This window comes from Companilactobacillus hulinensis, assembly GCF_003946555.1.
In the GTDB taxonomy this organism is placed as follows: domain Bacteria; phylum Bacillota; class Bacilli; order Lactobacillales; family Lactobacillaceae; genus Companilactobacillus; species Companilactobacillus hulinensis.
On record NZ_RHOO01000023.1, the window covers coordinates 1 to 42,101 of the forward strand.

Annotated in this window: 40 protein-coding genes; 4 read left to right on the forward strand and 36 right to left on the reverse strand. The window is 38.2% G+C overall.

Annotated elements, in window-relative coordinates; all coding sequences use genetic code 11:
* Positions 1 to 45: 45 nt before the first annotated feature.
* From EKM66_RS10190 to EKM66_RS10200, 3 genes are all read right to left on the reverse strand, one after another.
* The gene (locus EKM66_RS10190; RefSeq protein WP_125764257.1) at positions 46 to 1,806 is read right to left on the reverse strand and encodes an L-type lectin family protein; all 1,761 of its coding nucleotides are present in this window, start codon (positions 1,804 to 1,806) and stop codon (positions 46 to 48) included.
* Between the two features lie 280 nt (positions 1,807 to 2,086).
* Complete coding sequence (locus EKM66_RS10195; RefSeq protein ID WP_125764259.1) at positions 2,087 to 3,070, reverse strand: ribose-phosphate diphosphokinase; 984 nt, start codon at positions 3,068 to 3,070, stop codon at positions 2,087 to 2,089.
* A 20-nt stretch (positions 3,071 to 3,090) separates the two neighbouring features.
* Entirely contained in the window at positions 3,091 to 3,471 is a 381-nt protein-coding gene (locus tag EKM66_RS10200; RefSeq protein WP_125764261.1) for a YueI family protein, read from the reverse strand.
* 83 nt (positions 3,472 to 3,554) lie between these two features.
* Here EKM66_RS10200 and EKM66_RS10205 point away from each other — a divergent pair, with 83 nt between their 5' ends.
* A complete protein-coding gene (locus EKM66_RS10205; protein ID WP_125764263.1) occupies positions 3,555 to 3,794 on the forward strand; it encodes a hypothetical protein in 240 nt (79 codons plus the stop codon).
* A gap of 43 nt (positions 3,795 to 3,837) precedes the next feature.
* Here EKM66_RS10205 and EKM66_RS10210 read toward each other — a convergent pair whose 3' ends face one another.
* The 3 genes from EKM66_RS10210 to EKM66_RS10220 form a co-directional block, all read right to left on the reverse strand.
* Positions 3,838 to 4,944: an FAD-dependent oxidoreductase gene (locus tag EKM66_RS10210; protein ID WP_125764265.1), complete on the reverse strand. Its 1,107-nt coding sequence runs from the start codon at positions 4,942 to 4,944 to the stop codon at positions 3,838 to 3,840.
* 32 nt (positions 4,945 to 4,976) lie between these two features.
* The gene (locus EKM66_RS10215) at positions 4,977 to 5,306 is read right to left on the reverse strand and encodes a thioredoxin family protein (protein ID WP_125764267.1); all 330 of its coding nucleotides are present in this window, start codon (positions 5,304 to 5,306) and stop codon (positions 4,977 to 4,979) included.
* Positions 5,307 to 5,465: 159 nt separating this feature from the next.
* On the reverse strand, positions 5,466 to 6,239 hold the full coding sequence (locus EKM66_RS10220; RefSeq protein WP_125764269.1) for a glycosyltransferase family 2 protein: 774 nt from the start codon (positions 6,237 to 6,239) through the stop codon (positions 5,466 to 5,468).
* Positions 6,240 to 6,307: 68 nt separating this feature from the next.
* Here EKM66_RS10220 and EKM66_RS10225 point away from each other — a divergent pair, with 68 nt between their 5' ends.
* The 3 genes from EKM66_RS10225 (at position 6,308) to EKM66_RS10235 (ending at position 11,095) form a co-directional block, all read left to right on the forward strand.
* Positions 6,308 to 7,060, forward strand: a complete 753-nt coding sequence (locus tag EKM66_RS10225) for a tyrosine-protein phosphatase (RefSeq protein WP_125764271.1) — start codon at positions 6,308 to 6,310, stop codon at positions 7,058 to 7,060.
* A 51-nt stretch (positions 7,061 to 7,111) separates the two neighbouring features.
* Positions 7,112 to 9,061 (forward strand): ABC transporter ATP-binding protein/permease, encoded by a 1,950-nt coding sequence (locus tag EKM66_RS10230; RefSeq protein WP_125764332.1) that lies wholly within the window; start codon positions 7,112 to 7,114, stop codon positions 9,059 to 9,061.
* Positions 9,062 to 9,706: 645 nt separating this feature from the next.
* Positions 9,707 to 11,095 carry a zinc-ribbon domain-containing protein gene (locus tag EKM66_RS10235; RefSeq protein ID WP_164505124.1) on the forward strand — a complete coding sequence of 463 codons (1,389 nt, stop codon included), beginning with the start codon at positions 9,707 to 9,709 and terminating at the stop codon, positions 11,093 to 11,095.
* A 658-nt stretch (positions 11,096 to 11,753) separates the two neighbouring features.
* Here the strand turns inward: EKM66_RS10235 and EKM66_RS10240 are convergent.
* From EKM66_RS10240 to EKM66_RS10385, 30 genes are all read right to left on the reverse strand, one after another.
* Entirely contained in the window at positions 11,754 to 13,694 is a 1,941-nt protein-coding gene (locus EKM66_RS10240; RefSeq protein WP_125764275.1) for a hypothetical protein, read from the reverse strand.
* Between the two features lie 168 nt (positions 13,695 to 13,862).
* Entirely contained in the window at positions 13,863 to 14,099 is a 237-nt protein-coding gene (locus tag EKM66_RS10245) for a type II toxin-antitoxin system HicB family antitoxin (RefSeq protein WP_125764277.1), read from the reverse strand.
* Between the two features lie 14 nt (positions 14,100 to 14,113).
* Positions 14,114 to 16,054 carry a hypothetical protein gene (locus EKM66_RS10250; protein WP_164505125.1) on the reverse strand — a complete coding sequence of 647 codons (1,941 nt, stop codon included), beginning with the start codon at positions 16,052 to 16,054 and terminating at the stop codon, positions 14,114 to 14,116.
* Between the two features lie 128 nt (positions 16,055 to 16,182).
* Positions 16,183 to 16,929 (reverse strand): glycerophosphodiester phosphodiesterase family protein, encoded by a 747-nt coding sequence (locus EKM66_RS10255; RefSeq protein WP_125764281.1) that lies wholly within the window; start codon positions 16,927 to 16,929, stop codon positions 16,183 to 16,185.
* 547 nt (positions 16,930 to 17,476) lie between these two features.
* A complete protein-coding gene (gene nagA, locus EKM66_RS10260; RefSeq protein WP_125764283.1) occupies positions 17,477 to 18,637 on the reverse strand; it encodes an N-acetylglucosamine-6-phosphate deacetylase in 1,161 nt (386 codons plus the stop codon).
* A gap of 121 nt (positions 18,638 to 18,758) precedes the next feature.
* Positions 18,759 to 19,928 carry an SIS domain-containing protein gene (locus EKM66_RS10265; protein ID WP_125764285.1) on the reverse strand — a complete coding sequence of 390 codons (1,170 nt, stop codon included), beginning with the start codon at positions 19,926 to 19,928 and terminating at the stop codon, positions 18,759 to 18,761.
* 27 nt (positions 19,929 to 19,955) lie between these two features.
* The gene (locus tag EKM66_RS10270; protein ID WP_125764287.1) at positions 19,956 to 21,947 is read right to left on the reverse strand and encodes a hypothetical protein; all 1,992 of its coding nucleotides are present in this window, start codon (positions 21,945 to 21,947) and stop codon (positions 19,956 to 19,958) included.
* A complete protein-coding gene (locus EKM66_RS10275) occupies positions 21,934 to 22,356 on the reverse strand; it encodes a PTS sugar transporter subunit IIA (RefSeq protein ID WP_125764289.1) in 423 nt (140 codons plus the stop codon). The genes EKM66_RS10270 and EKM66_RS10275 overlap by 14 nt, the downstream gene beginning before the upstream one ends.
* A gap of 15 nt (positions 22,357 to 22,371) precedes the next feature.
* Positions 22,372 to 23,190 carry a PTS system mannose/fructose/sorbose family transporter subunit IID gene (locus EKM66_RS10280; RefSeq protein ID WP_164505126.1) on the reverse strand — a complete coding sequence of 273 codons (819 nt, stop codon included), beginning with the start codon at positions 23,188 to 23,190 and terminating at the stop codon, positions 22,372 to 22,374.
* Complete coding sequence (locus tag EKM66_RS10285) at positions 23,174 to 24,100, reverse strand: PTS mannose/fructose/sorbose/N-acetylgalactosamine transporter subunit IIC (RefSeq protein ID WP_125764293.1); 927 nt, start codon at positions 24,098 to 24,100, stop codon at positions 23,174 to 23,176. The genes EKM66_RS10280 and EKM66_RS10285 overlap by 17 nt, the downstream gene beginning before the upstream one ends.
* Before the next feature lie 22 nt (positions 24,101 to 24,122).
* Entirely contained in the window at positions 24,123 to 24,611 is a 489-nt protein-coding gene (locus EKM66_RS10290; RefSeq protein WP_125764295.1) for a PTS sugar transporter subunit IIB, read from the reverse strand.
* Positions 24,612 to 24,648: 37 nt separating this feature from the next.
* Positions 24,649 to 25,365 (reverse strand): GntR family transcriptional regulator, encoded by a 717-nt coding sequence (locus tag EKM66_RS10295; protein ID WP_125764297.1) that lies wholly within the window; start codon positions 25,363 to 25,365, stop codon positions 24,649 to 24,651.
* 492 nt (positions 25,366 to 25,857) lie between these two features.
* Positions 25,858 to 26,577 (reverse strand): GntR family transcriptional regulator, encoded by a 720-nt coding sequence (locus tag EKM66_RS10300; RefSeq protein ID WP_125764299.1) that lies wholly within the window; start codon positions 26,575 to 26,577, stop codon positions 25,858 to 25,860.
* A gap of 126 nt (positions 26,578 to 26,703) precedes the next feature.
* Positions 26,704 to 26,898 carry a hypothetical protein gene (locus tag EKM66_RS10305; protein WP_125764301.1) on the reverse strand — a complete coding sequence of 65 codons (195 nt, stop codon included), beginning with the start codon at positions 26,896 to 26,898 and terminating at the stop codon, positions 26,704 to 26,706.
* The gene (locus EKM66_RS10310) at positions 26,895 to 27,824 is read right to left on the reverse strand and encodes a hypothetical protein (RefSeq protein ID WP_125764303.1); all 930 of its coding nucleotides are present in this window, start codon (positions 27,822 to 27,824) and stop codon (positions 26,895 to 26,897) included. The genes EKM66_RS10305 and EKM66_RS10310 overlap by 4 nt, the downstream gene beginning before the upstream one ends.
* A gap of 349 nt (positions 27,825 to 28,173) precedes the next feature.
* Positions 28,174 to 29,250, reverse strand: coding sequence for an acyltransferase family protein (locus EKM66_RS10315; RefSeq protein WP_125764305.1), 1,077 nt, complete (start codon positions 29,248 to 29,250; stop codon positions 28,174 to 28,176).
* 30 nt (positions 29,251 to 29,280) lie between these two features.
* Positions 29,281 to 30,237: an LCP family protein gene (locus EKM66_RS10320; RefSeq protein ID WP_125764307.1), complete on the reverse strand. Its 957-nt coding sequence runs from the start codon at positions 30,235 to 30,237 to the stop codon at positions 29,281 to 29,283.
* A 2-nt stretch (positions 30,238 to 30,239) separates the two neighbouring features.
* Positions 30,240 to 31,667, reverse strand: coding sequence for an oligosaccharide flippase family protein (locus EKM66_RS10325; protein WP_125764309.1), 1,428 nt, complete (start codon positions 31,665 to 31,667; stop codon positions 30,240 to 30,242).
* Positions 31,668 to 32,786 carry a UDP-galactopyranose mutase gene (gene glf, locus EKM66_RS10330; RefSeq protein WP_125764311.1) on the reverse strand — a complete coding sequence of 373 codons (1,119 nt, stop codon included), beginning with the start codon at positions 32,784 to 32,786 and terminating at the stop codon, positions 31,668 to 31,670. It lies immediately after the preceding gene.
* A gap of 30 nt (positions 32,787 to 32,816) precedes the next feature.
* Positions 32,817 to 33,764, reverse strand: coding sequence for a capsular polysaccharide synthesis protein (locus tag EKM66_RS10335; RefSeq protein WP_125764313.1), 948 nt, complete (start codon positions 33,762 to 33,764; stop codon positions 32,817 to 32,819).
* Between the two features lie 14 nt (positions 33,765 to 33,778).
* A complete protein-coding gene (locus tag EKM66_RS10340) occupies positions 33,779 to 34,675 on the reverse strand; it encodes a glycosyltransferase family 2 protein (protein ID WP_125764315.1) in 897 nt (298 codons plus the stop codon).
* 12 nt (positions 34,676 to 34,687) lie between these two features.
* Positions 34,688 to 35,689, reverse strand: a complete 1,002-nt coding sequence (locus EKM66_RS10345; RefSeq protein WP_125764316.1) for a glycosyltransferase family 2 protein — start codon at positions 35,687 to 35,689, stop codon at positions 34,688 to 34,690.
* Positions 35,690 to 35,693: 4 nt separating this feature from the next.
* Positions 35,694 to 36,764 (reverse strand): glycosyltransferase, encoded by a 1,071-nt coding sequence (locus tag EKM66_RS10350; protein ID WP_125764318.1) that lies wholly within the window; start codon positions 36,762 to 36,764, stop codon positions 35,694 to 35,696.
* Positions 36,761 to 37,849, reverse strand: coding sequence for a glycosyltransferase (locus tag EKM66_RS10355; protein ID WP_125764320.1), 1,089 nt, complete (start codon positions 37,847 to 37,849; stop codon positions 36,761 to 36,763). The genes EKM66_RS10350 and EKM66_RS10355 overlap by 4 nt, the downstream gene beginning before the upstream one ends.
* 12 nt (positions 37,850 to 37,861) lie before the next feature.
* The gene (locus tag EKM66_RS10360) at positions 37,862 to 38,515 is read right to left on the reverse strand and encodes a sugar transferase (protein ID WP_125764322.1); all 654 of its coding nucleotides are present in this window, start codon (positions 38,513 to 38,515) and stop codon (positions 37,862 to 37,864) included.
* A 48-nt stretch (positions 38,516 to 38,563) separates the two neighbouring features.
* Positions 38,564 to 39,286: a CpsD/CapB family tyrosine-protein kinase gene (locus EKM66_RS10365; RefSeq protein ID WP_125764324.1), complete on the reverse strand. Its 723-nt coding sequence runs from the start codon at positions 39,284 to 39,286 to the stop codon at positions 38,564 to 38,566.
* On the reverse strand, positions 39,283 to 40,065 hold the full coding sequence (locus EKM66_RS10370) for a YveK family protein (protein ID WP_225426595.1): 783 nt from the start codon (positions 40,063 to 40,065) through the stop codon (positions 39,283 to 39,285). Before EKM66_RS10370 ends, EKM66_RS10365 begins: the two co-directional genes overlap by 4 nt.
* A 182-nt stretch (positions 40,066 to 40,247) precedes the next feature.
* The gene (locus EKM66_RS10375; RefSeq protein WP_125764326.1) at positions 40,248 to 41,306 is read right to left on the reverse strand and encodes an EpsG family protein; all 1,059 of its coding nucleotides are present in this window, start codon (positions 41,304 to 41,306) and stop codon (positions 40,248 to 40,250) included.
* A gap of 97 nt (positions 41,307 to 41,403) precedes the next feature.
* Positions 41,404 to 41,610: a hypothetical protein gene (locus EKM66_RS10380; RefSeq protein WP_125764328.1), complete on the reverse strand. Its 207-nt coding sequence runs from the start codon at positions 41,608 to 41,610 to the stop codon at positions 41,404 to 41,406.
* A gap of 22 nt (positions 41,611 to 41,632) precedes the next feature.
* Positions 41,633 to 41,821 carry a hypothetical protein gene (locus EKM66_RS10385; RefSeq protein WP_125764330.1) on the reverse strand — a complete coding sequence of 63 codons (189 nt, stop codon included), beginning with the start codon at positions 41,819 to 41,821 and terminating at the stop codon, positions 41,633 to 41,635.
* Positions 41,822 to 42,101 lie beyond the last annotated feature (280 nt).

Below are 42,101 nucleotides of genomic sequence, written 5' to 3' on the forward strand. Positions count from 1 at the left end.
ACTCCCCGTGAATACAGAGAGCATGCCTTAGCAGCTTAATAATATTTAATTTTGTCTAACTTTTGTGTTGCACTTTATCAGAATGGACATATTTTTATTTTGAATTGCTGTATTGTCATCATAAGACATTGCTCCATCAAAATGTAATGGATTACCAAATCTGACTGATTGAGTTAATAAAGAAATTGGGCGAATACTCAAATGTCTTGGAGCCTTGGCAATGGTGAATTGAGGAGTATTCACATCCCCTTTATATAAATCACCCATCAAAGTAGCATGAGCAGATGCTACATTAGTATCTTGTTCGTATCCACCAGACTTATCAGTCTTCGCAACACCGGTTATTTCTAATTTGGCACCCTTCAACTTGTCATTCATCGTACGAGTAAGCTTATGAGTCAATACGTTGTCAGTCACTTCACTAACTGGAACTGGTTCAACTTTACCATCTGAATAAATAACGTTTCCGATAATACCTTCTTTTGCATAAGCGATATTAGAAGGTAAAGTAATTTTAGCAACAACGTTCCTCAACTCATTATCACCAGTTAAGTAGTTCAAATTGTAACTGAACTTCATTAAGTTGTTGTCATACGTTACCCTATCACCCGATTTAATTTCACGGCTTCCCTGACTGATGTTGTATACTTTTGCATCAGAACTAGCGTTTACTAGGGATGGCATTGTTTCGAAGACTGCCATGTTTAGAGAAGCGTACTTACCTGTTGACCCCGTGAAACCATATCTTAATCTATTATCAATGATGACACCATTTTTATCTGTTGGTAAAACTTTTGTCAAATCCAAATTTGTTGTATTAGTATATGGAAGGTCTTTTTCAGTAGTCAGCATTGATCCAGGTGTTCCGTCAATTTTCTTATCGTTAAAAGAATACGTCAATGTAGCATTGTTTGTTCCATCAGTGGGTGGTAAATAGTTAACTGTCAGATGATGCCATGAATCTTCCCCACTATTAGAATGTGTAAGATTCAAATTAGTCCTAATATCGTTATTATCGTCTTCATAAACATATGCACTATAGTAATTGGTAAATTTCTTATATTTCCGTCCATTACTATGGTTTAATTCGTAGCCATATCCACCGTCAATATCTTCTTTTACATAAGCACTAGTTTGCGCTGGATAATTAAAAGCCATATGTTGATTACCACTAATTGAACTATTAAAGGTGTAATCAAAGTAACTTCCTTCACCAGCCTTATTATATCTATTTAAAAAAGTATCAAATTCCAATGCCCACGATTTTTGAATTGCTCCAGCCGCGACCACTGCAGTACTTGATTGACTACCATCAATATCAGGTCCCCAAACTCCAAGAGTTTCCCCCGGAACCACGCTACCCTTATACGTAGAAATAGCTTTAGTCTCTCTCGGATCACTTTGCAAAACAAAAGCAATTCCATCAGCTGGATTCGTAGCATGGCCGAAATACAACCACATAGACAATGTCTGTGGAATCTTTGTATTAATATAATTTCCTTTATCCACGTTACTCCAAATGGAACTCAGTTGTTTAACGTCATCAGTTAATTGCACTGCATCTGAACTAGGATACTTTTTGTTTAATCCGGTTTTTATAGTTGAATGATTGAGCGTTCCATCTTCAAAACTAGGCGTATATTCAAAATAGGAATTCATATCATCCTTTTTAAGAGACAGACCTTCTGGAGTAACGGCTTTTCCCAATTCATCTAATTCCTCAGGCGTTGCCCCCAAAACCCTAGTGGTAGAAATACAAAAAAGTAAAATACTCAATACAAATACCCAATACCTTCTCTTCCTCATCAGATTCCCCTTCGCAAACAATATATTTTCATGTGGCAGTGATATATATTATTAGAATAACGTATTCATGATAGAGAGAAATATCACTTCCAGTAAGAAAGAATTACCAAAAGTGACACTTTTTAGTTAATTTATGATATATAAATAAAACAATAGTAAAAGAGCAATTTGCTTGTTATTAGACAATTAAATAAATTGAATTCACATATATAATTAGTTATTATCTATTTTTTAGCAAAATTAAAAAGGTATCTCCACCGAGATACCTTCCAAACTAAATCTATTTAATTAATGTATATGAATCACGAACGTCAAACAATGAGCTTGTTGATTCGTCCATTTCTGTCATTCTAATTGAATCACCAAGTAAGTCTGTAACTGAAAGAATCTTCAACTTATCGAACTTGCATTCATCAGGAACGACGATAGAATCCGTAACAACAATTTCCTTCAAAGCTGAGTTTTGCAAATCTTTGGCAGCTGTCTTAGAGAAAATTGGGTGGGTAGCAGCGGCATATACGTCAACTGCACCAGCTTCCTTCAAGGCTTCCGCACTATTTATCATTCTTGTACCAGTATCAATCAAGTCATCAACAATGACACATTTCTTACCTTCAACGTCACCAATAACACCAGGAATAACGTTGTTCTCTTCAGTAGATCTTTGGTCAACGATAGCAATTTGTGAACCGAAGACTTCAGCTAATGAACGAGCACGTTTCATTGAATTGTGATCCGGAGCAACGAAGACGAAGTCGTCTTTTTTGTCATCCATCTTATCCATGAAGTATTTGGCAAAGATTGGCATTGCACGTAAGTGATCAACAGGAATGTCGAAAAATCCTTGAATTTGATCAGCATGCATATCAAGTGCAATCACACGATCGACTCCGCCCATTTCCAACATGTTAGAGAATAACTTAGCTGAAATAGGTTCACGTGAACGAGACTTTCTGTCTGAACGTGTATATGCGAAGTATGGCAATACACAAATAATTTGTTTTGTACTTGCACGTCTTAGAGCATCAACGGCAATCATCAATTCCATGAAGTTATCATTAACTGGGTCTGAAACTGAATGAATGATGTAAACGTCTTTTCCACGAATACTTTCGTTGATTTGAATATTGATTTCTCCGTCTGCGAAGTGAGAAACGGAAGCGTCCAACAATGGAACTCCCATATATTCAGAGATTCTCTTGGCTAATGGCTTATTACCATTCAAAGAAAGTAAAGCAATTTTATCTAATGATGTATTAGACATATCTGGTCTGTCCTCCAAAATTATATTAATACTGGTCGATCTATGGGCTTACTTTCGTCAGCAATCACAAGTCCCATGTCATTATCCGTCATGACACGTTCTCTGTTGCGCACGGCAGACTGCGAAACGATTGTAAACTTATACTTCAATTTTACACTTAACTGGAGATATTTATCCAGTATATAAGAATCTATTTTACCATTTAAGTACAAATGATACTGAGGATATTTCTTCATAACTCCCTCAACCGTTTTCAAATTATCGGGATTCTTAAGTTGTGCAATCGTCAAAGCAATACCAACACGCTCGGCAAAATTACCCAAAAATTTATTTTTCTCATCTGGTTTCAATTGCGGCTTGCCAAAAACATTTTTCTTTATATAATCTTCAACATCAGTCATATATTTCCACCTTTCAAGCTGTTATTTCTATTATACACGATATGATAACTGTATAATGGACGTAAAGAAAGGATGTGTTATCTATGGATGAAATGGTATTTTTTAACCCAGGTGACGCAATTGCTAATTCAAAGGATTTTGGAGAGGCAGTGCGTGGCGCACAGATTTACAAAGCTAAAGATCCTTATGAATCATCCTTGATAGTAGCCGAAGATGTTTCAGATAAGAAGAGCTTCGTTGTTTACTTCGCAAAAGATGAGAAGTCTCATGTGAAGGATTCCGATAAGAGTGTTATTCCCTATCACGTTAAGAAAAGATTGTAATCAAAAACCGCTATCCAATTATATGGATAACGGTTTTTTCATACTAAAGAAATCCTTTAATTTTTGATGCCAAAGTTGGAAAAATATAAATAATCTTTCCTTTCCATACTTTACTGTCCAATCCAAGACCAATCACATTAACGAATAAATTAACATCATCAGTAGCAGTCTGACTAACTTCAGAAACACCAACCAGTTTTGAACTTTTATCGAACACTCCAACTAATTCAGCATGCTCGTCATTAGTTCCTGCATAAGCAAAATCTGATTCCAGTGAGAAATGTTCATCAACTACAATGCCTTGACGGTCATGTTCAATTCCTAATTCGTCCAGATTCAATGAAGAAACATTAGGAATTCTTCCGGTAGCATCGACTACATAATCCGCTTCATAAGAATTACCTTGTGCAGTATGAACAACATATTTGCTATCATCTGTCTTAGTGATCTTATTGGCAGCTTGATTGAAGTGGAATTTGATACCTCGTTGCTTCATTTGATCAACCACAGCTTTAACATGATCTTGGTAGAATGGTCCCAAAGCCTTGTCAGAGAATTCAATCATTTCAACCTCTGCACCGGCAGCACTCACCACAGTAGCTAGCTCCATGCTGACATATCCACTTCCGATGAAGACCATCTTCTTAGGGAGTTCTTCCATATCCAGAACATCCGTACTGCTATGTGAATACTCGTTACCAGGAATATTAAGCTTATTAGGCTTCATACCTGTAGCAATGATTATCTTGTCAGTCTTATAGTTTGCACCATCTATTTGAACCGTATGACGATCAATTATTTTGGCTATTCCAGTCTTTGTATCAACGAATTCATTCTCAAATCCCGATTTAGAATTCTCAGGATAAGGTTTGAATACCTTCTTCTTAGTTTCCATCAATGTCTTCCAATTAATAGTTGGTGCTGCAACTATTCCACGATTTTCTAGTTTTTGACCAATCAATACATCTCGAACTGCACCTTCCAAGAATATCTTTGGTTCACATCCATAGTTAGGGCAAGTTCCACCAAACAAATCGTTATCAACAATCAACGCTGTCTGTTTGCTGTTGTCCTCTTTTAATTTGTTTGTCAGTCCAAAAGCAGCTGGGCCACTTCCTATTACTATGTAGCCATATTTGTTTTTTATCATATTTCCCTCTTCAATATACCCTCGACAGTATTCTATTTATTTAAGTATTTTTCAATCTCTGCTCTAAATGCCTTCTTTGGCTTAGCACCAACCATTCCACTAACTAATTCTCCATCTTTCATAATCAAGAACGTGGGAATACCTTGCACTCCAATTTCATTAGCAACCAATGGATCCTTGTCGATGTTCACTGAAACGAACTTAACATTTTTTCCCAACTCATCATCTGATGACAATGACTTTAGTACTGGATCCATCATTTTACATGGTGGACACCAATCTGCTCTGAAGTCCACGACTGTGACGCCGGGTCCTGTAGTTTCTTTTACGTATGTATCATCATGAATTTCTTTTATGCTCATCTCAATGAACCTCCCTTTGATGTAATTCGATATACCCCCTACAGGTATATAAAAACAAAAGTTATGCTCACGAATAATAAATTCCAATAAAAAAGCTCAAAGCTTTCTTAATTTGAAAGTTTTGAGCTTAAATTTGTTAGAATGTAAGTGTATACATTCTTATTCTAACTGTTCTTTACTATCTTTATCTGAGCGAGAATCACGAATGGTCTTCAAGACCCTAAGGTTAGCAACGCCAACATCACGGACATTATCCATATCGAAGAACTTCTTAGTAATACTGTCTTTTCTTGATACGTAATGATACAGCGGGAAGTTATCAAAATAGAACTTCTTCGCCACAGTTGCGTATTCAACATTGAAAACTTGATCTTCCATTAGATCCAGATCAGTCTGGAAATGAATCTCATTGTTCTCAATCACTGAACGACGATAGACTTTGTTCCATGTATAGCCCATGACTGTACCGCTTATCTTAGTGATCTGTTTAATTGCTTCATCACGATCAACGAAACCATTCTGTCTCTTCTCAGTCTTGACCTTGCTCTTGCCAGTTTCAGTATCCATAAAGAAACCGCACGTCGCAAGATCCGTGTCAGTATTTTCAAATACTGTCAAAAAAAAGTCAACATATCCCGGTTCTAACCAATCATCGCCATCAATGAAAGTGACGAGATTGCCAGAGATATGTTTAAGACCAGTGTTCCTAGCTGCTGAAACACCAGCATTTTCTGTGTGTTCGTATGCTGTTATCCAGCTGTACTTTTTTTCATAACTTGCGATAATATCCAGAGTTCTGTCTGTCGAATGATCGTCGACTACTATTAGCTCGAAATTCTTATTAGTCTGAGCTATCAACGAATCTATTGTCGTCATGACATAGCTGGCAGCATTATATGTTGTCATTATTATTGAAAGTTTATCTTCTACCATTAAATCACCTTAATAGTATTTTACGTCGAAAGACTATCAATACGCAACAAATCCGGGGAGGAAAAAACATGAAACGAATTTTAAATCTTGACGGAGCCATAAACTTACGTGAATTGGGAGGATATAAAACCACTGATGGTAAACAAATTAAATATAATAAACTCCTTCGTTCAGGAGATATTAGTAATTTAACGCCGAAATCTTTAAAATACCTTAAAAATTATGGATTAAAATACGTTGTCGACTTCCGTGGCGACAATGAACAACAAATGTGGTCTGATAGAGACACGGATTTCTATACAATTTATTCTGATCCTGTCTACCCACTAAAAGGTAATGGAGACAAATTGGCTAGTGCTTTGAATAACACTTCATCTTATTTAGGTATCATTTATCAAAGTGTTTTACTAGATAAATACGGTCAGCATGCATATCAATTATTATTCCAGTTGTTATTGGAAAATAACGAAGATGATAAATCATTACTATTCCATTGTGCTGCTGGTAAGGATAGAACCGGTATGGCAGCCATGCTCATCCTCAAAGCACTTGGTGTTGACGATGAAACTATTGCCCGTGATTATCTACTGACAAACCTCATGTATGCTTCACCTGAGGTCATCGAGGGAACATTAAATGATGAGAACGGTGATCAAAATATCAACAAGATGAACATGACCAAAGCTGATTTAGAAAGTATTACTTCTGTCTTTGATGCGATCGAGCATTACTATGGAAGCTTCGAAAATTATCTCACTCAGGCATTAAATTTTGATAAGAATAAATTAAGCCAATTGAAAAATATTTACTTAGAAGACTAAAAAACTTATACTCAATTTACCAAATAATTATTTTTAAGAATGGAGAATATGATGAGTCTTCTAGAATTAAGAGACGTACGTAAATCATTCTCATTAGGTAAAAAAGAGTTTCCTGTCCTAAAGGGTATTAATCTTGAATTAGATCGTGGCGAATTTGTCTCGATTCTCGGTGAATCCGGTGGTGGTAAAACCACCCTGCTCAATACAATTGGTGGATTAGATTCACAATTTAAAGGTGATATCTTTGTCGACGGCAAGTCATTGAAGAAGGGTTCAGACAAGGCTCTAGATAATTATCGCAGCCACACGGTCGGATTCGTATTCCAAAGTTTCCATCTTATCAGTCATCTAACAATTCTGGAAAACGTCCTAGTGCCACTTGAGATGTCCTCGTTGAAGAAATCTCAACGTGTGCAACGTGCTAAAGATCTACTGGAAAAAGTTGGACTAACTGAACATATCGATAAGCATCCTAACCAATTGTCAGGTGGTCAAAAGCAGCGTGTTGCTATCGCTCGTGCCTTGGCAAATGACCCTGAAATAATTATCGCTGATGAACCAACTGGTGCTCTGGATTCACAGAATACACAAGAAGTTTTGCGAATCCTAGATGACATTGCCAAAGAAGGTAAATTGGTAATTGCTGTAACGCACTCACAGCAAGTCGCCGACTATGGTACTAGAATCGTCCACTTGGCAGATGGTGTTATTGACTCTGACCAACAAATTCGACCAAGTTATCCATTGGTTGAAGATAACAATAATAGTAAGAAAATTACTCATTTGAGTTTTGGAGATACTTTCCGACTGGCCTGGGAGCACATGCTCTATACCAAGGGACGTAACATTCTAATCATTATCGGTGCCGCCATCGGTATCTTCTCAGTCATTTTCATGCTGGGACTAGGCTCAGGTGTAACTGGCTACATCAACGACCAGATGGAATCTCAAGTTAATCCGAATGCAATTCAGATAACCAAGAATATTCCACAGAGCCAGAATCAAGCTGGTGACACTAGTGGTATCGATATAACGAAGTCAGATATGAGGACTTTTAATAATTTGAAACACGTTAAAAAAGTCGAACAAGCTTATTTCGTTCAATCACCCAAAATTAATTACGATAAGAAGAACGCTTCTATTCAGTATTTCCAAACTTGGAATGCCACTGAAAAAACTGGTGACATCACCAAAGGCACCAAGCCAAGTAATGGCGAAGTCATCTTACTAAAGTCTGATGCTCAAAAGTTAAACAAGAAGAACTATAAGAGTATGGTTGGCAAGACCGTCAAGATGTACATCACAACCCTTGATGACAATAAACAACCAGCTCAAATAGCTATTAACTTGAAGGTGTCCGGTATTATCAAATCAGGTTCTTCAGCTATCACACTTGATACTTTGAAGACCGCCGCCTCCAAGTCAAACGTTACAATTAAACCCAACTTTGTAACATTGACTATCGACGATACTCACAACGTCAAAGCTGTTCAGCAAAAGATCAAATCATACAAGACAACCGTTAAGGGTAAGAAACAAAATAAATATATGATTACCGGAGTTGGTGCCGTTATTGATCAACTCAATACATACTTGAATCTAGCCTTCTACGTATTAGCCGGTGTCGCTGGAATTTCACTGATTGTTTCAGCAATCATGATTATTGTTGTTCTATACATCAGTGTTTCTGAACGTACTCAAGAAATCGGTATTCTACGTGCTATTGGAGCTAGGAAGAAGGACATCAGAAATATGTTCATCTCTGAATCATTCTTAATTGGACTAGTTTCAGGAGGCTTTGCAATTCTGATTGCCTACTTGGTACAGATTGGCGTCAATCACGCCACTCAGAGTGCTTTCAAAGCAACAATAATCTCGATATCACCTGGTAATGCTATCTTTGGTATTGCCATTAGTATCATAATTAGTTTGTTAGCAGCTTTAGCACCATCAAGAAGAGCTGCTAAGTTAGATCCAAGAGATTCACTTACAGATGAATAGATTAATGATAAATCTCAGCAAATGCTGGGATTTTTTCGTGCTTCGGTTTAAAGAAATTAAGCCTGCAATTAGAAAAGATTTCAGCCAAGGTCTGAAATCTCGTTTTTGAACTCCGCATAAACCACGGATTTCAAAAATCGTCCTGTACTGTAAGAACGGAATACCACCGTTCAACACCACTACCACTGCTAGCAAAATTTCTTTAAATCTCCGCTAATTTGTTTTTTATATATAATGTGAATTTAGATACTATATCAAATATTATTTGCATACCCGCCTAACATTCTCTATTGGGTACCAATACTTCACAAATATAAAGTAGACTATATTTGATAATCACTAATGACTTTCAAACAGTTCAAGAGCCGGAGACTGATAAATATTTTAAAAGCCGTGACAGTGGCAAAGCCACAGGGACGAGCTTGGAGATTTGCGAACCATGCAAAGCTTCAAGTCGAAGCACGAGACCGCCTTTCAGGCTCGGGCTGGTCCCCACGGCATTTAAAATATTTATCAGTCGCAGGCGGGAACAGAACGCACAAACAAAAAAAGATGTGAAAGTTTCGTGAACTTTCATGCCAACGTCTTTATACACGTTTAGTTATCTTGTATACTTAAGTTTGTCAATATAATGGAGGAATGAGTATGTTTTGTCCAAATTGCGGCCACAAAGTTGATCTATCACAAAAGTTCTGTGATAACTGTGGTTATGATTTAACTACAATTAAAAATAAACGTAACGATTCAAATCAAAATTCAGCTGACAAAAAAGATGACGATACTATTAAATCTTTAGCCGACATCGAAGCGGAGCTTAGCGAGAACGAACCTGAAAAGTCTGCTCAAACTGTTCAGCCTGAAACTAAACCTATCTATCAACAAGCACCAGCTCAAAAACAAGAATACAGTTCTGTCAGACCTGCATCTGAGGTACAACATCCAGAGCCAAAACCTGAACCTAAAGTCGAGCCTAGAAAATATGATTCCGTTCGTACTTTCGAAAAGACTACTAAAGTTCCAGATGAAACTTTAGACGATCGTACAGTTGCTTACGATAAGGATGCCTTTAGACGTGCAGCGAAGAAACCTTATGAATTTGCGGAATCAGCTCAGGCACAACATGATACTTCATTGAATGAGACCCAAGATCTAGGTAAGAAGTTCAAGGAACGTTTCAAGACTAGTGAGGATCCTTTCAAACCTACTAAGAGTGAAATGAAAAAGTTGCAGCAACAAAAAAGAGAACAGCAAGCAGCCGAAGATACAAATGATGGCTTGATTCATAACATGGGTAAATTTGCTAAAAACAACGCTTATTTATGTATATTTGCCGTAATCATTGTTGCAGTTCTATTAGTTGTCAAAAGAAACTACGGATTCATCGCCCTTGCCTTGGCAATTCTATTATGGTTCTTAGCTTCTCAAGTCAGTCATGGTAGTGAAGTTAAGGCTAACAAGAAGTTCAAACGTGAGAATGATTCACCTGCTGATTCCAATAAAACTGCGGAATATCACGAGCAACAATATCAAGAACCCAAGAAACAAAAGGCTCAAAAGGTTCATGACAATAGTCGTGGTAAGAACATGCGTCAAAAAGTCATTATCACTTCATCAATTATTGGTTTTGCAGCCTCAATCGGTGGACCATTTATCAACGGCGTTTCACTTTCAAGTACAATTGCATCTGCCGCAAACTACACAGCTAACTTCGGTTACCAATACAGTACTTTGATAGTTAACTTATCATCTGCCATTCGCTTGATTTGTTTCCTATCACCTGTAATTGCTTTAATAGCAGCCTGTTTCAGAAACCGTGGAAGTGTTAAGTTGGTCAGACTATTTACAGTGCTACCAACTATCATCTATGCCGTAGTATTCGGTATCTTCTACTCCGGTGCTGTTAATTCAGCTGTGATCACTGGTCAAACAGCTGTTAATGGTACTCAATTTGGAGTTAGTTTCTATATTTTATTAGCTACATCAATCGTCTCTGTCATTATGGCGTATGCTTTGCATCCCCGTGAAAGAGTCTAAATGATACAATCAGTATATTACTAGAGCCACCTCGCATTGAGGGGGCTCTTTTCTTTTGCATTTCGCATCAGCCCTGCTATAATTTGAATTAAGAAAATCAAATATGTTTAAACACTTTTGATTTTCGGAAACTCATTTCTTTACCAATCTGAAGATTGAGTTTGCACCATCCAAGACCCCTCCAGTTTAAAAGAACTGAAGTTGCGGTTGGTGTACTTTCACCTTAGCACCACAATGAATGGGATAAGACAAGGGGTTGACAATTCCCCTTGTTTTTGAAATTTTAAATACTTCTATACGGGGATGAATAAGAATCAATACCAACAATATAATGGTTTGGTCTATTCAATCATCCGTAGAGCTGGCGGATAGATTGGATAAACTGACCTTCGCAATACAAGCTGTAGTCATTTGATTGCCAGCCTAATCATTAAATAAACCCTCCCGAGATACATAAATTCGTTAATAACTTCCAAATAAGGTGATAAAATGTTGTATTATGCCTTTCTGATAATTTTAAGTGTCTTCTTGATAATAATTACGATAGGCTTAGCCTATTTGGGAATTAAACACACAATTCGCAAACCTTAACGATTTGCGTAAATGAAACCCACTCGTCTATTTACTTAGAGAGTGGGTTTTGTTGTTTCTATTTATTTTATGGTACGTCAGTTATTTCCCAATTTAATTGGGTCTTATAAACTCCAGCTTTACTTATACCATGTAAGTACAGTACCAGACCATGGTTTTTATACCAGCCAATTGATTCCAACTTTTCATTGTTCTTAGTCGTCTTGATTACCGCTGAATTATTAAGTAGGTCCGTATAATCATCATCATTTTTGTAATAGCGTAAATGACCAGATAAAACCTGACCATTTTCATTTTCCAAGTTTTTTCCCTGTGAAACAGAGACGGTTACTGGTGTCTTGTTACGACGCATGTCATCGATTTCCATCAAGTTATTGGGCCAATTCAAATCATCGCTTCGATATACCAGTGCATCCTGACCATACGAAACAACTTTACCGTAATCGATATCATTAATGGAATGCTCAATCATATCAACCACATAATTAATCGTCTCAACTTTACCAATTTTTTGATAACTATCACCGTCATCATCTTTACCAATAATATAAGGAATCGTCTGTAATGATTCTTTCTTAGCAATTCCACCAACGATTGTTTCAACGTCGATTGAATGGCTCTGATTATTTTTGAAACTCAAATCACTAATAATCAAATCTTCTTCATCAGTATCATCATTCGGATTTATTTCATATTGATCAGGTGACAACACAACTCCATCAAGCGTAACTTCGGTAACTTGAGTATTGGAATGTAGTGGCAAAATATACTTTCCATTCGACAATGTCCCTGTTTGACTATTGTTAGTTATCGTATTGTGGTAAGAAATCTTGTCACCATTGATGGCACCGTACAACATCGTATCTGTATTAGTTCCATCGTTAAACGTTTTATTCTCTAGCGTATCATCGATTGTAATATTGGGTCCACCTTCAGGTGTGACATACAAGAAGGCGTCGTTAGTTGTATAAGACATTGTTGTCACACCGAATTTTACTTGAATGATAGCTAGGAATAGTGTCCCGTCATCATCCAGCGTCGTTGCCGGAGTAGTGATCGATAGTGCATGGCTATCGACATCCAACTGCATACGATAATGTGTAATTGGATCTTCTTTGTACCATTTAACCGTATAACTGGTGTCATCCTCATTTAATTCTCCAATATTACCTCGCAAACTAAATGTTGCAGTCTTCCCTGCTTTGACGGTTTGATCATCAAGACCTCCGCCTATCTGAACCTTGGTGTTATTGGTCACCACTGTTCCATTAGGGTTGACTAAGGTAGCTGTAACAGTGACAATTCCTGATTTGTGCAGTGTATTGGCAGTTATCAATCCACTCTCTTCATCAATAGTTGCCAAACTCGTATCATCAATACTCCACGTCAAGGTCCCAGTGTAATTACTCGGATTCACATGTGCATGGGCGTAAGTCATCGTATCTGTAACATCATTTACAGAATTATATAAATAATCATCATCAGTTGTTACCGTCAAATCAGTTGCATTAACAGGTTCTGGAACCGCATGAACCGCCGCAACTTTGGAATAAACCACCGGACTAGTAAGCAATTCCACCAAATAATACCAAGATACCCTTTGTTGATAATAAGTAGTACCAACTGTCGTCGGAGTAACTGGCATATGCTTTCGGTCACCATTTTCCTTATCGGTCATTTTGGTCCACTTCTTGCCATCAGTGGATTTATACCATCTATAATGTGAGAATCCATTCAAGCTAATAGCACGATCCCAGAAGGAACGTCCCGAATCAGTGTGCAATGTCACAGTATTATTAACTTCTACATAATTCTCAGCATTGGGCTGCAAATTATAACCAGATGTCAGCCAAATACCAAAGAATTTCCTAACATCTTTGGTTGGTTTCTTATAATAACCAATTTCCGTATCTGCGGCAGAAGTTTCCTTTGATTTTTTTATGAAGAGACCGCCCGTAAGCAGTGAGAATAAGACTACTAGAAAAACTACGCCTTTTTTACTTCTCATTTAACTGGCCCTCCATCAGTTTGATTTTAAATATATTAAAGTGTCTACATAATTAACGCATCATGAGTATATCATGCAGGTTATATACCAATAATTCATTTCTTATAATATATATTTGTGAATATTGGGCACAAAAAAAGCCGACCTCTCTTTGAGATCGACTTAAATTTAATCTATTGTAATAAACGCTACCGTGTCATTTTCTTTTAACTTCCAATTATTATAATTTAGGACTTCATCTTTATCTACATCCTCAATCATTGTTTCAATTGCATCTTTAGCATGAAATTTTGCATCATCCAACGAATCTCCTTGAGTTACCATGCCATGAATTGCTGGAGATGTAACAACAAAGTAACGACCCTCATCATTATATTCGGTTATAACTACAGGATACCTTTTCATCTTATTCTTCTTTCTTATAAACTATATCGAAATTCCCAATCTAACGCTGACTTGTACTGACCGGCTGCTGCAGCATCTTCATGCATATGTAACAAGAGACCATTATTCTCATCCCATCCAACAGAACTCAAGGTCTCATTTTCCTTAGAAGCCGCAATCAATTGACCGTTTTTTGAAAGATCAGAATATTTTCCATTTTCGTAGAACCTAAGGCAACCTGGTAATGTATCTCCAGACTCATTCACAAAGTCACTCTTTTGTGAAACATAGATTTCTACTTGTTTCTTCACGCGGCGACCATCTTCAATATCAATAATATTGTTTGGCATATTAGTCTCAGTCGTTCTCGAAATCACTTGATCTTTGGCATAGGAATTGATAACACCAAAGTCGATATTACGGACCTTCTTATTTAATTCATTAGTCACATAATTCAAGGTCATAATACGCCCTTCATTACTATATAAATGATCTTCCTCACCAGAGAATACCATTGGTCGTGCAACCCTTGTTTCATTTTGAGAGACGTCATCTACTATCGTTGTTATCGTAATATCACGCGATTGCTTTGGCAAACAATCGATATTATCAATCATAATTGCTGAGGAATTACCATCATACTCTTCCACAAACTTGTACTGATCAGGTGTCAATTTCAAATCATCAACGAAAATTGATTTGATTTTATTTCGATGATGTATTGGCAAGACATATCTGCCTCCCAACAATGCTCCCTCATCGCTAACGTTAACTATTTTATCTTTATAAACTAACTCATCACCATTAGTCACTTTATTTAAAACTGTATCAATGTTGTTTTCATCAAAAGTCAGATTCGTAACTTCATTATTAAATTGAATATCAGGACTATCAACTGGTTCAACATGTAATTTTGCTTTATTGGTTACATATTTCTGAGTTTCATTGCCATTCTTAATAGTTATTACCGCCCAGAACAAATCGCCATCATTTTTAACTTTTGGTTCATAAACATCTATAAATGGCAGTTTCTTCTCATTAGTGTTAACTGGAATTTGCTTGGTTGTCCCAACCGGTTGCTTAAACCACTCAATTTTATAATCACTCTGATCTTTATTTGTTTCTTCTATCTTTCCTAAGCTACCCAACAAAGTAAAGTTTGCAACTATACCGGACTTAGTGTATTGATCTTCCAACCCACCACCGATTATCACACTAGTAGTTCCAACAGCCTTTGTTCCATCAACATTATTGATTGTAGCAGTTACCGTCACAATACCTGATTTTCCTTTTAAGTTGGCAGATAGTTCTCCAGATTCATTATCTATTGTCGCCAAGTCGGGACGATCCACTGACCAAACCAAATCCTCAGTATAATCAACTGGATCAACTTCAGCTCTAATAAAGGTAGAATTAGGTACCAATTCACTCTCACCATTATATAGGTAATCATAATCATGATAGAGTCCAATACTTCTAGCATGGATATCATTTGAGATAACATGAACTGCTGATAATTCTGACCAATATACTTGAGAACCACCGAGGAATCCGAAGATAGCTCGGATCCATTCAACTCTCCTTTGATAATAAGTAGTACCAACTCCTTGGGTAGTAACATGTAAATTCTTAGTCGCACCGCCATCTTTATTCTCAACTTCAGACCAAGTCTTACCTTCGTCAGTTGACTTGTACCAACGGTACTTTGCATTATACATACCCCAGCCAGACCTAACTGACTTAGAGGACAGAACTAATTTATGCCCTTCAGTTGTATAGATCTCCGGCATTGGTTGTTGCGTATAACCACCAGTTGTCCAAATTCCTAAGAAACGCTTAGGTGGATCACTTGGTTTTTCCATCGGTGGAATATTCTCATGAGCTACTGCTGCATGCACTTCCAAATTTCTATTGATAATTCCCCCAGTAATTACGAATATAGCCATAATCACTAAGACAAATAATACTCTCCGCATGAAAGTTATATTCTCCATTCTTTATTTTTATTTAATCCGTACAATTATTCTTTTAAAAATCCTTGTAAACAAAAAGTAGCACTCCTCATTTAAAGGAGTGCTACTAGCTATTCACATGTTTAATTACTTTAATCTTTAATAAGAAACTTCATACGGTCGGCAATGTTAGTAAAGATTCCATCAACACCCCAAGATAATAATTCTTGAGCCTTATTGATATCATCAACGGTCCAAACATTGACTTGATAACCATAATCTTTCATTTTTTTAACCTTTGCTTCAGTTAATCCACGGCTGTCCGGGTGAACATATTTTGCATGGCATGCTTGCATATACAAGTTCCAATCTTCACCCATACCGTAAGTATCAAAGAGCATAGCATAATCTAAGCTCGGACGCAACTCATGCATCTTCTGCAACATAATCGGATTGAAACTAGAGATGATCAACTGAACATCTGGATCCAATCTATCAACTGCTTCAGCAAATTGAGCTACCAAACTATCAGCTAGATGATTGGCATTGTCCCCAACAACACCTTTCAATTCGACATTAGCATTCAATTTATGAATATTAAGGAAGTCAATCAATTGATCCAACGTTGGAATACGTTCACCACGAAACTTCTCAGCAAACCATGAACCAGCATCAGCTTGTTCAACCAGTGAACTATCCAAAGTTTCAATTGATCCATTCTCATTAGTAGTTCTATCTAACTTATCATCATGGATAACGAAGACTCTTTCATCCTTTGTAATACTCAAGTCTGTTTCGATCCAATCAAGTCCACAGTCAATAACTGTGTTGAAACCAGCCATAGTATTTTCAGGTGCTAAGGTTGGTATTCCTCTATGAGCAAGTATTTTTTTTGACATTATATACAAATCCTCCAAGGATATTATAGAACTACTTTCTGTTTTCGCCTACGGTCAAAAGTAGTAACCCTGTTGCGGGACCGTCTTCAGCCACAGTGCGGTCTGAAGACTCGATTTTGGACTCTGCATGAACCGCAGATTTCAAAAGTCGTCCTGTGCTGTACGAATGGAAAACCACCATTCTACAGCACTATCGCAACTGGATTACTACTTTTGACCTCCGGCTAGTTTGCTACTTCTTTCCAGGTTACTTCCTATTATTATGCAGAAAACAAAAATAAGAAGTAAGTAGAAAACCAGCTGAAGGCTACAAAATATTTTATCAGCCGTGAGAATGCCGTTTGAACGGCGGTTTACCGTTCATTACGGCATGGGACGAGCTTTAAGATTTGCAAAGCAAAGCTTAAAGTCGAGGTTCGAGACCAAAGGCTCGGACCGGTCCCCACGGCAGATGAAATATTTCGTAACCGGAAGCGGCAATAGAAACATAACAATAAGGCATAAAAAATCCTTCAATAACTGAATTGAAGGATTTTAGATTTCAAAACTATGCTTGGTAACGTGATTCACCATCAAGGTATGTTTCTGCAAGACTCATATCATTGTTTAAAACGATAAAGTCAGCATCACGTCCTGGTAAGATGGCACCACATGCATCATCAATGTGACAACTCTTAGCAGGTACGTGGCTACCCATTGTAACAGCTTCTTCGTCTGTAGCAATGTTCCAGTCAACAACATTCTTAATAGCATCCTTAAGTAATAAGATACTACCAGCCAAACTGTGTGGTTCTTGTTGTAATCTAACTTGACCATCACCAACGGTAACAGGGAATTCACCCAATACGTAGTCACCATCTGGCATTAGTCCAGCACTCATACAATCAGTAATAAGAGCAACGTGTTCTGGAGTCTTCTTGTCAACCAATGTACGTGCAGCATATGGGTTAACGTGGTGTCCATCACAGATCAACTCATCATCAACATAGTTCATTGACATTGCGGCACCAACCATACCAGGGGCACGGTGATTCAAGCCACTCATACCATTATATGTATGTGTGAAACTTGTAGCACCGGCTTCAACACAGGCCTTAGCTTGTTCAAATGTTGCATCACTGTGACCTAGGGCAACAGTAACACCAGTTTGGGCAACAGCCTTTGTGAATTCAACTGAACCTTTACGTTCTGGGGCAATTGAGATCTTCTTGATCATACCCTTAGCTGATTTTTGCCATTCTGTGAATTCTTCAATACTTGGATCTCTGAAGTACTTAGGATTTTGAGCACCCTTGTGCTTTTCAGTGTAGAAAGGACCTTCAAAGTGAATACCTTGAATCTTAGCACCAGTACTCTTACCTTGATTGTCACCAATTGTCTTACAAATCTCGTCTAATTGTTCGTGTGAAGCTGTAAGTGTTGTTGGAAGCCATGAAGTAACTCCGGCCTTTAACAAACCTTCTGACATCTCGTTGAACTCTTTCCAGCTGTTGTTCATAACATCGTCTCCAACAAGACCATGGATATGAGTGTCAACTAGTCCAGGAGCGATAAACTTATCAGAATAATCAACGATCTTGCCTTCTGGCTTGCCGTCTTCTTCTGTAAAGTAATCTCCGAACTTACCTTCATCAGTAACTTCTAGATAACCACCATTTTCAGTAGTGTTTTGTAAAAAGAACTTCTTAGCATGAATGTAATATGTCATTTTCAATCCTCCAAATTATAGTTCCATTATAACAATAAATCATGGTCTATACCACCGTAAAATAACTTTTACTAACAAAAACATCTTCTCTCAATTCGAGAGAAGATGCAATGTGTGTTAATTATTCATAATCATGAATAGTTACACCTTTAACGACACGGTTAACAGTTCCAGTTGCGGAAGGTGTATCAGGTGTATTGCCTACCTTGATCGAGCTTAGTAGTGCAAATGTCTGAGCAAACATAACGTCTGGCAATGCTTGATATAATTCTGGAAGATCAGGAATTCCTGATGCAATTAAGAAGTTATCGCCCGAGAAGTTATTGTCTGCTGAAGTACCAACACCAACAACCTTCTTGCAGATCTCATCCCCTTTAACTTCTTCCAAAATATCAACATCATATTGACGTGTATATTTGTCATTGCTTAAGAAGTCAAAGACGATCGTCTTATCATTAACGTAAGACTTAGGACCATGACGGAATCCCATTGAAGAATCAAAGATAGTTGTTAGTTGTCCCGCTGTCAGTTCAAGCACCTTCAATTGTGCCTCACGTGTAAGTCCTGATAATGAACCACTACCGAGATAAGCAATACGGTCGTAATCAAGATCAACGATAGCTTGAATCTCACTTTCACGGTTAACTACCTCTTGACCCATCTTAATGATGGCGTTGATCCATGAGCTCTTGTCTTCTTTACTTGTGTCAAAAATCAAAGCAGCTGTCAAAGTCATGCAGCTGAAACTTCCTGTCATTGCGAAGCCCTTGTCATTTGAGCCGGCTGGTTGAAGTAACAAAAGATTGCCATCTTCGTTCTCAGCTTTCTTAGCCAAGTGACCATCTGGTGCACAAGTAATTGTGATTTGGTAAAGATTCTTAACTAACTTCTCAGCTAATTCAACTGTCGCAACACTCTCCGGAGAGTTACCACTTCTAGCAAATGAAACCAAGATAGTAGGATCTTCACTTCTAAGATTATCGAATGGATCTGAAACAATATCTGTTGTTGGAATACTTTCAAAATCAAAATGAGAAGTATCGCCGACTTTATTTAGATATGGTCTTAATGTATCTCCCACATAAGCTGATGTGCCTGCACCTGTGAAGATTACACGAATTTTCTTATCAGGGAAGTTAGAAATTATTTCGTCTAAAAAGTTTTGGACTTTATCTTGATTACTTATGAAGTTCTCATAAGCCTCTTTCCACAAATCAGGTTGTTGTTGGATTTCACGGGTTGTAATTTGAGCACCCATCTTTTCTAATTCTGTATCAGTTTTACTAAACAATGGTATCGGTTCCCTTCTCTAATTGATTTATTCCAAACACTCTACATGCACCACGGCTAATCCTGGAACTTGGAAATCAGCGTGATAAATATTCTTTTCTTTTGTTACATCAATGATTTGATTCTTAACCTCAGCGCCATCACGATATGTGATCGACAACTTGCTTACTGGTTTGTTCAATTTGAAGCTGATGCCGTCTGTTTCATCCATAGACCAATTGCTGATGATAATCTTCCGGTCACAGAAAATACCTTTACAGTTATACATGTCTACTAAGTGTGAAACATCTAAACAACGCTTCAAATCTTTCTCACGGAAGTCGATATATTCGCCTTCCCAACCATACTTCTCATGCTCGGTTACAGGCATGATGTAGAACTTGTCGTTGGCAACTGTCGCTGGTCCGACCTTTTCACCATAACGATTATAAGCATTCGACTCTGTTGGCATATCTGACAAGTAATGAACTTTTACATATGCTCCTATGTGTGTTTGAAGGGTGATTCTCGAGTCTGTAACACCTGAAAGTGACAGGTTGTCGAATTGCTCATAAACTTGTTTACCGGTTCTAGGTTGGATAACTTCGATCGAGTCAGCATTGATCAAGTTCAATAGGTGTCTATTGTTCAAGATTATCAATGCATCCCCATCAAGTAATACGAAGTTATTGCGAATCATTTCAGTGATTTGTTCGTTTGACAAAGTATTCAAGAAGTTACCAGTCAAGGCAACTGTCTCATTCACAAATTTTTGATCAGTATAATCAACTGGTTTTGTTGCAAAGCCGAAGATTGCTAACAACTCCATCCATTGAGTTTGAGATGCCATTATTCCATGAAGTGTTCCGTCGCCAATCTTGTATTTGGCGACTTTTTGCGTCATTGGAATGATAATTCCATCTCGCTCTTCAATCGAGATCCCATTTTGATACATATAATCTGCGAACCTCTTGCTTTGATCAAGCAATTCATCGTACTTATAAGTCTTGTCGATCCCTACGCCCATCATACTGAACAAGTTCATCAACAGACCATCAGCTCTAACTGAACTGCTTGTTTCTAGTTGAAACTGTGTGAAACGATTTGATTTGGCATACTGAGAATACATATAGTTTTCCAATTCCGGATAAACTTTGTGTTTATCTCCAATCAGAGTTCTTGTGGCAACAGTGTACTTCTCAAAGTCTCTTGCGTATTGAAGCGTGCTTGCTTCATTGTAAGCTGGCAAATGCGGTCTCGAAACGGCAGGGGTGTTGTCACCGCTCAATACTTCAAGTAACTTATGCCAATCTCTATTCTCTAGTGCATGAATTGCTGGCCACGAACTCATCAATCCCATTGAAGTCTCAGGCGAAACTGCATGTACTTTTGTCTCAATCATATGTGCTGCCTGCAAAATTTCATCACGTGCAACTTCTAAGTAGGCATCACGATACTTGTTCTCTCCGCCAGTAAACATTGCTTTGACGAATTCCTCACGAGATAGATCACTACCGGCAATATCATTGTATTTCTTAATGTGATCTTCGCAGAAACATCCGAGTTCGAATGGAGCATTCTTATAATGTCTGAAATCATCTTCAAGCCACAATTCGTGTGGTTTGATACTTGCATAAACAGCATAGATATCGCTGATATATTCCATCCAACCAATGTATCCAGGACAAGCCATCGATGTACTCTTAACACCTTCATAGCTGACCATTGGTTTGATATCTAGCTCCGGTCTAATTCCTAAGCCACGATCGGAATGGTTCATAGTTGTCCACGGATTCAAACTGATGGTAATGCCCATTTCTTTGAGGGGTTGAGCGATCTCATCGATTTCCGTAACTAACTCTTTTGCCTTTCCAAGGGTAATATGTGAATCTGACAATTCCTCTTGATTGATGAAAAAGACTACGTCGGTCGTATGCGATTTCTTAATGAAATCAATTAAGTCTCGCTTCTTTTCATCAGTATATATACTTTTGTCTATGGCTAATCTTAACGTGTAACGATATTGACTATTCTTCTTCATCGTCATCATCTGAATCTTGGCTTAAGAAAGCATTAACATCAACGATGCCGTCCTTAGCCTCCTTCATCAAAGCTTCGATATCGAGATCTTTTGAAACAAACATTTGATTAGCATAATTAATTACCATTGGAAGATTCAAGCCTGAGACCACATGCATTTCTGGGAATTCTTGAGTCAAATTGACTACGACGTTACCGGGTGTTCCGCCTAATAAATCAACGATTACATAGACAGGTTCTGTACCATAATATTTTTTAATTTCTGCTTCTACTTTTGCTTTTAATGTATCTGGACCATCAGACTTTTGAAGACCAAATGCAGATGTGTTAGGTAATTCTCCGATGATTAATTCTGCTGATTTCTTTGTTTCAATAGCCATATTGCCATGACTGATTAAGATTAATGCCATAATTTTAATATCCTCCTAGATTTTGCCTAGTAAACCAATTGTTGATAATAGAACGGCGAAAATAATAACGATAAAGATAACTTTTGTAGATGTCATACCCTTCTTACCTAGTAACCAGTAAACAAGACCTACGACACAGGCTGGAACAAGCTTTGGAAGAATCATATCGATGTTAGTTTGAACAACCAATGGAACTTGGCCCATGTGAGCAACAAGTGGAACTTGAATGTTGATCATAGTTGCGATCAAAGCACCAACGATAAATACACCAAGCAATGTAGCAGCATCTGTTAAAGCATTCAATTGACCTTGCATTTCAGAAACAAGTTTTGTACCTGTCTTATATGCAAAGTGAAGTTGTTTCCAACGGAAGACCATGATAGCAATGTTGACTGCTAACCAGAGGAATAATCCAGTTGGATTACCTTGAGTAGCCATTGTGGCAGCAATAGCACCCATGATTGTTGGTACTAAAGCGGCAAATAGTGAATCACCGATAGCAGCGAATGGTCCCATAAGACCTGTCTTAATACCAGCAACAGTATCTAGTGAATCGACACCTTCCTTACCTTCAACGGCAAGATCAATACCTGTAACGATTGTGTTAAAGAAGTTACTTGTGTTGAAGAATTGATTATGTGTCTTCATAGCTTCTTTTAGTTCTGGAGTACCATCACCATAGATTTTTCTAAGTTGTGGCAAGATTGTATAAAGATAACCTGAGCCTTGCATTCTTTCGTAGTTCCAGCCCATTTGGAAACCGAACATACTACGTTTGTTGATTTGTTTAAAATCTTGTTTTGTTAATTCATACTCTTTATTCTTCTTCATCACCGTCTACCTCCCCGTTAGCGTCTTCAATTTCATCGTCTTCATCTTCGTCATCAGAACTAGCTGCTGGACCTGCTGTAGCAGCGTTGATCTTGGTTATTGACTTCTTATATTCAAGAATAGCTAGTGCACCACCGATTAAGGCGATAGCTAACATTGGAAGAGCGTTGAATGTAGCTGTAAAGGCTTTGCTTGCACCTGATAAACCAGCGCCAAGTGTTTGAACACTTGTAAATAATGTCGATAATAAAGCTGTAATTGTGAAACCAAGAATTAAGTAAGCAAAGTGTTTCTTAACTGGTAAGTAGTGAAGCAAGATAGCGAAACCAACGGCTGGAAGTGTAGCACCGGCCGTTTGTAGACCTGTGTTCAACCATTGTAAGTCTCCGTTTAGATATGTAACCATTGTCTTAACAACACCTTGACCTAGAGCCAAAGCTAGGAATACAGGGATACCACGTGATAGACACCATGGTAATACACCCATGATTGCATGTCTTTCAATACCTTTATAGTTGAAGTTTTCAATATCCTTATCAACTTTGTGCTGGAAGTATGTGTTAGCAAATCTAGCAAGAATATCAAATGATGTTAGAAGTGCAGCAACTGGAACACCGATAGCAGCGATGGCTGTTGCGGCTTTCATACCTGTACCAATTGAAAAGGCTGTAGCTAGAACTGTACCTGAGTTGGCATCGATCTTTGAAGCACCACCGAAAGTACCAACACCTAGAACAGTTAATTGAAGAGCAGCACCAATAACAAGTCCTGTCTTCATGTCACCCATGATCAAACCAGCAATCATACCGGCCCAAACTGGCTGACTCAATGATGAGTTCATTTGTAATTCATCATAGATGTTATACATTGAATATGCCGTTAGAAGTAATATTTGAACAATTGTAAAACTCATATCTTTTTCCCCCTAATTTTTATTAATGCTTATAATCTTTGAGAATATCGGCAAAGTTCTTAACGTTATCCCCAGGAACCATCTGTGCTGTTACATTAACTCCGGCATCCATTAATTGATGGAATGCGGTATAGTCATCGTCAGTAACGTTGATTGATTGTGTCAAATGTTGAGTAGTATCCTTTTGCGACATGTTACCAACATTGATTGTGTCAAATTTAACTCCCTCTTCCATCATACTTACAAGGATCGAAGGTCTTTTGACAACTAAAAATACTTTTTGTGAATCGTATTTTCCGGCCAAAATATTGGCTGAGGATTTTTTAACACCTAAAATACTTAGGTTTACCCCTGCTGGTTTAGCTAATTTAAGGGCAGTTTTTTGAATGTCATTTTTTATAATATCGTTATCAACTACCATGATTCTTGATGCTTGTAACTTAGTTGTCCATAAGTTAGCTACTTGTCCATGAATTAATCTTTCATCTATTCTTACTGCAACAATTGACATATTTTTTCCTCCAAATTCAGTGATAAAAAATCACTCTCTAAGATTTATTACTAATATCGTGACGAATGTGATAAGCGAATTGGTCGCTTCTCGCAACACTTAATGTATATTCGATCACTTGATTGTGAGAATTATAAGTTGAACGTTTAAGATTCAAACAAGGCGTACCTTCTTTAAGATCCAAATACTCACTATCTCGTTTACTGGTAATTCCCGCCAAGAAATATTCATCGGCGTAATATACTGGTTCATTGAATTCTGTCGCAAAGACTTCATATAGTGATCTATCCTCAAGTAAATCCTCAGTCATCAGATTGAAATGACTTGCTGGTAGATACGTTCTTTCTAACATCACTGGTATGTCGTCGGCCAAACGTAATCGTTTGATCTTAATTATTTGGTCGCCAACTTCAACATCCAGCTTGTGCGAAAAATATGAATTGGCCTCCTTTCTATCAAAGCTAAGAATTTTCGTCTGTGGTTTCTTGCCAATGGACATCATTTGCTTATTAAAACTATAACTACTATTCAAGTCGCTGTTCAGATCAATCCGATTTACAAACGTGCCTTTACCATGAACACGCCGAATCAAGCCAGTAACTTCGAGTTCATTTAAAGCCGACCGGACTGTTGTCCTCGATAATTCATATTTATCGGCCAGTTGGCGTTCAGATGGCAGCTTCGCATTTGCTGGCATCGATTGAATATAGTTGGTTAATAAGTTTATTAGTTGTTCTTGAAGAGTGATTTTCATTTTACTCGGTCCCTTTCTGGTATCAACCACAAGCCCATTGTATACGGTTACATGTGCTTGTACAATAAGTGGAGTATACCATTTGGTTGTTGGTTTGTCGCGATTATTCACTGTTATCAACGAAATTTATGGTCAAAAAAAAAGTGGTACTTTTTTGTAAGAAGATACCACTTTGGCTTTTTTGGTTTTTATGCGTTCTTTTTTTACCTGCGACTGGTTTGGATAATCTTATATTATAGTGAATTCATTGATTCTATTTTGACTGGGTCATCAATTGAAATACCACACTAGCACAAAATAGTTTAAATTAAAACTCATAATATAATCTCGTATATCTGGAGGTTGTTAGAACTGTCACCAGCCGTGGAGGTGGCGAAAGCCACAGGATGCAATTGGAGATTCGCAAAGCAAAGCTTCAATTCAAGGATTGAGACCGCTCTTCGGCTCAATCCGTTCCAACGGCAGGTGACAGTTCTAACAACCGGAAGCAAATCATCTATACAAATGCTTGACCCGATAATTGAACTCATCTGCCCGTGCCCAACTTATGGTGTACTCAATCGCACGACCCTGTTTATCCAAGGTGGTTCGTTCCAGACGCAAACAAGGTGCGCCAACTTTTTCGTACAACAAATTAGCTATCTTCTCATTGAGAATTGAGGCTCGGCAAGACTCATCAGCTTCTTTTATTTGAACACCGTATTCATTTTCAAAGGTTTGATACATTGAATGTTCTTCCAAAGTCTGTCTATCCAGGTTAGTGAAAATACCAGCAGGTAGGAAGCTCTTGCCAAACATCATTGGTTTATTATCGGCCAAACGAATTCGGTCAACTTCATATACATTCAAGTTATCCTTCAATTTCAGCCGCTGAATCAATTCTTCATCAGCTGAAATTCTTTTGAATTTGATTATCTTGTCACTTGGAGTACGACCCAGTATACTCATTGTTTTTGAAAAGCTGAATAAGTCAGCCAAGTTGGTCAAACTCTCTGATCTGTTAGTAACAAAAGTTCCTTTTCCATGTCGTCGGATTATTAAACCTGACAATTCTAGTTTGTCTAAAGCATTTCTAACCGTCGTGCGGCTGACATGGAATTGCGCCATAAGTTCACGTTCTGAAGGCAAACGGTCATTAGGTCGCAATTCATTTAGAATTTGATACGTCAAGGTATCAATCAAGTGCTGGGACAAAGATTCTTTTTTATCCATAAAATCCCCCTGTTAACTGGTAAACACCACTTCCGTAATTTTACATTGAAAACGGTTACTAATCAATTGAATAAGCTTTTTTGAGCATATAAAAAGGCATTCATACCTGAATGCCAACTTAAATTACTATATATTGCCTATTTTGAATCCATTACGTTTCTTTTCCCATCTCAACAAGGCTTCTTTTTCTTCAGGAGCACGTGGTTTTGGTTTGCGATTTGGGAAACGTTCTGCGGCCTCTGCTTTAAGTGGTTCGATAATATCTCTCATTTCAGCATCCCTAGCGACTTTTTCCAATGCCTTCATACTTATCTTTTTCATATTAAATGCGCCTCCTTAAGGTATTTATAGACTATTTCAAAAATTTGGATACCTTCAATACCTTTGTATTCTTCAATGTACATTGATATTGATTGTGCAGCTTCCTCACTAGACTCTTCAAACTCTTCTTCCTCTGTATTATACAGGAGAAAATAAATTTTTTGTAGAATTCGAATTCCAAAGAAACTACTCTCTAGTTTACCTTCTAACTCACCTGAAATTGGAAAATAAAAAATATAGGTATCATTGACTGGTTTATAGATATACTCAACCTCATCGTTCATTAATAACCATTCAAAAGTTTTAACCTTCGAATACACTGCATCTGGCTGATCAACCCACTTAACGAGCGATTCATACTCTTCAACTTCACTAATTCCCTCAAGTCTACTAAACATGTAATCATCTTCAATGGATGATCGATGTTCTTTGAGTAATTGATATGACCAATATTCATATTCTTTGGTATTCCAGTAAACAATGCCACGAATTCTATCTAAGAGTATATCTGCCACATCGGTAAATTCAACTTCTAACCTATCTTCAGTTTGAAACTTAGTTGGCGTCTTCGATTTACCATCAAAAGAATTATTAGATACCAGTTCCACAAATATCTCTAACTTCTCATACTGCCAATATTTACCGATAGACTCAAATCCTAAATCTAGTAACGCTTCATTCAAATCATCAACTGACGGTGTTACAAAATCGATATCCTGTGTCGTGTAATTCCCTTGCGTGTAGTATTCAACTGACAAACCGCCCGTAACAATAACATACTTATCAAACTTCTTATGAAGATAATCATTAATAATACCAGCCATACGAATATTTCGATGGCGTGTATTATCTCTTTTTTCCTCCAAAGTCTCATTTTGCTTCTGCTCGATCATCTCACCAATTATTGCTTGATAGTCGTTGGTCATAATGCATTCCTTTGTGGAAATTTATTTGTTAAAAGAACTATATCAAACATACGTTCCCCTATCAATGGTTTCCGTTGAATACAAAAAAACAAATAATCAAACATAATAATTAACTATAAAATTCGAAAATACAATAACAAATCCGCCGAAAGACTGTGAGTGATGGTCAGCAGTGCAAGTGGTGTTGAACGGCGGAACGTCGTTCTTACAGCACGGGACGACTTTTGAAATCCGTGGTTTTTCGGAGTTCAAAAGCGAGTCTTCAGACCAAGGCTGAAGACGGTCCCACAGCAGACCATCGCTCACAGTCTTTCAGCAACACCCAACAAAAAACAGCTAAAAGCCTCAATTAAGAGACCTTTAGCTGTTTTTTAAACATCGGAAACGAACGTGGCATAAAGAAACTACGAAGCACTGGAATGAACCGAACACCCCAAGTCATCCCGACTGCCCATATTATCCGATACACCATCCCTACTAGAACTGGTATACCACGTGGTACTTTACCTGACAATCCTTGAATAATGTCAGTGTAGAATCTCAAGCAATCAAGATCCAGCAAGTGAAAGCACAATACTGTCAGGGACTGTGCACCAATAAATAACATTAGCCGTTCAAACTTCTTCCAACCGTGCGTATTCAGATAATTAGTGATCATCATTGAAATTTTCACAACACACAGACTGGCAGCAAGTGAACCAGCTATTGCCATCAACTCACTTGGCGCCGTAGCGGCATCCATGTAGAATGTTCCAAAACTTGCTACTAATAACGCTGCCACACCTAAGAAAACATATTGCCACTTACTTATCTCCAACAACAAGTTCTTAGTCTGGAAGATATATCCCATATATAGAAGGAATTGAGCAATCAAGGCTGAATTGATCGATAAAGGCAAGGAGACAAAATGAGCAATTCCAAATCCTAATCCAGTCAATATCAACGAAATAAAGCCTTGAAATGCCAAAGTGCGCTCACCAATATTTATTCTCATCACTAAGTTAAACAACTGATTAGCAACGAACATTGCCATCAAGAACCAAATAGCATTGACGGCTGGAAAACTTCGATAATTCATGCCATCGCCATACAGAGTCGCAATCATCAACGACTGGAAACTATGCAGATTGATCGTAAAAATACCAGTTCCAATGTGGTGCTGCAACATAGCCAGAATCACAAGCTTGATTGCATTGACTGCCAAGTACGGCATCAATAAGAACTTAATATCATTCATCAAGAGCTTCTTGTAACCCTTTTGGTGATACAAGTAACCACTTAAGAAGAAGAATACTGGCAAGTCATATAAATAAATCAAATTGTACAAATAACTTCGATTCAGCCCAGCCATTGTATGCCCAATGACTACTGAAAGAATGGCAATACAGCGGGCCACATCGATCCAGTCAATTCGTTTTTTTGTCATATCTAACACTCTCAAGACACTCTCTTTAATCTAGAACTCTAAGCCACCAGTCTTAGCGGAAGGTAAGCTCAATCCGTCAAGAATATAGTCAGTTACACGTTGATACTCAGCTTTTGATGCAACTGTATACTTGTGTCCATCAATAGTTTTGTCTGTGCCATCAATGTGAGTAGTGTTTACATATTCTGTGAAGTGCTTGTAGCTCTTGATGATAGTTGTTAAATCATTGAAGGTCATGTTTGTTTGAACTTCACTTGATAATGTCTTGATGAAGTCTTGATTCATCAAAGCCTTAATAGTTGTGCACTTGTGCATAACAGCTGCCATTACTTCACCTTGACGAGATTCATGAGCATAATATCCAGCATCAGTTGAACTTGTTTCTCTAGAATAAGCTAATGCTTTTGCTCCATCCATGTGAGTCTTGACACCTTTCTTGAAGCTATATCCATAACTTGTAAAGCTTGATGTAGGTGTGATATCTAGTCCACCAACTTTGTCGATAACATTCAAGACGCCAGTTACATTAACTAATGCATAGTAATCAATGGGAACATTCAAAGTTTTTTGAACAGTTGTAATACTTGACTTTGCTTGTCCATGTTCAAAGGCTTCGCTGATTTCAGCTGGTGATTTGTCGTATCCTGGAATCTTAACTGCTAGATCATGAGGAACACTGGTAATAGTAGTCTCTTCCTTCTTAGGATCGATAGTTAAGATCATCATGGTATCAGTCTTACCAGCATATGAACGGGTAAAATCAGTTGTATCTGTACCCATCAATAAAACTGAAAATGGCTTCTTAGCTTTCAATAAAGCAGTGGTATCACGACTTCCACTCACATCTACCGGATCAAAAGAACCATTCACAGCACTCTTGACATCACGGTATCGTGATAAGCCCAAACCCAGACCGCCGATCAATAATACGGCGACTAGGGATAACAAAACATTTCTCAAAAGGTGCTTTCTGTTATAACGTTTCATACTTATTTCTTCTTTCTGCTGACGATCAACGACTTAGCTTCGTCAATGATCTTGGCTTTAAATATAATCAAAAGTACTGTGTAAAAAATCATGCCGATCACTACTTCAAGAATCAACATTTTCCATGCTACCGGCAAGATTCGATCTAGTTCAAAGACAACCTCGAACATCAATAATCCAGAAATCAGATACTTCGACCAATCGGAAAACAACTTGCGGTATACAATCTGTTTCCTAATCGAAAATAGTTGATACGCCGTAATTGAGAACTCTGACAAAACGGTCGCAATCGTTGCTCCTACGGCACCCCATCTCATAATCAATGGGATATTAAAAATAATATTGACGATAGCTCCGATAACTACCGAGATGGTATATGACTTCATCTGTTTAGTTGGAATCAAATACTGAATTCCCAAGACATTGCTCCAAGCAATTAATACGATAACGATCGACTCAATAATCATAATCGGAATAACCGGCAAGAATCGTTTGGTGAAGAATAACGTAACGAACTTGGCGGTCACTGCCATCAATCCAAAAGTTATGGGAATAGCGATTGCACTGACAAACTGAAAGCTCTGATACAAATAATGTCTTGTTTTCTCAACTTCACCTCTCGCAAACGCGTTGGCAACGTGAGGAAGCATTACTGTACCAGTCGCCGTAACGATAGCCAGTGCCATTTTGACCATTTTGTCTGATTGATCGAAATAACCTGTTGCTTCAACCGAGACCATAACTCCAAGCATTGTTTTGTTGAGAACGCCATATATCTGCATGGCAATCTGTGGCAAGAACAATACCATTGAAGGTTTCAGATGTTTCCAAATTTTCAAATGATGTAGGTCAGTCTTAACTAGATACTTCTTAAGACTAGGGAAAAGTGTCAGATTACCTAACAACAATGATAGTGACAATATCAAAATATAAATACCGAGGTCGTGATAGGATTTAACGAAGGTGAAAATACTGATCAATGTCAAAATCTTGATCACGAAGTTTCTCATCACTGTCACATAAAAGTTCTCCACTCCCATGAAGAACCAGGAAATATCAAAGGCAGCGGCTATCAAAGAAACTGACTGTGCCAAATAATACAGGCGATACTGACCACTGATGAACAAAAATGCTCCAAAAGCTAGATATGCCAACACAATAGTGATGATTCTCATGAAGAATATTTCATAGAATGTTTGTGTCAGCTTCTGTCGATCACTCCTAACGAAGGCAATCTGACGATTGCCATACAGGTCGACTCCAATGCTTCCGAAGACGATGAAATACTGAATCACAGAATTGGTATAGGAATTGATACCAACTCCGGTCGGACCTAATACTCTTGCCAAATACGGCGTCGTAACCAGCGGAACCAGCAAGATGAACACTTGGTAGATAGCATTGTAGAGATAATTCTTAACGACTTTCATCTATTCGAATTCTCGTTTGACCAACTCTAGTGCCGCCATGATGGTTTGATCCATATTATAGTAACGATACAAACCCAAGCGACCACCGAATAAAACATTGGGACATGTTTGTCTAGCCAAGTTTACATATTGCGCATAAAGCTGTTTGTTCTGCTGATTATTAACCGGATAATACGGCTCATCCCCACGATGAAAGTCCTGTGGAAACTCACGTGTTATCACTGTTTTGTTCTTATTTCCTTTACCAAATTCAAAATGCTTGTGTTCAATGATTCTGGTATACGGCGTCTGTGCATCAGTGTAATTAACGACCGCATTGCCTTGGAAATTGTCCACATCACGTACTTCAGTCTCGAAGCGAAGGCTGCGATATGACAGATCACCTAGTTTATAATCGAAGAACTGATCGATCATACCTGTGAAGATCACCTTCGTATTCGGATCATTCAAATAACTATCCCTGCCATCGAAGAAGTCGACATTGAGTTTGACATCTATCAGATCACTTGCCAATAATTGTTCAATAATCTGGGTATAACCACCCATTGGTATACCTTGATATCGGTCATTGAAGTAATTATTGTCATACGTGAATCGAACTGGAAGCCGACGAATTATGAATGCCGGCAACTTCAACGCTGATTCACCCCACTGCTTCTCGGTATAACCCTTGATCAGCTTCTGATAGACATCGAACCCGACTAGTGATTCTGCCTGTTCCTCCAAGTTTTTGGGAGGACCAGACAGATTCAATTCTGACTTTTGCTCTTCAATCTTTGCTTTTGCCTGCTCCGGAGTTATCACACCCCAGAGCTTATTAAAGGTATTCATATTGAATGGCAGATTATAGATTTCACCATTAAAGTTGGCAATCGGAGAATTGACATAATTATTGAACTCAGCGAACTGATTGACATAATCCCAGATCTCCTTTGATTGTGTATGAAAAATATGTGCGCCATACATATGAACCTGAATACCTTCGATTTCCTTCGTATAAATATTCCCACCAACATGTCCACGCTTCTCGATCACCGTCACATGATGACCACGCTTGGCCGCTTCATATGCGAATACTGAACCAAATAATCCTGACCCAACCACCAAATAATTCATCAACTTCACCTTCATTCACACTCGATACACAATTCAAACATGCTGCTCATACAGATAACTATAAAAAGTCTTATCTTGCTGCTTCGTACGACTCCGATAAGCTACTTTATTGGATAGCTTGAAAACACTGGTATTCTTAGTGATCTTCTCCAGCAGCTTCTCGTCAAACTTCTGGTTCATCACCGGTGACAACTGCTCACAATTAACATTATTAGAAGGAACCTTGTTCAGTTTCTCCTTAAAACCACCAATGTTATTCTTATAAGCAATGTCAAAGATGTAATCGGTCAAGAAATAATCTGGAATAGTAAGATTGTTCTCCAAATAATATGTCAGACAATCATTGACGAACTTGAATATCATCTGTCCAGAATGTCCGCCCAAACAATAAATGACCCAGCGACCTTTGGGGATAAACTTACTACCGAAGTCCGGAATTCCCTTGATAGTTATCAAGTCGTGATCAACAAAGTTCAATTGATTCAAGAAATTGTTGTCTTCAGCGACATACATTGTACTGTCGAGCCAGACACCACCATATTCAAAGAGGATCTTTGTACGGATATAATCTGAAAAAGTTGTATATTTGATTTTTCCAGCATCGAAATTTGCTTGAATATGTTCTGGAATATCAATGAAATCTGCGATGTTCTCTTGATTGAGCAGAATCACACGCTTGTTCAATCTTGCTCTCATCAAGGCAATATTTTGCTTGATGAATGGTGGAACATCCCTGACCTGCCACCACATGACCCAGATAATCTTGTCAGTCAGAACTGGATCAACTTTGATCAGTTCATCGTGCCAAAACGTCGTCGGTACATCCTGAATCGTCTTTTGAATATTTCGTTCGACCATTCGATGATAAGGATTGTAAACAAATCCCGGTAAGATAGACTTCTTGCCATGTGTTATTAGCTTTAATAAGTTTTCGGAACGATAAATATATTTCAAATAAGTATTCAATACGGCTTGTGACATCGATATCACCTCGCTCAATTCCTGTGTAAATATCGAATCTCTGGATTAAAAAAGCGTCCGGAAACAATTCCGTGTGTCATAACCTTTAACTTTTTAAAACGCCGTTCAACATGACGTCCACAAGCTACTCGCACTACTTCCCAACTCATCCCAGCGTATGATTTCAATCGCAACTTGCCATGCTCTTTACGAGCTAGGAACATGCGATTGCGAAATGAGTAGAAATAGCGGTCGATCCGATTGCTATCGTCAGTAACGATATCGACGCCAGTATTGGCAGCCATCTTGTGGATAACGATGCTTTCTGGAACGAAGTATGAAGTACAACGAGCACTCAATCTGGAGGTATATTCTGAATCATCCCCCCAGATGAAGAACTCCTTATATGGCAATCCAACTCGCTGGATCATCACTCTTGGTATCAATAACGATACGAATGATGCTGATTTGATAACTGGCAAGAATTCATTTTGACCAACATTTTGATTCCAACGCAGTGGATCAACGACTGGTATGTTCATCAGCGCCGGCTTGTTATCAGTCCAACGAACATTGCTGGCTAAAAAACCAAACTTATCAAGTGTTGAACCAGCTTTTAATAATTGATCCAACGTATCAGGCTCTGGAATCGTATCGTCATCCATCAACCAGAGGTAATCGTTATTTTCATGCTCCATAAAGTTCTTGATTCCTTCAAAGAATCCACCAGAACCACCAAGATTTGTTTTCATATGACAAACTACATAACGCAGATCTTCTAGTGAATCCAAGTAATCAGCAGTGCCATCACTACTGTGATTGTCAATAATCAGTATCTTCTCAACTGGCACAGATTGATTATCAATTGCTTGCAGACATTCTTTTAACAAATTCAATCGATTATATGTAACTACCAATGCTGTGACTGACATTTTCCTATCCTCCTAGTAATGAACCAGATCCATCTTCCAAATTGCCAAGTAATGGATCGCGGGGAACAGGAGAAAATGTGACTTGATCAACATGCGCATTGGTAGATTAATATCACGAACTTCGAAGTAATAATCATCTTTAACGTGTTGATAAAACGACATTAACTCGCTCTTAGTCTTCATCCGCAAAGGTTCAATTGCGATGATCTTCAACTGAGTTGCGATCATTCGACTGAGACGATTGACCATTAGTTCACGCTGATTCTCGTTCAAGACATCCAAATGTTCAGAAATATAACTGTTCACGTGACTAACGACCATCTTGTGCTGCTTGGAATTCTTGATCATGTTGCTCAAGCTGATCGACTGAACCGACTGGTTAACACGGTAGTTGTATAGTGGCAGATCAATGAACTTGAATGTCTTCACATAAGGAATCGGATAGAGAATGTATTCAATATCGACGTAATAAGCATGGCGGTCGATATTGATGTCATTTTCTTGCAATAGCTTCGTGCGCAAAGTGTACGTATGCATTGACGGAACTGGGTCGATTCCTTGTTCTTTCAAGTAATATTTTTGTTGCCACTTAATGTTTCCTGGCTTGATTTCTTTGAGATGTTTCTTCTTTGTTTTGTCATTGAATGCCCAAAACGGTGTCAGGATCAAATCTGAATCCTCACGTTTTAACAGACAAACGAATCGATCCAAATGAGCACTATCCAACCAATCATCAGCATCAACAACTTTGAAATAACGACCAACTGCGTACTTGATTCCCGTGTTGATAGTTGAACCATGACCACCATTCTCTTGGGTAATCAAACGAATCGAATTAGGATACTGCGCTACATATTTAGCGGCAATATCAGCGGTAGCATCGGTTGACCCGTCATTAACAACAATGATATCTAGACGTTTCAATGTCTCGCACTGAACCAAGTTATCCAGCACGTTACTCAAGAACTTTTCAGCGTTATAACTTGGTATAACGATCGATAATAATTTATCCATGGGCTTACCCCATTTCCTGTAGAATCTTTAGCAAATTCTTAAAATAGTTTTCAGTATAAAATTGTTTGATTGAAGTTTTGATACTTGAACCTTGATAATTCTTGCGGTTCACAGAGACCTCAATCATTTTGTCCTTTAACTCATCCAAATCCCCAGGTTCATATAGCAATCCGTTCTCAAAAGTAACTTCATCCATTGGACCAGTCGCAACATTAGCCGCTACAACTGGTAGTCCATGTGACATTGCTTCCAATATCGACATCGGCAATCCTTCATAGGTTGAAGTCAGAACGAACGCCGTTGCGGCGCTGATCTCACTCCACGGATCAGTGTGCCAACCACGAAAGCTTACGCAGCTATCTAGTTGCAATTGATGCACCAATTCGTGCAACCGCAAAATATCTGGACCACTGCCCCAGAACTCTAGTTGTGCTTCTGGCAGTTCTTTTCTTACTAAGAAGAAGCCATGCAACAGTTCTTGTAGATTCTTCTGACCCCGATACTCCAATCTGCCAACATAGATATATTTGGGATGGTTGCTATCGACTATCTGTTCTGTTGTCGCTTCAATTGGATTGAATACTGTCAGAATCTTTTTATCGGATATCCCCATATCCAATAACTGTTGCTTGATACCAGTTGAAATTGCTAAGTGATAATCAGCTAATTTGAAGTCTGCTTGATTATCTACAAACTTTTGATCAAGTGAAAAATGAATCCAGTCAGTAATACGATAATGCTTGTGGAATATCTTCCTGATCCTATAACTTAATCTGATGTAATTCGGTGATAAAACAACCAAATTATCAGCCTTAGTGAAGATCAGGTAGACCAATAGATTGATTACTCCGAACACTCGCATCAGTTTGTTATCAAATAATCGCCAACCGAAGATATAATCGCCACGATGGTTGAAAACGTTACTTCCGTGATAGGCAAACGGTAGAACAAAGCGTACTTTCAGATCTGCCAACTTGTGACTACCAAAGTATGCATCCCACTTACGAAGCACCGTTTCAGTCCCACCAATGTAGGGTGGAAATAAGTACGGTAAAACAACATCTACATGCCTCATACCGCTACACCACTGACACCAGATAAGTAAATGGCCTCGATGGCATCAACCATATTCATCACGTTGTACTTCTTCTCATACAATTGATAACTGGCATCTGAGAATTCTGTTTTATCATTAATCACCGTTGTGAACGCCGTGGTTAATTTCGCACTATCATTAATAATTTCATCTGTTAAAAGGATTCCGTTGTGGTCGACCAATTCCTTATGACCGATAACATCCGTGATAAGTAACGGCATCTTCTCAGAAATAGCTTCAAGAACTGAGAACGGCTGACCTTCATAACGTGACGTTGAAAAGAAGACATCGGACGACTCCAGATATTTGTAGGGATTGTTGCGGTAACCGATAAAATGAACTTTGGCACTCAATCCTAGACGTACCACTTCGGCACGACATTCGTTGAGCATCGGACCATCTCCGACCCAAGTGAAGTTACTATTCGGCATCGCCTTAGTGATCTTGGCGGCAATCTTGATGAATAACTGTGGGTTCTTCTGAAAGCTACAACGAGCAACATTTACGAAGCTGGTCGCGGGATGTTGTACCTTCTCATATTCGTGGAATGGTACTCCGTTATTGATTACGACTGACTGACCTTGTGTGACTAACTTATTAGCTAATGCATAATCTTGTTCACCGTCTGAAACATGTATAACTTTTGCAAAATGGCGGCTCATGAACTTCTCAGCTATCTTCAAAATCGTATTTTTGACATGTCCACGATCAACTTCTGAGAAGTAAGCATGTGGTGTGAAGACGATTGGTGGACAATCATGATAATGCATCTTATATAGAACCATCGTGATACCAGCAATCGTGCTGTGTGCATGTACCAGTTGGATGTTCTTATCGATGATCAACTTATGCAGGCACTTTAAGACTGACAAATATTTGAACATATGCTTGGGAAATGCTGACAACCGATCGTCAGTCAGATACTTCTTAGGAATTTCAGCACCACGCTTGGAACTGACCAAGGTGATCATCTCGACATCTTTGGTATCGGCGAACTCATTCAAGTAATCAACTTGACGCTTAACGCCGCCACCGTATGCCTCGCAAATTTCTAGGACTTTCATAACATCACCCCATTAATACGCCCCATTGGGCTTGAAAAATAATGCAACTGTTCGGATCAAGACGTACAAGTCGAACAAAAAACTGCAGCGGTTAATATATTCCAGATCCAGATGAACCATTTCGTCGAATCCTACATTGCTACGACCACTGATCTGCCATAATCCAGTACATCCGGGTTTTACATCCAAACGTTGCTTATCAAAACTGTCATACTTGGCAACTTCATCAGGCAAAGGCGGACGTGGACCAACTAGGCTCATCTCGCCAATGACCACGTTCAATAACTGTGGCAATTCATCTAGACTGTACTTTCTGATGAAGTGACCAACTCTAGTAACACGCGGATCATGCTTGATCTTGAACATTGCTCCTGTTACTTCATTCTTACCGGCTAACTTTTGGAGCTGCTTGTCGGCATTGACACACATTGAACGGAACTTGAACATCTCAAATGGCTTCTCTAGTTTGCCAACCCTGATTTGTTCATAGAATACCGGTCCATGAGGATCATCAAACTTGATTGCTAAGGCCACAATTAGGAAAATTGGCGATAACAATATCAGTCCACAGAGACTGGCGAATACATCAAAACTTCGCTTAAGAATTCTATAAAAATATCGATGCTGTTGATAAACAACATCCACTGAACTTTTCCAATATTCCATATACAAGACCTCTTTGAATCTCCCACTAACTCAAAAGGCCTGATACCCCTACTTATATGCTCCGTAATATTCACCGCCATAGTAGCCGGACTTCTTACTCGTAACTCGATTCATAATTGCTCCAATAATGTGAGCGTGAACTAAGTCGAGCGCTTCTTTTGCATGCTGAACTCCAACTTTAGTAGCGATACCTTGCGGAACTACCATCACTACCCCATCGACAACAGTTGCTAACACTTGCGTATCAGTGACCGTGTTGACTGGTGGCGAATCTAGAATCAACAAATCAAATTTTTCATTAAGTTTCTTCAACAATTCCTTAGTTCTGACACTTCCCAGCAACTCAGCTGGATTAGGTGGAATCGGTCCACTAGTTATGACAAACAAGTCCTTGACCAAAGATGGCTGAATAATATCATCAAGTTCGACATCCCCAGATAAATAACTAGAAAGACCAATTTGATTGCTCAAGCCAAACGTCTTGTGGATCGTTGGCCTGCGAAGATCCGCATCGATCAAGACAACTCTGGAACCTTGATTAGCACAAGTTACTGCAAAATTATTGCTGACAGTTGACTTGCCTTCTGACGGAGCCGAAGACGTGAAGACCAAAGACTTGAGCTTCTTATCAACCGCAGTGAACTGAATATTAGTTCTGACCGTTCGAAATTCTTCGGAAACAGTGTCTTGAGGCTTAGAATAAGTAATCAAGTTAACACCATGCTTTTGACTAATATCATCGAGTTTTTTCTTATTATTCCACATGCTCATACCCTCCGGTCCTTGACGATAGCTTCACTAGCCAAATGTGCTGAAGCAATCCGTGAAGTAGCGTCACTTTCAAAAGTCTTGAAGTTGATCTCTTCGATTTGGCCTAAGTTGACCCAACCCATATCGTCAGTTAAGAATGTTTCACTGATGACCGTCTTATCAGTAGCTTCACGTATCAAAGACAAGCCAATTCCGATAATCAGACCGATCACCGTTCCCACTAACAAGTTCAATAATTTTCTTGGACTATACGGTGTCTGTTCTTGTGAGGCACTTGAAACGATGGAAACATTGTTGACACTCATGATCTTGCCAACTTTCTGCTTGAAGACTTCAGCCGTCTTGTTCGCAATTGCCGCCGCAGTCGCTGGATCAGTCGACTTAGCCGTGACTGAGAAGACTTGTGAGTTCTGCTGATTACTGATTGAGATCGACTTAGCTAGTGCTGATTCAGAACCCGGATAACCAGGATAACTGCTTATTTCTTTATTAACGCTGTTCAAAACAGTTGGACTAGTGATGATGTCCTTATAAGTACTGATCATTTGAACATCAGCTTGAACCTGTTGGAATTGAGCTGCTTGTAAATCAGCTGACAATTTTCGGTTAACGAGGATTTCTGTCGTTGATTCATACTTAGGAGTCATCACTAGAAAGGTAACGAATCCTGTTGCAAATAGTGAAACTAACGTTGTAATTATTATTAATTTTATATGCTTGCGAAGTACACCAATAACTTCCATGAAGCTTGTCGTATTAGTCATTTCTTGTGATTTCAAAGGCTACCTCCCACAAACTTTTTTTCACTACAAAACTTTAAATTCCACTTATATCTTGTAGTTACGCCACATAATAATTCATGTTGCAGACAGAGGTATAGCAAAGAGAACTGAAATTACAACTCGTCTATTTTCATAATTTTTTATGTAAATGAGCACAAAAAAAGCACTTAGACTAATGTCTAAATGCTGTTAAGAGTATATGGAATGATCTCGCCAAGATTGTTGCTCAGCTTGTAGTAAAAGATTGCTAAACCAACGCACATTACTGCTGCAATCAAGGTGAAATATAGATACTTTTGATGAACCACTTTTTTTGACAATTTGAGGATTGCTTGAGGGATGAAGACTATCGAATAGATGGCGAAGTAATCTGCCATTCTGATTATTAGTTGTGACTTAGAACCAACAATGTACAGCACCGCACCAATTGTCGTCATAAACATGACAAAGCTTGCGACTTTATCATCATGCATATCCGTCCAAAGAATAGCTGCGACTGCGATAACTAATAGGAAGATTCCTAATAATAAAGTTCCACCACCAGAGATCAACACTGCATCTGTGTACATTTGATAATGATCGAACCATTGCGAAAAATTATTAAGCAGACTAGATAGGAACAAGTTAGACAAAGTTGCAATTGTTACAATAATTCCAAATGTCACTTTGTCCTTACGAATAAACCAGATCAAGAAGCCAACAATCGCAAAAATTGCCGTACTGTGAACCCCAATTGCTAGAATAAATACCACGATCGACCAAACATATTGCTTGCGTGTCAACAAAGCCATCGCAAACATAACCATCGATACTGCCAACATCTGACGCTGAATATTGAAGCTCTCGAAGTAAAAGTAAAATGTCAGATAGATGTAAATACTCAAAAACATCAAATCCTCGTTGTTGTTAAAAATCTCAATCGACTTCAAGATAAAAAACACCGTTGCTATCGACAATACAAATAGGAAAGAATGATAATCACCGTTCGTTAAATGATTGACTAGATTACTGACGGCAGAATAAACCAGTGTGCCATTACCATTGAAACCAGAATTCTGTTCCAAATAAAAATCAACATATTGTGGCGTATCCGTTCCGACCGTACTGGATCTTAACCCTAATAACAACGTCAGATGGATGAATATCAGCCAGAAGTACGCCCGATGATCCTTGTAATATGTATTAGTGAATAAACTATAAACTATAAAAATTGCTAAATTAACCGAGTAAAAAATCATTGTTCTTACCCCACAATTATCTTTGTGAGTAAGAATAACTCATTTGTTTAAACATATCTATTTTTGTGCATTAAAAAAGCCCTGATTGGGCTAACACTTAGTGATTTGGATCATCTGCTGTTCTATTTCTGGGATCTTTCCATGGACCATAGTAAGAAGATGTATCAAAGAAATATCCTTTCATCTCATGCCTCATAGTCCCATCTTCTGATACAAAAGCCGCATTCTTACCCTCTGGAGCAACGCTTGCCTTTATTCCGGCTTTCTTTGCTGCGGCTATTATTTCTTCTGCTGTTAAATTCATTAGCAAAGGACACTTTCTTTTATTATTTAGATTTTGATTTTTGCCATGGCCCATAATAATAAGATGTATCTATTAATCTTCCCTCAATCTCATATCGTTCCTTACCATCAGGTGATATGAATGCTGGAGTCATTCCGGGTGGCGTTGGTGATGTTCTTATACCTAACTTTTTTGCGGCGGCTAACATTTGTTTTCTCATATATTTATCCATAGTTTCACCTCATACGAATTATACTTTGTTTATTACTAAATTGTCAAAATTCAATAAATTATTATCTAAAACATTAATCTGTCTTTCACGAGGATGATAATCCAATTCTTTGATTTTTAAACTACTTTTATTAATACGTGAATTGTAAAATTAATCCGAACACCTAATCAAAAAAAAATACCCATAGTAAATGTTTTACAATGGTAGTGACTAAACAGACCATGAAAGAAGACATTTACTATGAGCATATCTACTTTAACACAGTATCACCGTGGTGCCA

Bases quoted from the DNA above. Each gene is read 5' to 3' on its own strand.
- EKM66_RS10190 (WP_125764257.1), bottom strand. From the start codon at position 1,806: ATGAGGAAGAGAAGGTATTGGGTATTTGTATTGAGTATTTTACTTTTT.
- EKM66_RS10195 (WP_125764259.1), bottom strand. From the start codon at position 3,070: ATGTCTAATACATCATTAGATAAAATTGCTTTACTTTCTTTGAATGGT.
- EKM66_RS10200 (WP_125764261.1), bottom strand. From the start codon at position 3,471: ATGACTGATGTTGAAGATTATATAAAGAAAAATGTTTTTGGCAAGCCG.
- EKM66_RS10205 (WP_125764263.1), top strand. From the start codon at position 3,555: ATGGATGAAATGGTATTTTTTAACCCAGGTGACGCAATTGCTAATTCA.
- EKM66_RS10210 (WP_125764265.1), bottom strand. From the start codon at position 4,944: ATGATAAAAAACAAATATGGCTACATAGTAATAGGAAGTGGCCCAGCT.
- EKM66_RS10215 (WP_125764267.1), bottom strand. From the start codon at position 5,306: ATGAGCATAAAAGAAATTCATGATGATACATACGTAAAAGAAACTACA.
- EKM66_RS10220 (WP_125764269.1), bottom strand. From the start codon at position 6,239: ATGGTAGAAGATAAACTTTCAATAATAATGACAACATATAATGCTGCC.
- EKM66_RS10225 (WP_125764271.1), top strand. From the start codon at position 6,308: ATGAAACGAATTTTAAATCTTGACGGAGCCATAAACTTACGTGAATTG.
- EKM66_RS10230 (WP_125764332.1), top strand. From the start codon at position 7,112: ATGAGTCTTCTAGAATTAAGAGACGTACGTAAATCATTCTCATTAGGT.
- EKM66_RS10235 (WP_164505124.1), top strand. From the start codon at position 9,707: ATGTTTTGTCCAAATTGCGGCCACAAAGTTGATCTATCACAAAAGTTC.
- EKM66_RS10240 (WP_125764275.1), bottom strand. From the start codon at position 13,694: ATGAGAAGTAAAAAAGGCGTAGTTTTTCTAGTAGTCTTATTCTCACTG.
- EKM66_RS10245 (WP_125764277.1), bottom strand. From the start codon at position 14,099: ATGAAAAGGTATCCTGTAGTTATAACCGAATATAATGATGAGGGTCGT.
- EKM66_RS10250 (WP_164505125.1), bottom strand. From the start codon at position 16,054: ATGCGGAGAGTATTATTTGTCTTAGTGATTATGGCTATATTCGTAATT.
- EKM66_RS10255 (WP_125764281.1), bottom strand. From the start codon at position 16,929: ATGTCAAAAAAAATACTTGCTCATAGAGGAATACCAACCTTAGCACCT.
- nagA (WP_125764283.1), bottom strand. From the start codon at position 18,637: ATGACATATTACATTCATGCTAAGAAGTTCTTTTTACAAAACACTACT.
- EKM66_RS10270 (WP_125764287.1), bottom strand. From the start codon at position 21,947: ATGAAGAAGAATAGTCAATATCGTTACACGTTAAGATTAGCCATAGAC.
- EKM66_RS10275 (WP_125764289.1), bottom strand. From the start codon at position 22,356: ATGGCATTAATCTTAATCAGTCATGGCAATATGGCTATTGAAACAAAG.
- EKM66_RS10285 (WP_125764293.1), bottom strand. From the start codon at position 24,100: ATGAGTTTTACAATTGTTCAAATATTACTTCTAACGGCATATTCAATG.
- EKM66_RS10290 (WP_125764295.1), bottom strand. From the start codon at position 24,611: ATGTCAATTGTTGCAGTAAGAATAGATGAAAGATTAATTCATGGACAA.
- EKM66_RS10295 (WP_125764297.1), bottom strand. From the start codon at position 25,365: ATGAAAATCACTCTTCAAGAACAACTAATAAACTTATTAACCAACTAT.
- EKM66_RS10300 (WP_125764299.1), bottom strand. From the start codon at position 26,577: ATGGATAAAAAAGAATCTTTGTCCCAGCACTTGATTGATACCTTGACG.
- EKM66_RS10305 (WP_125764301.1), bottom strand. From the start codon at position 26,898: ATGAAAAAGATAAGTATGAAGGCATTGGAAAAAGTCGCTAGGGATGCT.
- EKM66_RS10310 (WP_125764303.1), bottom strand. From the start codon at position 27,824: ATGACCAACGACTATCAAGCAATAATTGGTGAGATGATCGAGCAGAAG.
- EKM66_RS10315 (WP_125764305.1), bottom strand. From the start codon at position 29,250: ATGACAAAAAAACGAATTGACTGGATCGATGTGGCCCGCTGTATTGCC.
- EKM66_RS10320 (WP_125764307.1), bottom strand. From the start codon at position 30,237: ATGAAACGTTATAACAGAAAGCACCTTTTGAGAAATGTTTTGTTATCC.
- EKM66_RS10325 (WP_125764309.1), bottom strand. From the start codon at position 31,667: ATGAAAGTCGTTAAGAATTATCTCTACAATGCTATCTACCAAGTGTTC.
- EKM66_RS10335 (WP_125764313.1), bottom strand. From the start codon at position 33,764: ATGTCACAAGCCGTATTGAATACTTATTTGAAATATATTTATCGTTCC.
- EKM66_RS10340 (WP_125764315.1), bottom strand. From the start codon at position 34,675: ATGTCAGTCACAGCATTGGTAGTTACATATAATCGATTGAATTTGTTA.
- EKM66_RS10345 (WP_125764316.1), bottom strand. From the start codon at position 35,689: ATGGATAAATTATTATCGATCGTTATACCAAGTTATAACGCTGAAAAG.
- EKM66_RS10350 (WP_125764318.1), bottom strand. From the start codon at position 36,764: ATGAGGCATGTAGATGTTGTTTTACCGTACTTATTTCCACCCTACATT.
- EKM66_RS10355 (WP_125764320.1), bottom strand. From the start codon at position 37,849: ATGAAAGTCCTAGAAATTTGCGAGGCATACGGTGGCGGCGTTAAGCGT.
- EKM66_RS10360 (WP_125764322.1), bottom strand. From the start codon at position 38,515: ATGGAATATTGGAAAAGTTCAGTGGATGTTGTTTATCAACAGCATCGA.
- EKM66_RS10365 (WP_125764324.1), bottom strand. From the start codon at position 39,286: ATGAGCATGTGGAATAATAAGAAAAAACTCGATGATATTAGTCAAAAG.
- EKM66_RS10375 (WP_125764326.1), bottom strand. From the start codon at position 41,306: ATGATTTTTTACTCGGTTAATTTAGCAATTTTTATAGTTTATAGTTTA.
- EKM66_RS10380 (WP_125764328.1), bottom strand. From the start codon at position 41,610: ATGAATTTAACAGCAGAAGAAATAATAGCCGCAGCAAAGAAAGCCGGA.
- EKM66_RS10385 (WP_125764330.1), bottom strand. From the start codon at position 41,821: ATGGATAAATATATGAGAAAACAAATGTTAGCCGCCGCAAAAAAGTTA.